Here is a 57334-nt window from a genome sequence, read left to right as displayed (position 1 = left end):
TGGGCAAATACCACCCCCACGGCGACTCGGCGGTCTACGACTCGCTCGTGCGCATGGTGCAGGAGTTCTCGCTCCGCTATCCGCTGATCGACGGCCAGGGCAACTTCGGCTCCATCGACGGGGACTCGGCGGCCGCCTACCGCTACACCGAGGCCCGCCTCACGCGGCTCGCCACCGAGTTGCTGGAGGACATCGACAAGCAGACCGTCGACTTCAGCCCCAACTTCGACGGACGTCTGGACGAGCCGCGCGTGCTGCCGTCCAAGGCCCCCAACCTGCTGGTCAACGGCAGCTCCGGCATCGCGGTGGGGATGGCGACGAACATCCCGCCGCACAACCTGCGCGAGGTCGTGGCCGCCACGCAGGCGCTGATCGACGACCCCGAGCTGTCCCAGGCGGACCTGCTCAAGCACATCCCGGGGCCGGACTTCCCGACCGGCGGCATCGTGATGGGCCGCCGGGGGATCCACGAGGCCTACACCACCGGACGCGGACGCATCGTCATCCGGGCTCGGGTGGGCAAGGAGGAGACGCCGCAAGGCCGCGAGCGCATCATCATCACCGAAGTGCCCTTCATGGTGAACAAGTCGCGCCTGGTCGAGCAGATCGCCCAACTGGTGCGGGACAAGCGCATCGAGGGCATCGCCGACCTGCGCGACGAATCCGACCGCGACGGCATGCGCGTGGTGGTGGAGCTCAAGCGCGACGCCATCTACGACATCGTGCTGAACAAGCTGTTCAAGCACACGCAGATGCAGTCGACCTTCGGGACCATCCTGCTCGCGTTGGTGGACGGCGTGCCCAAGGTCATGGGCCTGCGGGAGATCCTGCTCCACTTCATCGACCACCGTCACGAGGTGGTCGTCCGACGCTCCGAACACGACCTCGAGAAGGCCAAGGAGCGGGAGCACATCCTGGAGGGCCTCAAGATCGCCGTCGACAACATCGACGAGGTCGTGGCCATTATCCGGGGCTCCCCGGACACCGAGCAGGCCTCCCTGCGCCTCCAGGAGCGCTTCGGGCTCTCCGATCGGCAGGCGCAGGCCATCCTGGACATGCGGCTCGGGCGCCTCACCGGCCTGGAGATGGACAAGCTGGACCAGGAGCTGTCCGAGGTCCGGGGCCAGATCGCGGAGCTGGAGCGCATCCTCGCCAGCCGCGAGGTGCGGATGGGCATCGTCAAGGACGAGCTCACCGACGTCGCCACCCGCTTCGGGGACGACCGCCGCACCGACATCACCGACTGGCACGGCGACCTGGACATGGAGGACCTGATCGCCGACGAGGAGATGGTGATCACGGTCACGCGCCAGGGCTACATCAAGCGCCTGCCCATCGACACCTACCGCGCCCAGCGGCGGGGGGGACGTGGGCTCCAGGGCATGGGCACCAAGGACGAGGACTGGGTCGAACACCTCTTCGTGGGCTCGAGCCACGACTACCTCATGGTGTTCACCCGCACCGGACAGTGCTACTGGATCAAGGTCTGGCAGCTCCCCGAGGCGGGGCGGCACTCCCGCGGCAAGCCCATCGTGAACCTGCTGGAGATGGGCGCGCACGAAGCCATCGCCGCGGTGGTCCCGGTCCGCGAGTTCAGCGACGACCGCTACCTCTTCTTCTGCACGCGCAACGGGCAGATCAAGAAGACCGCGCTGTCCGCGTACGGCAACGTGCGCTCGGTGGGTCTGAACGCCATGAACGTCCGGGAAGGGGACGAGCTCATCGACGTGCACATCACGTCGGGGGAGGACCAGATCGTCCTGGCCACCCGCAACGGGATGGCCATCCGCTTCGACGAGCAGGACACCCGGCCCATGGGCCGGGCCACCGAGGGCGTGCGTGGCATCGCGCTGCGCGACGACGACCACGTCGTCGGCATGGTGGTGGTTCCGCAGGAGGCGGGTGAGACCACGCTGCTCGTGGCCACCGAGAGCGGGATGGGCAAGCGCAGCGACGTGGACGAATACCGCCTGCAAGGCCGCGGCGGGTTCGGCGTGATCAACATCAAGACGTCCACCAAGACCGGGAAGGTGGTGTCCATCAAGGCGGTCCAACCCGCCAACCAGGTGATGATCATCACACGGGGTGGGGTGGTGAACCGGCAGCGGGTGGACGAGATCCGCGTGATCGGACGTGCCACCCAGGGCGTGCGCCTCATCAACCTGGATGACGGCGACACCGTGGTGGACGTGGCCCGCCTCGTGGTGGAGGACGACGACGACGAGGAGCAGGACGGCGTGGCCCTGGACGGAGAGGCGGACGCTCTCCCGGAGGAGGGCGTCTCCGACGCCGGCGATGAGGACGCGGGCGCCGGGGCGGAGGAGGACGCGTGAGCCCGACCGACACGGGCGCGCTCGTCGGGATCGACGACGTGCGCGAAGCGGCCGAGCGCATCCAGGGCGTGGTGGAGCGGACACCGTTGCTCCATGCCGAGGCGCTCTCCGAGGAGGTGGGCGCGGAGGTACGGCTCAAGTGCGAGTCATTGCAGCGGGCCGGAGCCTTCAAGATCCGTGGCGCCTACAACTTCATCGCCCAGCTTCCCCCCGAGGCGCTCGAGCGCGGGGTCATCACGTACTCCTCGGGGAACCACGCGCAGGCCGTGGCGCTCGCAGCGCGCCTGCTCGGCACGCGGGCGGTGGTGGTCATGCCGGTGACCGCGCCCGCCATCAAGCGCAGCGGGGCCCAGCGCCTGGGCGCGGAGGTCGTGCTGGAAGGCACCACCTCGTTGGAGCGGCGCGAGCGCGCCGAGCGCATCCAGGAAGAGCGTGGGCTCGCGATGGTGCCCCCCTTCGACCACCCGGACATCATCGCGGGCCAGGGCACGGTCGGCCTGGAGATCGTGGAGGACTGGCCGGACGTCGAGGTCGTGATCGTCTGCGTGGGTGGCGGGGGCCTGGCCAGCGGTGTCGGGGTCGCGCTGCGCGCCCTGCGGCCGGACACGGCGCTCTACGCCGTCGAGCCCACCGGGGCCGCGGCGTTGCGGGCGGCGCTCGACGCCGGAGAGCCGGTGACGCTGCCCGGCATCGACACCATCGCCGACGGGCTGGCCCCCGTGCGCGCCGGCGATCTCACCTACCGACACATCCGGGCACTCTACGACGACGTCGTGCTGGTGGAGGATCACGAGATCCGGGCGGCGGCCTCGGTCTTGCTGGCCCGCGTCAAGCTGGTGGTGGAGTTCTCCGGGGCCGCAGGCGTGGCCGCGCTGCGCTCGGGCCGGCTTCCACTCGCGGGACGGCGCGTGGCGGTGGTGTTGAGCGGGGGCAATCTCGATCCCTCCCTGCTGTCCCAGCTCTCGTGAGATCCCTCTAGCGACCGGTTCCGCACGTCCCTTCGTGCCGGACCCGGCAGGATGGGGCAGGTGAGGCACGGCAGCATCACGGACGTACCCGGCATCCGGGTCGGACACGCCGAGGTCCAGGGCGGCGGGTCCGGCTGCACCGTGGTGCTCGGCCCGTTCCGTGCGGCCGTCGAGGTCGGCGGCATGGCCACGGGCAGTCGCGAGCTGGCCGTCCTCTCCCCGCGTCACCTGGTTCCGCACGCCGACGCGATCGTGCTGACGGGCGGCTCCGCGTTCGGCCTCGCAGCCGCCGACGGCGTGATGCGCTGGCTGGAGTCCAAGGGCCGTGGCTTCGCCGTACGGGACGCGCGGGTCCCCATCGTCCCGGCTGCGGTGATCTTCGACCTGGCGCGCGGCGTCGGTCGGCCCGACGCGGCCCTCGGCGAGAAGGCGTGCACGTCCGCGTCGGACGCACCCGTCCCCCTCGGTGCGGTCGGAGCCGGCGCCGGGGCCACCATCGGCAAGATCGGAGGTGCCTCGACGGCGATGCGCTCGGGCCTGGGCTCGGCCTCGCTCCGCGTCGGCGGTCTCACGGTCGGGGCCCTGAGCGTCGTCAACGCGTTCGGGGACGTGCTGGACGCCTGGGGGGGCATCCTCGGCGGCGCGCGCGGGCCCGACGGTGTCTTCCTGAACACCGCCCGCGAGCTGCAGGACCGTCTGGCGCAGGGAGACCTCGCGGCCGGGACCGGGCCGGGCGAGAACACGACCCTCTCCGTCGTGGCCACCGACGCGCCGCTGTCCCGGGCAGCGCTGGCCCGGCTGGCGCGGATGGCGGCCACCGCGTTGCCCCGCCGCATCTCCCCCGTGAACACGCTTTTCGACGGCGATCTCACCTTCGTCGTGTCCACGGGCGAGGTGGCCGGCAACGTTCCGGCACCGGCCCTCGTTGCCCTGGGTGCGGCCGCTCGCGATTGTCTGGAGAGCGCGATCGAGAGCGCGGTGACCTCCGTGGGATGAGTGGTGTGAAGAGCCTGGTCCTGTTCGACATCGACGGAACCCTGGTGCGGGGAGGGCCGGCCAAGCCGGCGTTCCGCGACGCGCTCCTGCGCGTGTTCGGCACCACCGGCCCCATCGACACGCACTCCTTCTCGGGCAAGACCGACCCGCAGATCGCCCGCGAGCTGCTCGTCGAGGCCGGTCTGGACGCTCCGGCCGTGGATCGAGGTCTGCCGGACCTCTGGGACGCCTACCTGGCGGGCCTGGAAGCGGGGCTGGCGGGGCACCCCATGGACCTCCTGACCGGCGCCCGCGACCTGGTGGAGCATCTGGCGGAAGAGCCGGACGTGGCGTTGGGCCTGGTGACGGGGAACGTCGAACGAGGTGCGTGGCTCAAGCTGCGCTCCGTCGGGCTCGAGTCCTGGTTCCCGGTCGGCGGATACGGGTCGGACCACGAGCACCGGAACCACCTTCCCGGGATCGCGGTAGATCGCGCCCAGCGGCACTGGGGCGTCGATTTCCAGCCCGACGCCGTGGTGGTCGTGGGAGACACGCCCCGGGATGTCGAATGCGGCCGGTGGTTCGGCGCCCGCACCGTGGCGGTGTGCACGGGGAGCTATTCGGCCGAAGACCTGGCCGGCTGCGGCGCCCACCATGTGCTGGAGAGCTTCGAGGACGTCGAGGCGTCGGTGCGGGCCGTCCTGGCCAGCTGACGCGGCATACCCTCGAGGGCCCACCGTTCCCTCCCCGTGCCTCCGGTCGGTTGCTGAGGGAGCGTCGGTCGGTCACCTTTACCTGGATGAACGTCGGTGCCCTCCGCGTGCGGAAGGCCCACACGTGTACCTGGAGGAGCAGCGGACGTGGCTAGAGCGCAGAAGAGCGGCGGCATGAGCCGGTTCTACGCGATCCTGGCGGTGGTGGCCGTCGCCGGGATCGCCATCGTGGGCTACCAGGTCGCCTCCAAGGGCGGCACGGCCGCGGCCCCCGTCGAGGTGGAAGGTCTGGACGACCAGGCTCGCCTCATCGAGATGGCCCAGGGGATGGTGCTGGGCAATCCCGACGCGCCGGTCACCATCTGGGAGTTCGGGGACTTCCAGTGCCCGTCCTGTCGCATCTGGTTCCAGCAGGTCAAGAACCTGATCGACGTGAACTACATCCAGACCGGCAAGGCGCGCTTCGTCTACTACGACTGGCCCATCACCCAGGCGCATCCCAATGCATTCCTGGCGGCCCGCTCGTCGCGCTGCGCCGCCGAGCAGGACATCTACTGGGAGTACCACAAGTCGCTCTTCGACAACCAGGCGGTGTGGTCGAACCTCGGTTCGCCCATCGGTCAGTTCCGCAGCATGGCCGAAGCGCTGGGCGCGGACGGGGGTGACTTCGAGGACTGCGTGCGCAGCGAGAAGTACGCCGACATCGTGACCGCGCAGATGCGCCTGGGTCAGGAGCTCGGCGTGGGCGGCACGCCCACCGTGCTCGTCAGCTCCGGCGGGGGGCGCGCCATCCGGCCGGGCTCGCAGGACTACGCGGGCATCAGCGCCGTCGTCGAGGAGCTGCTCGGGGAGTCATGAGCGCACCGCCCAGGAACCGCATGGCCATCGCCATGCTGGCCCTGATCGGATTCTTCGTCGCGCTGTACCTCTTCGCCCACAACCTCGGCCTGACCGGGCCGATCCAGTGTGGCGTGGGCGACTGCGGCACCGTGCAGGCGAGCCAATGGGCCACGCTGGGGGGCATCCCCGTCTCGGCCATCGGATTGGCCGGCTACCTGGCGCTGCTGGTCCTGGCGCTCGTCGGCCTCCAGCCCTCCTTCGCCGCCCGGCGGGGGGTGGCGCTGGGTCTGTTCGGCGGGAGTCTCCTGGGCGTGCTCTTCTCGGGGTGGCTCACCTGGCTGGAGGCGTTCGTCATCCACGCCTGGTGTCAGTGGTGCGTCCTGTCCGCCGTGATCATCTCCCTGGTCTTCCTGGCTGCGCTCCCCGAGGCGCGACGGCTCACCAGAACGACTCCCTGAGGGCCCGCTCCAGGTCCCACTCCCGGACCACCGGCGGCGGCCAGGTGCCGTCGCGCGCCGCGGCCCGGATGTCGTCCAGCTCCTTCAGCGCACGCTCGGCCACGTCGGGCGCGATGTCGCCCCGCTGGACGGCTGCCAGGAACTGGTCCTCGTCCAGCACGGTGAGCCGGCCGTCCGGCGACATCCAGACGTCGAGGAACAGGTCCGTCGTGGACCAGCGACCCTCTTCCTCGAAACGCGCGGGAGTGAGGATGTTGGCGTAGAAGCCCGCGAAGGTGTGGTCGGTCAGGTAGAAGCGACCGATGTCGTGCCATGCGCCGGGGAAGGTGAACCACACGACGTCCGATCCGGGCTCCATCGCCAGATCGCCGCGGACCCGTTTGGCGGGCACGTCCACCTCCTCGGCGAGCGTGATCTTGACGTCGTCGCCGTCGTAGACCATGCGCTGCACGTACACCTGCTCGCGGTCGGGCAGGCGGAGGTAGTGGATGCGGACCTGGCCGGGATCGGACATGCGAGGCGGTTCCTGTGCCACGCACGCGGGGGGACGCGCGGGAGACCTGCGGTGTCTGCGTCAGCCTGGACCGTGAATTACCAGCGCCGCGGCCCGGCGTCAACGCAACGGAGCCGGAGCCCGCCCGGCGGCGAGCTCCGGCTCCAGTGGGATCGGGTCGATCCCGCGAATCCGATCAGCTGGCGGCGTCCTTGACCTTCTTCAGCGGACGCATCTTCACCTTCACCGAGGCGGGCTTGGCAGCGAACCACTGCTCTTCCTTGGTGAACGGATTGATGCCCTTGCGACGGGGCTTGGCCGGCACGTCCACGACCTTCACCTGGAACATCCCGGGCCAACGGAAACCACGCGCACCCTTCTTGTGCAGCGATCCCGCCACGGCCTGCTCGACGGCGTCGAGCACCTTGCGCACGTCCCTGGCAGCGACGCCCGACGCCTCACTGACGTGGGACACGAGGCCCGACTTGCTGAGCGTCTCCTTGATGGGCTTGGGAGCCGAGGCGCGAGCGGGGGCCTTCTTCGCCGCCTTCTTGGCAGCCGCCTTCTTGGGGGCCTTCTTGGCCGCCTTCTTGGCGGTCTTCTTCGCGGCTTTCTTCATCGCCATTGGAGTGTGATCTCCCGGGTCGAACGTTGTGGTTCGCTCAAGGACCGGTCGTTCCGGTCGCGGAACTGTAGGGCATGAAGGCCCGGTCGCCAAGTCCCCGTATCCCCTTTTTTTCAGGGGTTTTGGTGCTCATCTGTTTCCGGGGGCCGGAACCGGGAGGCTCCATCCAGGGTGCGGGACCGCGCGGCGCTGTGGAGGGTGGGCTCCGGAAAGGCCCTGGAAACCAGGCTCCCCCGTCCTGCGGACGGCTGCGGGAGCGCCCGCGCGCGGCGTCCGGGGAGGCGCGGTCGATCGATGAAAACCCCTTGAAATCAGGGAAAAGCCGTGTAGAACGACCGGTCGCTCGCAGCCAGCTCCCGGAGCAGGGGGGCAGGTTCGAAGCGCGGGCCCACGCGGCGTGCGAGCTCGTCCAGGCGCTCGACGATCGCACGCGGATGGAGACGGTCGGCGTGCCGGAGCAGACCACCCCGGAACGGCGGGAAGCCCGTCCCCATGATCATCGCCAGATCCACGTCCGCCGCCCGACCGACGATGCCGTCGGCGAGGATGCGGGCGGCCTCGTTGATCATGGTGAGCACCAGCCGCGCGGTGATGTCGCCGTCTTCCAGGGTGCGCCGCTCCGCGGGGACGGTCTCGCCGAGCACGCCGTAGACCTCGCCGTCCACGTCCTTCTCGCGCTCCCCCTCGTACGTGTAGAACCCCACTCCGCCCTTCCGCCCCAGGCGTCCGGAGGCGGCCATGCGCTCGAGCACGGGGGAAGGACGCATGCGCTCGCCGAGCGCCTCGAACAGCGTCGCGCCCGCGTGCTGGGCGATGTCGATGCCCACCTCGTCGATCAGGCGCAGCGGACCCATGGGCATCCCGAACGCCCGGGCGGCGCGATCGACCTGCTCCACGGAGGCGCCCTCACCCAGCAGGAAACCCGCCTCGTTCAGGTAGGGCCCCAGGATGCGGTTCACGAGGAACCCGGGCCCGTCCCGCACCACGACCGGGACCTTCCCCAGCCGCACGGACAGCCGGACGAGCGTGGCGACGGTGCCGGCGGACGTGGACGCACCGCGGACCACTTCGATGAGTGGCATACGGTGGACCGGATTGAAGAAGTGCAGCCCGCCGAAGCGTTCCGGGCGTGCGAGGGCGGTCGCCATCTCGTCGATCGACAGCGAGGAGGTGTTGGAGGCGAGGACCGCGTCCGGTCGCACCACGCCCTCCACCTCGGCCAACACGGCCTTCTTGACGGCCATCTTCTCCACGACGGCCTCCACGACCAGGTCCGCCTGGGCGAACCCGTCGTAGGTCACACCGCCGGAGATGCGCTCCATGCGCTGCGACGCGTCCCTCCGGTCCAGCTTGCGCCGCTCCACCGCCTTGCGGAACAGGCCCTGGGCGTGGGCCAGCGCATGCCCGACGGCGTCGTGTCGGATGTCCTTCACGCGCACGCTCAGACCGTTGTAGGCGGCCAGCTGCGCGATCCCTCCCCCCATCACCCCGGCACCGAGGATCCCCAGGTGCTCGACCGGCAACGCCGTCGCCGACGGGTCGGTGGAGCCCCCCTTGCGCGCCGCTTCGCGTAGGTGGAAGACGTGGATGAGGTTCTTCGAGACGGCCGACGCGATCAGCTCTCCGGCCGCTTCCGCCTCATACGCGAGAGCCTGCCGGAGGGAAGACCCACGGGAGCGCCGCACGACGTCGAGGATCTTCAGCGGTGCCGGATAGTGACCGCCCGTCTGCGCCAGGACGCGCTTGCGCGCCTGCGCGAGGACGATGGGAGCCCCCGGTCCATCCAGGACGCGCGTGACCAGCCCGCGGCCGTCCTTGTGCGCGAGAGGCGGGCCGGCGATCCGCTCCAGGAGGAAGGCGCGTGCGGCCTCGGCGAAGCCGGCGGCCGGCAGGACGGCGTCGACCAGGCCGCGCCGCTGGGCGCGGCGAGCGTCCAGGGTCTTGCCGGTAAGCAGCAGGTCGAGCGCGGCCTGCAGGCCGACGAGCCGCGGCAACCGTGTGGTGCCGCCCCAGGCCGGCAGGATCCCGAGTTGCACCTCGGGCAGGCCGAGGCTGGTGCGCGGGCTGTCGGACGCCACGCGGTGGCGGCAGGCGAGCGAGAGCTCGACCCCACCGCCGAGGCAGGTTCCGTCGATCGCCGAGAGCGTGGGAACGGGCAGCTCGTCCACGCGCAGGAACAGGTGCTGTCCGAAGCGGGCGGCCTCCTGGCCCTCCGCAGGATGCTCCACCGCCGCGATGGCGTTGACGTCCGCGCCCGCGATGAAGGTGCCGCTCTTCCCGCTCCGGAAGAGGACGCCGCGCACGCGGCCCCCGGCCACCTCGCCGTCGACCGTGTCCAGGAGCTCCGAGAGGCGTCGGAGCACGGGCTCCGTGAACAGGTTGACGGAGCGCGTGGGATCGTCGAAGAGGATCTCGGCGACCCCGTCGTCGTCGACGTGCAGGAACGGTCCCGTCTGCGGCTCGCTCGCGGTGGTCATGGGCTCAAGCTAGCAGGTCGGCGAACGCTACGCGTACCCGGTCCGGTCGTCCGCGCGCAGGACCGGATGCCGGGAACGCGAAGCGGCCCCGGGGATCGTCCCCCGGGGCCGCTGCGTGGTGCGGACGCCCGCCCGTGCGGGCCGCGTGCCGTTCCCTACAGCTTGGGACGGCGCTGCGCGTTGGCCGGCGTGAGCGTCACCGGGACCGGATCGCCGCCCTCGACGGTGAAGGGCACGTTCCAGTACAGCTCCTGGAACGGCAGCTCCTCGCGTGCGCTCGCCCACCACTGCCCGGCCCGCAGCTCGATGGTCAGCGAGCCGTTGGCGTCGGTGGTGTCGGCGAGGATGTCGCGCCCGGCCGCGGTGGCCTTGGCGGCGAAGATGGTCGCGGTCTCCGCGAAGGCCTCGTCGGCCCACTGCTCACGCAGCAGGCGGACCTCGTCGGCGCGCTGGATCGTGGACTCCTGGAGTTCCGTGAACCGCTCGAACGCGGACTCCATGCGCCGCTGGGCCGTGCCCACACGCCGCTCCGCCTCCTGGAACTCGTTGAAGAGCTGCACGTAGCGGGTCTCGCCCCGGCTGAGCCCCTGGAGCTCCTGGTTGATGCTCTGGAGGTTGTCGCGCAGGGTCTGCCACTCGGTCTCGGCGGCCTTCCATTCCTCCTGCGCCGCAGCCACCTCGGACTGGGCCTGGAGGAGATCCTCGGGGATCGCCGGCTCCGGGCGCGCCGCAGACTGGGTCAGCGAGTCGAACACCGCGTCCCGATCGAACGGGTAGAAGCGCACCTCGAGGTTGGCGAGCGGACGGTTGACGGTCCCCTGTTCCGGGTCCTCCACTTCCGTCTCGGCCGTCAGAACCACCTGCGTCGGTCCGCACGCCACCACGGCGAGGGCCAGCAGTGCGGTCGGGATGAACTTCCGCGCCATGGGCGATCTCCATGCTTCGGTTTTGGGAACAGGGAGCCGAAGGTACAAGGCGCCTCCCGACCGATCAAGAACGGGGCGGCGCCTCCGGGGGGTCCGCCGGTGGGTCCAGCACCGGGCCGTAGATCAGCACCCGTGTGGGTCCGATGGCGTCCGTGAGGACGTCCAGATCGCCGGCGTCGAGGGCCTGCGTGGCCTCGAGCGGCACCCGCGGGGAACGTCCGGCGCGGAGGTCCCGGGCCACGCGGGCCGCGGCCCGATCCGGGCTGGCTTCCCGGGCCAGCCAGGCGTTGCGGAAGCGGCGCCGGAGCCAGGCGAACTGGCGCTCGTCCCTCCAGCTCTCCAGGTCCTCCAGCAGCACGGCGGCCTCCAGGCGGCGCGCCCAGCGCTCCGCGGCCTCGGGGGTCACGGCGGCGGTGATGGAAAGGACCGGGCCCTCCGGGGCATGCAGCAGCTCCACGTCCGCCGAGTACAGCCCCGGATCGGGGGGGGTGGGGGAGAGCACCTCCTCGAGATGCCGCACGTAGAGGTCGAGCACCGTGGGATCCAGATCCGCTCGCACCGGCGCGTCCACCGTCACCCACGCGTTGGTGATGGGGCGGTCCAGCCGCTCGTGCCGGCCCTCGCTCCAGGCGCGGGTGCGAGGCGCTCCGGCCGCGGTCTGCCCGGAGTCGGGGCGCTGGGGCCGGGCCAGCGGGCTTCCCGGCGGCGCGACCACGGCCCACACCGCGGCCTCGTCCCGGGGGGTCGACCGCCAACGCTCGACATCGGCCGCGCCGAGGGTCTCCAGCTCCGCGCGGCGGCCTTGCAGGCTCGCGCCCCAGCGCCCGTCGAAGATCAGCGCCGCCCGCTCTTCCTCGAAGGTCCGGACGGGTGCTCCCTCCTCGAAGCGGAGCTGGCGTACCAGGTCGGCCTGCACGCGCTCCAGGGCCGCTCCATCCACCCGCCGCGCATCCACGACCGTCTGGAACCGGTCCAGGTCTGCGGCGGCGGTCCCGGGCGGGGCCAGGAGCGTCACCTCGGTGTCGAAGCGCCCGACCCGGACGCGGGTCGTGGCGGCGCTGCCGGCCAGGGCCTCCCGAAGCTCTTCCTCGAGGAGACGCCCGTAGACCCAGGCCATGCCGGAGGCGCCGGGGGGATCGTGGGCGGCGCCGAAGGGAAGGAGCACGGCCGCGCCCACGAGAGGCGTGGCGGCGGTGACCGCCGGGGGCGGCGGAGGCGTAGGCGCCGCCGAGTCGGCCGCCGGAGCGGTCTGGAGGGCAGCCGCCACCACGGCGCCTGCGAGCGCGTGGATCACGAGCCCAGCTCCGCCCGCACCGGCGGCGCGGCCAGGAGGCGGTCGAAGAAGGCGACCAGCGCGCTGCGGTCGAGCCCGGCGAGGGCGTCCGCATAGCGAGCCGCCGCCGTGGGGTCGCCCCCGCCTTCCGCGAAGGCTCCCACCAGCTCCGCGACCCCCTCGGCCGTGGCGCTGCGCCGCACCCAGGCCCGCTGGATCTCCAGCACGGCCTCCTGCACGGCCGCCTCGCTCAGCCCGTCCCGGGTGGTGCGCACCAGCTCCTGCACCGTGCGGCGGAGACGGGCCGCATCCTGGCGGTAGGCGCCGCCCACGAGCACGAGCGTGGACGAGCAGCCCGAATCGACCAGCTCGAGCGTGAGCTGGAGACCGGCGTCGACCGAGCCTACGGCCCGACCCACCAGACGGGCTGCGACCTCGGCCCGGGGGTCGTCGGCCGGTCCCGCCGGCCGCGCCTCGCCGTACCACTGCCGGAGCACCTGCGTGCGGCCGGGGCGCTCGGGCGCGGGCTCCGCCGCATACGTGCGCCCGGAGCCGGTCGCCTGGCCCGCGCCCAGCTCCGGGAGCGACGCCAGCACCACTTCCAGCGGCAGGTCGCCGGCCACGACCAGCGTCGTGGATTCCGGGTCGGCATGGGTGGAGCGCCAGAGCGCCGCCAGGTCCGGGGCACGCAGGCTCGTGAGGCTCTCCCGCGTGCCGGCGAGCGGTGGTGTGCCGGGGCAGGTCGGTTGCGCGAGACGCGCCGCCAGGTTGCGTTCCGCGGACTCCAGATCCCGGTCCAGCGCGGCCAGGACGGTGCTCGTGGCCCGGCGCACGAGGACGGGATCGGTCTCGGGTGGGGACACCGCGATCCGCAGCACCTCGAAGAGATGGTCCACGTCCAGGCCGGACCCGCTCACGGCGTAGGCGATGCCCTGGTGGGTGCGACGCACGGAGAAGTGGGCGCCCAGCCGCTCTGCATGCGCTTCGGCGCGCCGTTGGGCCAGGAGGGCCAACACCTGGCCGGCACCTGCGCGCTCGGCCGTCTCCTGCAGGGGGACGAACCAGCGCAGCGCGACGCGTGGATCGCCCGGTCGCTCCACCAGCAGCAGGCGCGGGCGCTCGGGCAGGATCACGACCGAATCCGCCCGGATCCAGGGGGCGGGAGCCTCCTGGGGCGAGAGCGCCAGCGCGAGCAGCAAGGTCTTCAGCATGGGCGATAAAAGAGCGGGCGCCCCGTTCGGGCGCCCGCTCCGGTTGCGGCAGGAGGCGGAGGCGTGCGCCCTACGGGATGGCCTGGATCACGTAGTTCATCGGGTTCACGGGAGTCCCGCTGACCCGCACCTCGTAGTGCAAGTGTGACGCCGTGGCCAGGCCCGTGTTCCCGACGCGGGCGATGACGTCTCCGCGCGAGACGCGCTGTCCCTTGCGGACCAGCAGCTCCGAGGCGTGGCCGTAGCGCGTCTCGTACCCGTAGCCGTGGTCGATCACGACCACGAGCCCATACCCGTTCATGCGCCCGGCGAACTCGACGACACCCTGCGCCGCGGCGGTGATGGGCGTGCCCTTGGGGGCGACGAGGTCGACGCCCTCATGCGGCAGCACCTCGTTGTGGATCGGGTGGAGCCGCGCCTTGGAGAAGCTGCTCGACACCATGCCGTCGGCGGGCAGGATGGACGGCACCGACTCGAGCAGGTCGTGATACGCCTGCAGGGAGTCGCTGGCCTGTGCGAGGCTCTCGCCGAGCAGGCGTACGCGCCGCTCCAGCGCATTCAGATCGTAGGAGACCGCGAAGACGTCCTTGCCGGCCACCGAGTCCACGGACCATAGCGCGTGGGACCGCGGATCGCTCGTGCCCGGACCTCCGACACCCACCTCGAGCACTTCTTCGTCGATGGGGTCGAGGCCGGCGAGGAGACGGTACTGCCGATCCTGCTCCGACAGCTTGCCCACCGCGCCCTCGAGGGTGGACATCTGCCCGCGGATGGTGGAGAGCTCCGCCTCCAGCAGCGCGTTGGTGCGGGCCAGGTGCGAGGCGCGCACCCAGGCCGCGCCGCCCACTCCGTTGAGTCCGAGCAACAGCACGAGCACCAGCAACAGGCCGCCCACGCTCCCGGCGAGCCAGCGAAGCTTGCGCTCCGATAGACTGAACTGGCGGACAGAGGTGTCCTCCCCTGCGACGAACAGGATTGTCCACTTCTTTCCGCGCATTCGTCTCTCCGGCCCCGGTTCGTCGGTCAGGTCGTCAGTCCAGAACGTACCCGCGCCGCGGGGGCACGGTCAAGCAATTTCCAAACCCCGTTGGACGCCCGAGGATCCCCTCCCACGTGGCGTCCGCGCAACGCTCCGGACGCCCGCCGCGGGGTCGGGGCCACGGTCCGCGGCCGGGCTCGCAACCCCCGCCGGGGGAGCGTTTCAGGCCTTGGGGAAGAGCGGATCTCCCTTCCGCACGGTCCGTCCAGCCGGCGCGTCGTTCCCCGCCTCGGCGAGCGTGGGAACCGCCGGGAGGCCCAGGTGGCCGGCAAGGCGGGACATCTTTTCCGGCAGGACCGGCTCCAGGAGCGCGACCAACCAGACCAGGCTCCGGTAGAGCGTGGCCAGGGTCTCGTCCAGCGGTGCCGGGTCTTCGGCTTTGGCCTGAGCCCAGGGCTGGCGCTCCTCCACGTAGACGTTCGCCGTGCGGGCCAGGTCCATGGCCGCCCCGAGGGCGTCGTGCACGCGCAGGGATCCGTAGGCCGCCTGCACCTGGACGCGCGCGTCGCGGACGGCCTCGTCCAGATCGCGGCCCGGTGCATCGGGCACCATCCCCCCGCGGTACCGTTCGATCATCGACGTCACGCGGCTGGCCAGGTTGCCGAGCACGTTGGCCAGCTCCTCGTACCGCATGAGGAAGCGTTCCTCGGTGAACGACGCATCCTGTCCGACCGGCATCTCGCGCAGCAGGTACCAGCGCACCGCGTCGGTGCCGTAGGCGCTGCGGAGCTGGAGCGGGTCGATCACGTTCCCCAGCGACTTGGACATCTTGCGTCCCCCGGCCACCCACCAGCCGTGCGCCAGGATCTGGAGGGGCAGGGGCAGGTCGGCCGCCATCAGCAGCGTGGGCCAGTACACGGCATGCGTGGTGAGGATGTCCTTCCCCACGATGTGCAGCTGGCAGGGCCACCAGGAGTCGTGGGCCGTCTCTCCGAACCCCTGCTCCCCATCCGCCGCGTCGGGGCGGATGCGACCGGACGCGGTCACATAGTTGAAGAGCGCGTCCACCCAGACGTAGGCCACATGGGCCTCGTCGAACGGCAGCGTGATGCCCCATTCGAGACGTGTCTTGGGGCGGGAGACCGAGAGGTCTTCGAGCGGGCTGCGCAGGAAGCCCAACACCTCGTTGCGCCGGCTGGCGGGAACGATCCAGTCCGGGTTCTCCTCGATGTGCCGGATCAGACGCTCCTGGTAGGCGCTCATCCGGAAGAACCAGTTCTTCTCCTGGATCTGGCGCACGGGCCGGCCACAGTCCGGGCAGGTCTGATCCGGGCCCAGATCCTTCTCGGTCCAGTACCGTTCGTCGTGGACGCAGTACCAGCCCTGGTAGTCTGCGGCGTAGATGTCACCCTTCTCGTAGAGCCGGCGGTAGACGGCCTGCACCACCGCGACGTGCTCGGGCTCCGTGGTGCGGATGAACCGATCGAACGAGACGTCCATGTCCTGCCAGGCCGCGCGGAAGCGCTCCGCCATGTCGTCCGCGAGCTGGAGCGGCGCGATCCCGCGGCGCCCCGCTTCCTCCTGCATCTTCTGCCCGTGCTCGTCTGTACCGGTCAGGAACAGGACCGCGTGCCCCGCCTGCCGGTGATAGCGCGCCAGGGCGTCGGCGAGCAGCGTGGTGTAGGCATGCCCCAGGTGAGGCTCGCCGGACGCGTAGTAGATGGGCGTCGTGAGGAAGAAGCGTTCGGTCACGGTGTGCGTCCGGTCAGCGGGTCGTTCGCGGAAGTGGGGGCGCGAGCTCGGGCTCCGGGACGCTCACGCGTCGCTCCGTCCGCTGCGGTCGTTGGAGCCGCGGTCGGCCACCTCGTCCTTCAGCTGCTCCAGAGGCACGGTGCGTCGCACGCCCTCCGCGTTCTTCAGCGTCACGGTCTCGGCCCAGATGTCCACGGAGACCACGCGCTCGGGTCCGGTTGGCGTACGCAGCGTGCGTCCCTCGCGCGGGAAGCGCCGACGGGCCTGCACGTAGGTCTCGTGCTCGTACATCAGGCAGCACATCAGCCGCCCGCAGCAGCCGGAGATCTGGGCGGGATTGAGGCTCAGCCGTTGGTCCTTGGCCAACTGCAGGCTGACGGGCTTGAGCTCCGTCAACCACGTGGAGCAGCACAGCTCGCGGCCGCAGCGGCCCACCCCACCCAGGAGGGCGGCCTCGTCCCGGACGCCGATCTGTTTGAGCTCGATCCGCGTGCGGAACGTCCGAGCCAGGTCGCGGACCAGCTCCCGGAAGTCCACCCGACGCTCGGCGGTGAAGTAGATGATCAGCTTGTTGCGGTCGAGCTGCCACTCCGCCTCCGTGACCTTCATCTTGAGGCCGTGCTTCTTGACCAGCTCGCGGGTGGACAGGCGGACGCGATCTTCGTCGGCGCGCAGCGCGTGGGCGCGTTGCCGCTCGTCGGTGCGTGCAAGGCGTAGCACGCGCTTCTCGGGAACCGGCGTGCTGCACCCTCCCGAGCTCGAGCACTTGCGCTCCGCGATGGACCCGACGGCCGACACCACGCCGAGGTCCTCGCCCCGGTCGGCCTCCACGATCACGTCGGCCCCGACCTGCAAGGACAGGTCGTGGAACGTGAAATAGCTCTTGCGCGTCCCCTTGAAACGGACCTCTGCGAATCCTTTCACCGCACTACTCGACCCAGTGTCCCATTCGCTCGAATTTCTCCCAGCGTTGGGCCAGGAGCTCGTCCTCCGGTAGGCGTTCGAGCTGGCACAGGTTCCGATCCAGGGCTTCGGCCAGCGTATCCGCCACGAGATCCGGGTCCGAATGCGCTCCGCCGGCCGGCTCCGGGATGACCTCGTCCGCGACACCCAGACGCAACAGGTCCTGGGAGGTCAGCTTCAGCGCTTCCGCGGCTCGCTCGCGATGCTCGGCGCTCCGCCACAGGATGGCGGCGCAGCCTTCGGGCGAGATCACCGAATAGACCGAGTGCTCGAGCATCAGGATCCGGTCGGACACGCCGAGCGCCAGCGCGCCGCCCGAGCCGCCCTCGCCGATCACACAGCTGACGATGGGCGTGCGCAGGCGCGCCATCTCCCGCAGGTTCATGGCGATCGCCTCGGCCTGTCCTCGTTCCTCCGCACCGATCCCCGGGTAGGCGCCGGGGGTGTCGATCAGCGTCACGACGGGCCGGCGGAACTTCTCGGCCTGGCGCATGAGCCGGAGCGCCTTGCGGTAGCCTTCCGGATGGGGCATGCCGAAGTTGCGCCGCAGGTTCTCCTTCATGTCGCGGCCCTTCTGGTGCCCGATGAGCATGACGGAGCGGGCGCCCAGGCGGGCCCAGCCTCCGACGATGGCCTCGTCGTCGCGGAAGGCACGGTCGCCGTGCAGCTCCATCCAGTCCGTGGTCATGCGCTGCACGTAGTCCAGCGTGTACGGCCGCCGGGGGTGGCGGGCCACCTGCACCCGTTCGAGTGGGGTCAGCTCGTCGTACGTCTCCGCCCGCTTCCGATGCAGCTTCTCCCGCAGGGCGGCGATCTCGTCCGCGACGTCGATGCCCTTCCCTTCGGCGGCGTCGGTCAGCTTCTGGATCTGGGTCTCGAGCTCGGCGATCTCCCGCTCGAAGTCGAGATGCGTCGATGAGGCCACGCGTGTCTCCGGCCGTTGGAAAGCAGGGGGTCAGCGGGATGCCGGACGGACGTCCTTGAGCACCCATCCGTCGGGGTCCAGCACCACCTCGTGCGGCGCGCTCCGGGTCGAGAAGGTACCCTCGTGGACCCGTCCGTCCAGTTGCACACGCGTGCGCAGCGGGCCGCGCTCCGTGCGCGCCTCCAGCTCGATCGGCATCCGGAAGGCGGGCCACGACGGGTCCTGCACCTGTGCGATCCGGTAGCGTACGGCACCCGCCGAGGGGTCCCACGTCCACTCCACCTCGAAGATCGGATAGCCGGGCTGGCGCAGCCACTGGTCGAAGAACCCATCGAGATCCTGCCCGCTGGCCGCCTCCATGACCCGCTGGAAATCCTCCGAGAGGGCGTTGCCCCCTTCGTAGGCGGCGTAGTAGTCCCGGATGCCGGCGAAGAAGGCCTCATCCCCGATGAGGCCGCGCAGCATGTGCAGGACCCACCCGCCCTTCGGATAGTTGTTGGCGTTGAGAAGGGCGAACAGGTCCTCGGATCCCGACAGGATCGGCTGCCCCACCACCGGTGAGCCGATGTACGAGCGCCGATTCTCCTCCATCAGCGCGCGGAAGGCCTCCACACCGTCGGCGTCCTCGAAGAACTGGTCGCCGAAGTAGGTGGCGAAGCCCTCGGACAGCCACAGGTGGCTCCATTCGGCTTCGGTGGCGCTGTCCCCGAACCACTGGTGGGCGATCTCGTGCGAGACGGTGCCCTCGATGTTGGCGCCGCGGGCGATGGCGTTCTCGGAGTAGAAGATGGCCGAGGCGTTCTCCATGCCGCCGAAGCGGGTGGAGGACTGCACGTTCATCAGCTTCTCGTACGGGAACGGGCCGAAGCGGTCCGTGAAATAGTCCACCATGCGGGCGGCCCGGCGGAACGAAGGGGCGGCCCGGGCCGTGTCGGCCGGGAAGACCAGGTAGCCCACCTCGATGCAGCCGTCCGGTCGGGGGGACGCCGGGGCGTTCCCGCAGGCGGCCGTGCCCACGGAGCGCTCGGCCAGCACGGCGGCGCCCACCACCATCGTGTAGGCCGGGATCTCCACGTCGGAGGCCCAGACCCAGGTGCGGTGGGCGGCGGGCCCGGCATAGCCCAGCGCGCGCAGCGTCGATTCGGCCGTGGGAGCGGGCTCCCCCGTCAGGGCGCCATTGGCGATGACCGTCCAGGCCGACGGCGCGTGGACCTCGAAGCGGATCGTGGCCTTGTCGGACGGGTGGTCCACCGAGGGGAACCAGAAGCGGGCGCGGTTCGGCCAGTTGTCGGCGAACACGGACGGATCGCCGTGGACGTTCGCCTGCTGGATCAGCCCGTCGTCGGGGGTCCCGGCGTAGGCCAGCTCCACCCGGTGTCGCCCCCCTCCCGCGCCCGGGAGCGGCACGTGCACCTTCCCCGCGTCCTGGCGCACCTGGACGGGGCGACCGTCCACCGTGGCGGCCGTGACGGCCAGCCCGGTGAGGTCGAGCGCCACCTCGCGGGCCCCCTGAGCCGCCTCCAGGTCGAGGGTGGCCCGGGCCGCGATGGCGCCGCCCGCCGGCGGCAGGGCCAATTCGATGTCGTAGGACCGGACGTCGGGGGCGTCGGCATACTCCCCGGGCGCCGGGGCCCGACCGGCCGGGATGGGGGCGGGCTCGACCACCGCCGCAGGGGGCCGGGCGACGACCGCGGCCGTCGGGGCCGATGCGGCCGGAGCCCCGCCCGTCCCGCATCCGGCCAGTGCCAGCAGGGCCAGGGGGGCCGCCCGGCGGGCGGTCCTGCGTGTGGAGCGAAACATGCATCCCCTCCCGGGAGCGTCAGCGGGCGCCGTCGTGGTCGTGCCACGGAAGATCCGTGGAGCGGACGGCGCGGAGCAAGGCGGCCCCCGGTCGGGGCCGAACGGAGGAGGGATGGAAGCGGACCGATCCTCGGGAGCCGCGGGGGCCGATGCCCTGCCGCTGGAGTTCCCCGACCCGGTCGTCGTGAAGGTGGACGGGGTGATCGCCGACCTGGTGCCGGGATACCTCCAGGCCCGCCGGGCCGAGGTGCTCACGTTGTCCGCCGCCGTGCAGACGAGCGACCTGGCAGCCCTCCAGCTCGCCGGTCACCGCCTGAAGGGCTCGGGCGCCGGGTACGGCTTCCCCGAGATCACCGCCTTCGGCGGCGCCATCGAGGATGCGGCCAGCGTGGGCGACATGGCCGGTGTGGTCCGCGCCGTCCGCGGCCTGGCGAGCTACCTCGACGCGGTGCGGTTGGAGCTGCCGTAGGGCGGGGGGTCGGCCCGGGCGACGACGCCTGCGGCCGCGCGCCTCCGCGTCCGCCGCGGACGACCACGCCTGCGGTCGTGCGGCTCAGCGTCCGCCCCGCACCACCTCGAGCGGCTCCACGCGGCCGAAGCCGGCGAAGCGGCCCCAGTACAGCGCGGACGCCTCCACGAACGTGCCCTTGAGATAGGGCAGGTTGACCTCCGGCGTCTGGAAGAGGGAGACGATCTCCTTCTTCTTGTCCAGGTATTCCGAGATCTCCACGAACATGGACGGCTTGAAGTCCACCGTGCTGGCTTTCGTGGGATAGCAGTACAGCGTGGGCGCCTCGCGGGCGGCGATCAGCGTGGCGCGGTAGGCCCCGCGATGATCGGTGTGCAGGTCGTGCGGGGAGTGGGTGTAGACGATCTCGGGCTCGAATGCGTGCATGACCCGCTCGATCACCTGGATCGTGTCCTCCCCGTCGGTCACCTGGGTGGCGGGCAGATCGGCGATGATGACCCGCGCGCCGAGCAGGCGCGCCGACAGCTCGATCTCGCCGGCCCGGACGGAGGGGCTGCCGTCCTCCTCTCCCTGGGTGAGTACCAGGATCACCACCCGGTTGCCGAGATCCAGGTGGCGGAGCAGCGCGCCACCGCACCCGTTCTCGACGTCGTCGGCGTGTGCGCCGATGGCCAGCACGGTGGGGCCGGCCGTGTGGTGGGCGGTCCCTCCCGACTGCAGCAGCTGCTCGGCCTTCTCCACCAGCTCCGTTCGTTCGAACGGCTTGGGCAGGAAGCCGTCGGCGCCCTCCCGGATGGCCTGGGCGGCGAACGACTGGTCGCGGTAGGCCGTGACCACGAGCACCGGCGTGTCGGGGTGGAGCGCCTTGCTGGCGCGGATGACCTCCAGCCCATCGCTGCCCGGGAGGTTCAGGTCGGTGATGACCAGGTCCCAGCGCTGCTCCTGGGCCAGGGCGGCACCCCGAACGCCATCCTGCGCGTGGCTCACGCGAAGCTCACCGGAGAGCTCCAGCCAGCGCATCATCAGGTTGGCCTGGTCCAGGCTGTCCTCGACCAGGAGGACCCGCAGCTGTCCTTCGTCGTTCATTGGGCGCTTCAGGGTTCCGCGTGCGAGGCCGGCGCGCTCCGGGGTGGAGGCCGAGCCGGACGCCGCTGCACCCATGCAACCTTGGGGCCGGAGGGCCTGTCCCACGGAACGGAGCAGGGAATCGACCGGATGGGCGGCCGGAACGCCGTCGAGGAGAGGGGGAGGATGGGACGCACGCGGGTGTGGACGACGGCGGGGATGGCGGCAGCCCTGACCCTGGGAGCGGGCGGACTTTCCGCCCAGGCGGACCGGGGGCCCGACTGCGAGGGGACGTGGGGCCGGGATGCGGAGCGGGTCTGCGAGGTGCGGGACCTGGCGCTGGAGCGGGCGCCCGGACGGCTGGACGTGGACGGCGGCCAGAACGGTGGGGTGCGGATCATGGGCACCGATGACCGGGGGGTGCGCCTGGAGGTGGAGGTGTGGGCGCAGGCCCGCTCCGAGGACCGGGCCGAGGAGCTGGTGCGGGCGGTGCGGGTGCGGACGGACGGCGGGCGCATCCGGGCGGAGGGCCCGGAGACGGGGCGCCGTGAGAGCTGGGGGGTCAGCTACTGGATCTGGGCCCCCCGCGAGACCGATGTGCGGGTGGAGACCCACAACGGCGGGATCCGGCTCGCCGACCTGGAGGGCGAGATCGAGTTCCGGGCCTTGAACGGTGGGGTGACCCTGAGCCGATTGGCGGGCGACGTGCGCGGCAGCACCACCAACGGCGGGCTGGACGTGGAGCTGGACGGGCGGGCCTGGGAAGGCCGCGGCCTGGACGTGGAGACGCAGAACGGCGGGGTGGAGCTGGACGTCCCGGACGGCTACTCGGCGCAGCTGGAGACCGGCACCGTCAATGGGCGCCTGGAGCTGGATTTCCCGGTGACGGTGTCGGGCCGCATCGATCGGCGGGTGCGGGCCACCCTGGGAGACGGCGGCGCACCGGTGCGGGTCGTCACCACGAACGGCGGGGTGCGGATCCGCCGCCGCTGAGCGGTCCCTCGATCCCGGCCGGGGCTAGCTGACGCGGCTCCGGTCGGGCTCGGGGATGAAGAGCCACACCACCACGCCCATCAGCAGCACCGACGTGGCGGCCAGCACCGTGTTGCTCTGGTAGCCGCGGTAGGCGTAGAGCGGCCCGGCCACCGCGCCCCCGATGGCGAAGCCCACCTGGCCCAGCGCCACCGTGAGGCTCATGAGCGAGCCCCGGCGCTCGTCCGAGACCAGGGCGGTCAGCAGGGCGGAGAAGGGGCTCACGCGCATCGCCACCAGCACCATCACCAGGAAGAAGATCGGGTAGGCCATCCGGATGCCGTCGACCACGGGGATGGTGGCGAGCATCACGATCGAGAGGCCCACACACGAGCACAGCACCATCACCTTGCGACCGATCCGGTCGGACAGGCGCCCTGCCTGCGGGCCGGTGAGCACGTTGGCGATGCCGCCCACGAGGAACAGCGTCGCGATCTCGGTGCTGCTGGCGCCCCGCGCCGCCTCCAGCCAGGTGGGCAGGTAGACGACGTAGACGGAGACGCCGAGGAACATGAGCCAGTAGGCCAGCGCGGCGGCCGCCACCTCACGGCGGCGCAGCATGGCCCAGTAGTCGCGCACCGCGCGGCCCAGCGTGAGCTTGTGCCGGGACAGCTCCACCGCGGGCTGGGGCACGCGCGCGAGGATGAGCAGCCATGTGAGCGCCATCGTGACGGCGAACACGTAGAACGGGGCGCGGAACCCGTAGCGGCCCGCGAGCTCGATGCCGATGGGGATGCCGAGGATCTGTCCGAAGGCGGCGCCGCTCATGACCCAGCCCGTGGCCCATCCGCGGCGGTTGTACGGGAAGAAGTCCCCGATGTACGACACCGCGGCGCCGCTCAGCACACCCCCGGCGACCCCGGAGAGCAGGCGCACGGTCAGGAACGAGGCGTAGCTGTCCACCAGCGCGTGCAGCAGCAGCGACACCGTCATGATGCCCGAGCCGAGCAGCAGGATGCGGCGTCGTCCGACCTTGTCCGAGATGGGACCGGAGATGATCGCGAACAACCCCACCATGGAGCTGTAGGCCGTCACGAGCGTGCCCAGCAGCGAGGCGCGGATCCCCAGCTCCTCTCCGATCCGCGGCAGGATCGGCGAGATGATCATGATCTGGCTGCTGGCCGAGAAGACCAGGAGCCACAGCGCGAAGACCACCAGGCCGGGGGAGGCGTCGGAGGGCCCGGTCGCGTCGGTGCGACGGGGCGGGGGGGAGATCACCGCGCTGGCCGACGGTCGGCTCACACCGGTTCCTTGTGCACCACGGTGGAGCTGCGCTGATCCGTGGGCAGCAGGATCAGGTCCGCGACGTTGACGTGGGGAGGTGCGTTCAGGACGAAGCACACCACGTCCGCGACGTCCTCCGGCGCGAGCGGTGTATACCCGCGGTACACCGTGGCGGCCCGTTCCGTGTCTCCATGGAAGCGCACCTGGGAGAACTCCGTCTGCACGAGTCCCGGGTCCACGGAGGAGACGCGGACCGCGGTCCCCACCAGGTCGACGTTCATGGCCTCCGCGAGGGCGCGCACGGCGAACTTGCTCGCGTTGTAGACGTTCCCTCCCGGATAGACCTGATAGCCCGCGATGCTGCCGATGTGTACGACGTGTCCGCGGTTCCGCTTCACCATGGGGGGGAGGAAGCGACGCGACACGAGGATGAGGCCTTTGACGTTCGTGTCGATCATCTCCTCGTAGTCGTCGAGCACCCCTTCGTGGAAGGGGGCCAGGCCCCGGGCCAGGCCCGCGTTGTTGACGAGGATGTCCACCTCCAGGCCCTGCTCCTCCAGCCGGTCCCCGAAGGCCTGGACGGCCTGCCGGTCCCGCACGTCCAGGGCGTGGGCCTCCGCCTGCACGCCGTGGCGGTCCGCCAGCTCGGCCGCGAGGGCATGGGCCCGCTCCCCCCGCCGGGCGGCCAGCACCAGGTGCACGCCGCGCTCGGCCAGGGCGCGGGCCACGGCGGCGCCGATGCCGGACGAGGCGCCGGTGATCAGCGCGCGACGGCCTTGGATCCGATTGGTCCCGTTCAGCTCCGTTCCTCCGGGTTGTCCCCGCACCTCCAGGGGCTCCCAAGATGGGACGAAAGGCCCGGGGGGGCCACGGTCATGGGACCGCCGCGGGCCCGTGACGAAATCGCTCACGGTGCGTCGAATCGGAACAGGACCACGGGGTCGCATCCGGTCCGCAGGCCTGTGGACACGGCTGTGGACATCCGGTGGGAAAGCCCCGAAAGCGGCGCCGTTGAGCGGTTCCTGCGCACATTCCCCGGGGCCTGCCGGCTCCCGGAGGCCCATTCGGCACCGGATCTGCGTTTCCCTGGGGCCGGTGAGGGGTCGCCGCGCTCGGACCTGGCCACAGGTCGATCGAGCCGGACAACGAACGGAAGCTCAGGAGGCTTCGCCATGAAGGGGACTGAAACGACCGCCAAGCGTTTCGCGGTCGCTGGAATCTTGGGCGCTTCGCTCGTCGCGAGCGGGTGTGCCCATGTCAACCGTGAGGAGCTCGGCGTCGAGCTCGCCACGATCCGCCAGGAGATGGCCGCCGGCGATCAGGCGGTCGAAGAGCGGCTCGGCGGGCGCATCGACGGCGTCGAGTCCCGTGTGGACGGCGTCGAAGGCCGCGTGGACCTGCTGGAGCAGGATCTGAGCGCGCTCGAGAATCGCTTCAACGTGACGGTGGAGCGCATGGCCGCGGCGACGCGGGTCAACACGCCCATCTACTTCGGCTTCGACGAAGCCGACCTGCAGTCGCAGGACCAGGAGCTGCTGAGCGAGTTCAGCAGCATCGTCATGCAGCACTTCCCGAACGCGCTGGTGACGGTGGAAGGCTTCACCGACCCGGCCGGCAGCGAGGCGTACAACCTCCGCCTCGGGCAGCGGCGTGCGAGCGCCGTGCGGGAGTACCTGGTCGCCGAGGGGGGCATGAATCCCGACCGCGTGCGCGCCGTCAGCTACGGCGAGGACACCCGCCGTCAGGTGGTGCCGGGCGCGACCCGCGACGAGGGTCAGCAGAACCGCCGGGTCGTGATGGTCATCGACCACTCGACCGCGAGCTCCGAGGTGGCCGGCCGCTGACGCGGTCGTCGCCGAAGAGACGCTTCAGCGACAGAACCGGACGGCCGCGGCTCCGCCGCGCGTCATCCGACGGAGGGGTAGGGCGCCGGGGGGTTGCCCTGCCCCTTCGTACGTCCGGGAGCCGAGGGCGCGTCGGGAGTGGAGGGTGAGTCCAGGGACCGCCCGGCCCCCGCCGCGCTCACGCCATCTGGGCGACGGCCAGCGGCGCCGGTGCCTCGACGCCGCCGACGAGGGACCGGTACGCCTCCAGGTGCGCGTCGACGCTGCGGTCGGCGGAGAACGTATCCGCCACGTAGGCGCGCCCCAACTCCCCCCGCAGTCGCCAGCGGCTGTCCGCCAGCAGATCGGACAGGCCCTCTCCCAGCGCCTCCGGAGCCGCGCGCAGCCCGAAGTTGGACGCGAAGTCGTCCGGGTCCACCGTGCTCAGGATGGCGGTGCCGTGTGCGGCTGCGTCCACGAAGGACGCGGGCAGCCCGGTGCGGTGCGCCGGATTGACCAGGATCCAGCTCTCCGCCAGGAGCTCCGCGTAGGCCCGGGAGAACGGGCTCACGGGGTCGCGCAGCTCGAGGTTGAACAGGTGGCCCCAGCGCTGCCGCACCACCCAGGTGGCGGCCTCGTCCGCGGCGCTGCCGGCGGCGATGAAGCGCACCTCCGGAAAACGCTCGGCGAGCGCGAAGAACAACTCCGGGCGCTTGCGCGGCTCCCAGCGGTCCAGCATGCAGACGGTCGGCACCGACGCCTTGCGCACCTGGGCGGGGACGTCGACCGGGCGCGGCAGGAACGCCGGCGTCTCGGCGAGGCCGTAGAGGCGACGGACCTCGTCGCCGATGTGTCGCGCCCCCACGAACCGCAGATCGGCGCTCGCGACGGCGTCCCGCACGCGTCGGCCCATGCGGTAGTACCGGCGTCGGAGCCAGTGGGCGAGCGAGAGCGGCTCCGAGTCGGGTCCGCCGATGCACGGGCCGTCGAGCGCGGGGTCGAGCATCGTGACCACGTGCGCGCGCGCCGGGCGGGCCCGCTGGGCGACGTGCGTCAGCAGCGACGGCTCGATCGAGTGGTAGATGTCGGCGTCCACCTCCCGCAGCCAGCGGTGCGCTTCGGCGGGGCGGGTGGGACTGAACGAGAAGACCTCGATGCCGTCCACGACGCACCGCTCGGGCTGACCGAGCGCGCGCGGGACGACCGCGGTGACGCGCACGCCCCGACGGGTCAGGGCGCGGCCGAGGGAGCGGGTGGCGCGGCCGAAGCCGCACCCGCTCGGGCAGTTCCAGCCATGGAAATCGAGGGCGACGAGACAGACGTTCACGGTCTCGTCACCCTCCCGGTTGGCGACCGACGCACGCCTCCGAAACCCACGTGTCGGGGTCGGGTGGAAGGTGTGGGCTCGAAGACGTGCGCGGTCATCAGGTTCTTTCCCGGGTCCGGCCGGAGCCGGACACGTTCCCTTCATCGAATCGGCCCTCGCGGACCGTTGCGAGGAGGGGGGTGCAAGCGAGGTGCCCTGTGCCGCGGACGGCGCCGCGACCTGGGCGAGGGTGGGGTCCTGGCTCGCCAACTGCTCCTGTGACAACGACATCGAGTCCTCCTTCAGCGGGATGCTCCGGCGCTCCGCCGATCCGGCGGTGGCTCCGGCTCCGTGGCGATGATGCATCCTCACCACGGGGCCGCCGCCGCAGGTCGGCCGCGGAAACCACGGCCCCCCGGGTCGCGTAGGTGGGAGCGCCGGCACCGCCCCCGTGGCGCTGCGGACGCGCGGTCCCCACGGGTGCGGATCTTTCCTAGACGCGGGAGGCGGGTATGGAATGGGACTTCATCGCCCCGATGGTGGTGGCCGTGGTCTTCATCGTGACCACGGGGGGCGTCCTGCTGCTTCGCCCCATCCTGAAGCCGCTGGTCCGGCTGTTCGAGGCCATGATCCGCGAGAAGGAGCGGGCCAGCGCGCCGGAGCTCGGCCGCATCCGTGAGCTGCTCGAGACCCTGGACGGCCGCATGTCGCTCCTGGAGGAGCGTCAGCAGTTCTACGAGTCGCTCCGGGCCGAGGAGGCGCGGCCCGCCCTTCCCGCCGAGCCCACGCCCGCGCCGCACCGGAGCCGCCCGACGGCCTGACGCGTTGGCACCCGCGCGGGCGGGGGGGTATCCTCAGCGGGGTCGACTCCCGGTGCGTCCGGGGGTCGTCCTGACCCATCCGCTCTTCTCTGTGCTCCGGGAGTCCACGTGCCCATGGCCCGTCGCGTCCTCGTCCGTCCTCTCCGTCCGGCCCTCGTCCTGCTCCTCGCGCTCGGGCCGGCCCTGCCGCTCGCGGCCCAGACGCCGATCCGCACCTCCGACCTGACCGACCTGCGGCCTCGCGCCATCGGCCCGGCCGTCACGGGCGGTCGGGTCCATGACATCGAGGCGGTGCCGGACGATCCTTCCACGCTGTGGGTGGCGACCGCATCGGGCGGGCTGTGGAAGTCGACGAACCGCGCCCAGACCTGGACCAACGTCTTCGACACGATGGCGGTGAGCACCTTCGGGGACGTGGCCCTGGCGCCGTCGAACCCGGACATCGTCTACGCCGGCACAGGGGAGCAGAACAACCGGCAGAGCACCTCGTGGGGCAACGGCGTCTACCGCACCGACGACGGTGGGGCGTCGTGGCGTCACCTGGGACTGGAAGAGACCCGTCACATCGGCAAGGTGGAGGTGCATCCCACCAACCCGGACGTGGCGTGGGTGGCGGCGCTGGGCAATCTGTGGGCGGCCTCGCCCGAGCGCGGGGTCTTCCTGACCCGCGACGGCGGCCGCACCTGGGAGAAGACCCTCTACGTGGATGAGCACACGGGCGCGGTGGACCTGGTGCTCGATCCCACCAACCCCGATGTGCTGTACGCCGCCACGTATCAGCGGCTCCGCCGCGCCTGGGGCTTCAACGGCGGGGGACCCGGGAGCGGCATCCACAAGAGCACGGACGGCGGGCGCACCTGGCGGGAGCTCACGAACGGCATCCCGGCCGAGGACAAGGGCCGCATCGGCCTCGCGATCAGCCGCTCCAACCCGCGCGTCCTGAACGCCCTCATCGAGACGGCGGATCGCGCCACCACGGGGACGTATCGCTCCGAGGACGGCGGGGAGTCCTGGACGCGCGTCAGCGCCCAGAACGGCCGGCCCATGTACTACTCGGAGATCTTCATCGACCCCAACGACCCGAACGTGGTCTACACGCTGGCCACGGAGTCGCACGTGAGCCGGGACGGGGGCCGCACGTGGACGCAGATCGCGGAGGCGCCCACGTACGACGTGGGTGTGCATGCCGACCACCACGCCCTGTGGATCGACCCGAACGACTCCGAGCACCTGTACCTGGGCGGCGACGCCGGGATGCACGAGAGCTACGACGGCGGCGTGAGCTTCCGGAAGCTCAACAACTTCCCGATCTCGCAGTTCTACGACATCGCGGTGGACATGCGCGATCCGTATTGGGTCTACGGGGGCCTGCAGGACAACCACTCGTTCATGGGACCGTCGCAGACGCGGCGCTGGGCGGGCATCGTCAACGACGACTGGATGCAGAACGGGTTCGGCGACGGCATGCACTGGCAGGTCGACCCGCGCGATGCGCGCTACGCCTACGGCAGCTCCAACGGCGGTAGCCACTTCCGCTACGACCATGTCACCGGCGACATGGTGGACATCAGCCCCGAGCCCGCCATCGGCGAGGAGCCCTATCGCTTCGACTGGACGTCCCCGTCGTTGTTGTCGCAACACGACCCCGACGTGCTGTATGTCGGAGGCAATCGTCTCTTCATCTCGCGCGACCGCGGGGACACCTGGGAGCGCACGGAGGACCTCAGCCGGAGCGTGGACCGTGACCGGCTGGAGCTGATGGGCGTGCGCGGCTCCGATCTGACCATCTCCGCCAACGACGGGACCGGCAGCTTCGGGGAGGCCACCACCCTCGCCGAGTCCCCGCTGGATCCCGCCGTGCTGTGGGTGGGCTTCGACGATGGCAACCTCCAGGTCACGCGCGACGGGGGCCGCACCTGGACCGAGGTGTCCCGCAACGTCGGCGGGATCGCCGACGGCACGTACGTGAGCCGCGTGGCGGCTTCTGTGCGTGCGCCGGGCGTGGCGTATGCGACGTTCGATGCGCACCGCGACGGCGATTTCCGTCCCTACGTCTTCCGCACGGAGGACTTCGGCGCGTCCTGGACGCCGGTGCACCAGGGGCTGCCTGCGCTTGGATCGGTCAACGTGATCGTCGAGCACCCGGACAATCCGGACGTGCTGTTCGTGGGCACGGAGAGCGCCATGCACGTGAGCACCGACGCGGGCCGCACCTGGGCGCGCATGCCCAACCTGCCCACGACCGCCTACGACGATGCCCTCATCCACCCGCGCGAGAAGGACCTGGTGCTGGGCACGCACGGGCGGGGGATCTGGATCCTCGACGACACGCGCCCCCTGGCCGAGTGGGCACGCGCCTCGGGCGCGGCACACCTGTTCTCGGTCGCGCCCGCCACGATCCAGAACTACCGCAAGGACACGTCCTACCGGGCCGAGGCCGAATATGCCGGCGAGAACCCGCCGGATGGCGCGCTGATCACGTACCGTCTGGCCGGCGGGAGCGGACCCGCGGTCCTGCGCATCGCGCGGGCGGACGGTGAGGTGATCCGTACGCTCGGTGTCCCCTCCGGGGAAGGCACGCACCGGGTGAACTGGGATCTGCGCCATCCGCTCCCGGGCGAGGACGACGTCTGGGAGCGCCACACCGCGCCGGGGTTGGCGCGGCCGATCACCGAGCGCGGACCCTACGTGTCCCCCGGTCGCTACACGGTGACGTTGGAGGCACGGGGCGCCACCTCGACGCAGACGGTCGAGGTGACCGGCGATCCCGAGATGACGCTCACCCAGGCGCAGTACGAGTCCCGCGAGCGCTTCCTGCTCGACGTCCTGGCGCTGGGCGAGGAGGTGCAGCAGGCCATGCAAGCCCGCGGCATCCAGGGCGGTGGATTCGGACGGCCCCAGGGATCCCCCACCGATCCGGCGAATCAGCTGCGGGCCGCGTTCCGCACCGTGCGCGGCGTCTTCAGCGCGCTGAACGGAGGTGCGGTGCGGCCCGGGACGCTGCAGCCGCCCACGGCGGCACAGCGTGCGGCTGTGGCCGACGTGCGGCGGGTGCTGGCGGAGGTGGGGGGCGGGCGGTAGTGCGAGAGGCGGGCGCGGCCGTCCGGTGGGGACGGCCGCGCGCCGTGCCTCACGGATCCGTCGGCGACCCCTCCAGCAGCCCTTCGAGCGGGACCGCCTCCGATCCGTTCGCCGTGCACAGCGCGTAGATCGACTCGCCGTTCCCGTACATGGCCACGCCGGCCTGCCGCCCCTGGGCGTCGAGCACGAAGAAGCGGATGTCGAAGGCCGGCAGTCCGCGGCTGTTGAGCAGGCGCGCCTCGACGGTGTTCTCCTTGATGCGCTCGAGCGCGTACATCCCGGCGTCCTTGGGATGGTCGCCCTGCCGCAGCCGCTCGACGATCAAGAAGGACGACAGGTTGAACAGGTTCGCCTCCCCGCGGCCCGTGGAGCCGGCGGCGCCGACGCCGTCGGCCACGTAGAGGCCGGCACCCAGGATCGGTGAGTCGCCCACGCGGCCGGGGATCTTCCAGGCCAGACCGCTCGTGGTGGTGACGCCGCACAGCTCGCCGTTCGGCCCCAGCCCATTGCAGTTGATGGTGCCCCAGAAGGAGTCGGCGTCGATCAGGCCTTCGCGCACCATCTCCAGGCCGGCGTCGTAGCCCACCCGCCGACGCGACTCCGGGTCGGGGTAGTGCTCGGGGTCCACGCGCCGCTTCCACTCCAGCCACAGCGCCCGGGAACGCTCGGTGTTGAGGTCGTCCTCGATCGTGAACCCGAGACGGCGGGCGAAGTCCTGGGCGCCCTGGCCCACGAGCAGGTGGTGGTCGGTGAGCTCCATCACCGCCTTGGCCAGCTTCGAAGGCGTCCGGATGCCCTCCACGGCGGCCACCCCGCCCGCCTGCCGCCGGGGGCCGTGCATGCACGAGGCGTCGAGCTGCACCACGCCCTGCTCGTTCGGGAGGCCTCCGAAGCCGATGCCCGTCTCCTCCGGGTCCAGCTCCGGGATGTTCACACCCGCAATCAGGGCGTCGAGCACGTCCTCCCCGCGCGTGATGCGCAGATAGGCCTCCTCCACGGCGTTGCGGGGACCGCCGTTCTTGTAGCGCCATCCGCTGGAGTCGGCGATCACCACCGGATCGACCGTCCGTCGCACAAGCACCTGGGGAGCGCGTTGCGCGGAGGCGGGGCGAGGCAGCGCGGCCCCGATCCCGGCCGCCGTGGTGGTGGAGAGGAAGTCCCTGCGCTTCATGGCTGGCTCCGGCGAGAGGGGAGGCTGAGGCATGTTCGCCGCCGCTCGGTGCTCCGCACAACCCCGCGGGAGGGCCGGGACGCGCCGCCCGGCTGGCGGGACGGGGCCGCGCCGCCCCACCTTGGGCCGCTCCCGACTTCGCGCGTCCCCCACGGATCGGAAGGAGGTCGAGCCATGCTCCGCATGCTCTCCGGCGCCCGCGCGCGCGCCCCCGGCGGCCGGGCCCTGACCCTGCTGGCCTGGATCGCCGCCGGCTGTGCGCCGTCCTCACGCAGCGCCGACCTGGTGCTCACCAACGGCCGGGTGGTCACCGTGGACGACGACCGGCCCGAGGCCGAGGCGGTCGCCGTGTCCGGACACACGATCCTGGACGTGGGCACCTCCGAGGAGATGGCCGCATACGTCGGGGCGGGCACCGAGGTGGTGGACCTGGAGGGGCGGCTGGTGGTGCCGGGCCTCATCGAGGGTCACGGGCACTTCCTCTCGCTGGGGCGCTCGCGGATGATCCTGGACCTCACCGCTGCGTCGAGCTGGGAGGAGATCGTGGCCCTGGTCGGGGAGGCCGCCGCGCGGGCGCCCTCCGGCACGTGGATCAACGGGCGCGGCTGGCACCAGGAGAAGTGGACGTCGGTGCCGACGCCGAACGTGGACGGCGTGCCGCTGCACGACGCCCTGAGCGCGGTCAGCCCCGACCACCCGGTGCTCCTGGGGCACGCGAGCGGCCACGCCGCCTTCGCGAACGCCCGGGCGCTGGAGGAGGCGGGGATCGGGCCCCAGACCCCCGATCCCGCCGGAGGCACGATCGTGCGCGGACCGGAGGGCCGGCCCACCGGTCTGCTGCGGGAGACGGCGCAACGTCTCGTGAGCGCCGCCCAGGCCCGCGCGGAGGAAGGTCGCAGCGCGGAGGAGCGCGATCACGACTTCGCCGAGCGCGTCCGGCTGGCCGGGGAGGAGGCCCTGCGCAACGGCGTCACCTCCTTCCACGACGCCGGCTCCAGCTTCGACGACATCGACCGCCTGCGGAGCATGGACGCCGAGGGGTCGCTGCCTGTGCGTCTGTACGTGATGGTGCGCCGCGAGTCGAACGAGACCATGGCGGAGCGCCTCGCGGACTACCGCATCCTTCCCGAGGGCAACGGCCACCTCACGGTGCGCTCCATCAAGCGTCAGATCGACGGCGCCCTGGGCTCCCACGGAGCCTGGCTGCTGGAGCCCTACGACGATCTGCCTTCCACCGCCGGCCTCGTGCTCGAGGAGGTGGAGGAGATCCGGCGGACGGCCGAGATCGCCATCGAGAACGGCTTCCAGGTGAACACGCACGCGATCGGCGACCGGGCCAACCGGGAGGTGCTCGACATCTACGCCGACGTGTTCTCCCAGCACCCGGAGGCCACCGACCTGCGCTGGCGCATCGAACATGCACAGCATCTCCACCCCGACGACGTGCCGCGCTTCGCGGAGCTGGGCGTCATCGCGGCCATGCAGGGCATCCACGCCACGTCCGACGGGCCGTGGATCCCGCGGCGCCTGGGCGAATGGCGGGCGCGGACCGGCGCCTACCTGTGGCGGTCGCTGCTGGATGCGGGCGTGGTCATCGGCAACGGCACGGATGTGCCGGTGGAGCGCATCGACCCGATCGCCAGCTACTACGCCACGGTGTCACGGATGACCGTGGAGGGGACACGCTTCTATCCCGACCAGAAGATGACCCGCATGGAAGCGCTGCGCTCGTACACGCTCAACAACGCCTATGCCGAGTTCGCCGAGGATCGGAAGGGCTCCATCACGCCCGGCAAGCTCGCCGACCTGACGGTGCTGTCCCAGGACATCCTGACCATCCCCGAGGAGCGCATCCCCCAGACACAGGTGGAGCTCACGGTGGTGGGAGGTGAGATCCGCTACCGCAGAAAGGAAGACGGACCATGACACGCACGCCGGTTCTGCTGGTCCCACTCCTCATGTCGCTGGCGTGTACGCTGGAGCCGCGGGACGACCTTCCTCCCGCGAGCGCGGCGACCGGTCGGGCGGAGATGGAGATCATCGACGTCCCGGGAGTGGCGAAGCTGCCCGTCTTCTCGCCGGCGGTGCGTGTGGGGGACCTGTTGCTCCTCTCAGGGCAGATCGGGACGGTCGGAGGCGAGCTGCGCCTGGTGGAGGGAGGTGTGGGACCGGAGACGCGGCAGACGCTCGCCAACATCGAGCAGGTCCTGCAGGCGGCGGGCGCCACCCGGGCGGATATCGCCAAGTGCACGGTGTTCCTGGCCGACATCGCCGACTACGGCGCGATGAACGAAGCATACCTGGAGTTCTTCCCTTCGGATCCTCCGGCGCGCTCCGCGATGGCGGGTAGCGGCCTCGCCCTTGGCGCGCGGGTCGAGATCGAGTGCATCGCGCGCGCACCCTGAACGGGCATCTCGAGATGCTGCTCCCGCGCGGCGCTCCTGCGTGCGCAGAGATCGGTTCCTGGAACACGAAGGCTGCGGCGCCCGGCCCGTCGGCGCCGCCTGTTGCGGGCAGGCTCCTTGCACCCCACGAAGGGTGACGAGATTCCCCCCGGATCGCCTTCTCCGCAGGAATCTGAAGGAGCCCAAGAGATGAGGACCAGACCTACGACCACTGCAGCCGCGGTCCTGGCCGCCGTTCTGGCGTCGGGATGCGCGTCGGACGGCATGGACTCGCCGTCCGCATTCGCGGATCGAGACCCGATCACCGTCGCGGTGCGCAACGACAATTTCCTGGACATGACCATCCACGCCGTCGCGTCGGGACGCTCGGAGCGCCTCGGTACCGTGACAACAGGGCAGACCAAGCGATTCGAGCTGCCGCAGACCATGCTGCTCACCGACCTGTACCTGACGGCCGACCCCATCGGGTCGAGCAACGAGTACCGGAGCCCGCGGATTCCGGCCGTGCCGGGGGACGAGATCGTCCTGACCGTGCGCGCCTATCTGGATCAGACGTACTACCACGTGCGCTGATCGCGAGCGGCGGCCGACCACAACCTCCTGAAGGAAGGCCGTCGCCGTCCCCCGTCCCCCGCCCCCTGCCCGGTCCTCGTGTCCACCCGCTGGTCTTGAAACACGACGGGCGCTCCACCCTCGCTGACGCACTCCCGCCCGTGCCATTTCGCTGTCTCCCCCACAGGCACGCCGGTTGCCCCCAAGTCCTCTCCCACGACAAAAGGGAGGATACCAATGAGACGATACCGCACGAGCCTGGGACGCTGCTCGGCCGCCCTGGTCCTGCTGGCGGCCGCCGCGTCGACCGCCGCCCCCGTGGCGGGGCAGGAACCGACCCGCGACCCCCATCTGCTGGAAGAGGACAGTTGGGTCTCCATCGACGGGCAGGTGCAGGCCGTCATGGGCGAGGAGTTCCGCCTCGACTACGGTGACGGGACCATCAGGGTGGAGATGGACGAGCTGGAACGCTGGGGCGATGGCTACGAGCTGAGGTCCGGCGACGCTGTCACCGTTTCCGGCCTGATCGACGACGACTTCTTCTCGTCCGTCGAGATCGAGGCGCGAACGGTCTACGTCGAGCGGCTGGGCACGTACTTCTATGTCGAGCAGAACGACGACGAGGAGGATTGGTTCACGGATCCGATCGTATCGATCTTCGGCCCGGTCGAGCAGTCACGCATGATCGTGCAGGGTACCGTGACCGAGGTCTCCGGCGACGAGTTCACGCTCAACACCGGCACTCGACGACTGACGGTGGACGTGGACGAGATGGAGCGCAATCCGCTGGACGAGGACGGGCTCCAACGTGTGGACGTCGGCGATCAGGTCAGCGTCACCGGCCGTATGGACAGGGACCTCTTCGAGGCGCGCGAACTGGAGGCCGAGACCGTCCACAGGCTGAGGCGGGAGCGGGATCCGGGAAGCGGGCGATGAGCGGAACGGAAGCCGCAGACCTCCCCACGGACGCAACCGGGTCCTTCCCCTGGTGGCTACGGGGCGGAGACGAGATCTGCGACCACTGCCTTCAGCGCTACGCGTTCGAGGTGGAGATGCGCTGTGCCCGGTGCGATCAGCCGGGGTGTCCTCAGTGCGTGGTCCGGATCTCCATGACCGCGGAGATCCTCTGCCCCCGGTGCGAGGCGGAATAGATGGCGGCGCGCGCGATGTGGAAGGCCGTGCTCCGGCTGGATGACGTGCAGGTGCCGGTGAAGCTCTACGCCGGCGTCGAGGATCGTGGCGTCCATTTCCGACTGCTCCACGAGCGGGACCGCGTGCCGGTCCGGCAGGAGCTGGTCGATCCCGACACCGACGACCCGGTGCCGCGGGAGGACGTCCGCAAGGGGGTGCCGCTCCCCGATCGCGAGGCGTTCGCGGTCCTGAGCGAAGGCGACCTGGAAGCGCTGGAGCCCGAGCCATCACGCGACATCGACGTGCAGGCCTTCGTGCCGCCCGACGTGCTCGACCATCGCTGGTACGACCGTCCGTACTACCTGGGCCCCGACGGAGCGGCGGCGGACTACGCCGCCCTCGTGGAGGCACTGAGGGCGAGCGGTCGCGAGGGCGTGGCCCGGTGGGTCATGCGCAAGAAGGAGTATCGCGGTGCGCTGCGCGTCCACGAGGGCGCCCTGGTGCTGGTGAGCCTGCGCCCAGCGAGTCGGGTGGTGGCGGGCGGAGAGGTGTCCGTCCCGCAGGGCAGGGACCTCGAGCCCGCGGAGCTGGAGCTGGCGCAACGGCTCATCGCCTCGCTGGAGGGACCGTTCGAGCCCGAGCGCTGGACGGACGAGCATCGGGAGCGGCTGCTCGAGCTCATCGACGCGAAGGCGAGCGGCAAGACCATCGACATCGAGCCACACCGGCGCACGCGCGCAGAGGGTGCCTCGCTGCGCGAAGCCTTGGAAGCGAGCCTGGCCAGTGCCTGATGCAGGCGGTGATGTCGCGGCCCCGCGCCCCTTCTGGTCGGGGTCGATCGCCTTCGGGCTGGTCAACGTGCCCGTTCAGCTCTATTCCGCCGTGCGTGGGCGGACGACGTCGCTGCGCATGCTGTCGCCCGACGGACGCCCCCTCCGCCGGCGCTACGTCTGTCCGGAGGAGGGCACCGAGGTGCCTCCCGACCAGATCGTGCGCGGCTTCGAGACCGACACAGGGTGGGTGGTCGTCCGCGACGACGAGCTCGAGGCGCTTCGTCCGGAGAAGTCGCGCGAGATCGACCTGCGACGGTTCGTCCCGCGTTCGGAGCTCGATCCCATGCGCTTCCAACGTGCGTACTTCCTGTTGCCCTCCGGTGACTCCACCAAAGCCTACCGCCTGCTGGCGGCCACCATGGAGCAGGCCAACCGCGCCGGCATCGCCACCTTCGTGATGCGGGGCAAGGAGTACCTGACGGCCATCCTTGCCGAGGACGGCATCCTCCGGGCGGAGACGCTGCGCTACGCCGACGAGCTGCGCACGCCCGCGGACGTGGGACTCGCCCTGGAGGCGCCGGCCCCGAAGGCGGCGTCGGCGCGCATGCGCGACGTCATCCGGCGCATGACGGCCGACACGGTGCCAGAGGATGCGTTGAGCGATCACGAAGCCGAACGCCTCACGGATCTGGCGCAAAGGAAGGCGCGTTCCGGAACGGACCTGGTGGCGGCGCCCCGCGAGGCGCTGGCCGAAGAGGGAGAGGCGCGGATCGTGGACCTCATCGCGGTGCTGAAGGCGCGCCTGGAGCACGGAGCCGGCAACGGAGTCGAGATCGACCAGCCTGACGTCCGGGACTCCTCGTCGTCCGACGGCCACGGCGGTGCACCGACCAAGGCAGAGCTCTATGCCCGGGCCCGGGAGCTCGACGTGCCGGGCCGCAGCCGCATGGACAAGGACGCCCTTGAGCGCGCGATCGCGGAGGCCGAAGCGGAATAGGCGCTTTGCCGGCCCCGTGGCCCGCGCGCTCAGCCGCCTCGTTGCTTCGGGTCCGGATCGCCACGCTGGTCGCGCGGTCGCCGCTGCACACCGTGCTTGCGTCCGGCGCCCAGGTTGCCGCGTGACGGCTCCTCCCCCTCCTGCACGTCGGGGGGGAGCGGTTTCCGATCGCCTTCTTCGTCCTGCCGGTCGGGTGTGGGTTCGTGCGCCATCCTGCTCTCCTCGCGTCGATCCGGTTCGACCGGCGCAGCACGCGCCGGCGGCAGGAACGGAGCGCAAGCCCGATGCCGGTGACCCGGCCCCGAGGGGCGTGGAGCGTTGCGGGCCGACGTGTTTCACGGACCGCCCGCCCGCACGGCGCGAGTCCGTTCGCATCGAGCGTCCCTTCACCGGCGGCGGGGGCTTCGAGGCCGGATTCGATCCCCGCAGGATAGCCGCCAGGGCGGTCGACTCAGCGAGGGGCGAGCGCGGGAGTGAGCGCGGGGATGCGCTCGAGCTCGAGTCGCACCGGCACGGCGTCGGGATCGTCCCAGCGCAGCGCATCCGTCCCCAGGCAGGCCGGCGAGAATGCAGTGGCCTCCCCGCTCGTCAGGTTGCCGAGCAGCATGAACCCGGACGCGTCGTCGCCGGGGAAGGCGTCCTCGTCGCGCCACACCGGGCAGCCCTCCCCCCGGAAGAGGTTGTCCACCACGATCGCGCCGGCTCCACCGCCCAGGTGCACACCCGCACGTGTGGTCCCGAGGACGCTGTGGCGGACCTGCGCCCGCGCGGAGTCGGACAGCGCCACCCCCACCGCGAAGCCGTCGACGAGCACACCTTCGAGCTCGACGCTGCCCGATCGCACCACCACGGCAGCGGTGTCCGAGGGGGCCGAGCCGATCAGGCGGACGTCCTCCACGCTCACCGAGCCCCCGCGCGCGAGGAGCAGCGGGCCGGGGCCCTGCAGCGTGAGGTCCGTCAGGCGACATCCGGTGCAGCCGTCCAGACGCAGCCCGCCCGTGAGCTCGGTGGCATCCGGCCCGGCCCCCACCAGCTCGATCCCCGTGCCCACCAACGGAGGTAGGGCGTCGAGCCCGTAGCGTCCGGCCTCCAGCCGGATGCGGAGCGGGCCGGTCGCGTCGGACAGCGCCTGCGCGAGGCTTGCCCCATCCTGCACCGTGCGCTCGGGGCCGGACGGTGCGGGATCAGCCGCGGCGGGCGCCTCGAAGGTGCGTGGAGGCTCCTCGCCGCACGCCGCCAGCGCCACGAGCAGGGCCAGCGGAGCCGGCAGCGCCCGCCCGCCGGCCCGACGCCCGGGCAGGCGCGCAGCAGATGAGAGCGGCGGTCTCACCCGCAGCGACTCCCGCACGTCAGGGCACGATCATGATGTGCGCGCCCGCCGTGCCGCCGAACATCAGCCAGGGCTCGCCCGGGATGCCCGGGCGCTCGGCCAGGCCCGTCGTGGCCCCGGTGGCCCAGGGCGTGTAGATGTTCCAGCGCAGCTTCGCCTCCGGAGCCGTCCCGGACGCGGGATCGAAGCGGCCTCCGCTGAGGACGTACAGCGATGCCGGCGCGGTCGGCATGGAGAGGGTCTTCGCGTCGGCCTCGCTCCAGCGGATGCGGTTGATCTCGTTCGTGTCCGTCACCCCGCTCTTCCGCAGCTCGCGTCCGCGCGCCATGTACGGCTCCAGGGATTCGTGGTAGCACGCCACGCTGAAGGCGTCGTCCCCCGGCGCGTCGGCCAGGCAGACGAGGTCTCCCGATCCCTCCCGGAGCGTGACCACCTCTCCGGAACGATCGAAGCCGAGCACCGTGGCCGATGCGCGCTTGTCTTCTGGTGCAGCGAGGACGGCGGCGGCGATCTGCTGGGCGGGCGGTGGGGCCTGGGCGGCGAGGCCGCGGGCGCCGAGCACGAGGGGTAGCGCGAAGAGCAGGGTGGTGCGCATGGGCCGGACTCCTGGGATCGGGACGGGGGCGCACGGCGCGTCCGAGCGCGCGCGCCGACGACAAGGATGGCGGCTCACCAGCCCGACCGCTCGCGCAGGGCGGTGATGTGCCGGATGTGGTGGCGACCGTGCCATTCGTAGAGCTGAAGCGCCGTGCCGATGCTCATGGGCCCCAGCTCGGGGTGTCGGAACGCGCGGGCGCGGCCGCTGGCGTCCAACCCGCGCAGGAACGCGACCCAACGCACGTGCAGTGCGTCCAGCAGGCGAAGGGACACGTCGGACCCGAGACGGGCGTCGGCCAGCCCGGCCCACTCGGCCTCTTCGTAGGTGGTGATGACGGGCGTCTCCTCCGTGGCGGCCTTCCGCATGCGCACGTATGCGTTCATGTGGCTGTCGGGCAGGTGGTGGACCACCTGCCGGACCGTCCACCCACCGGGTCGGTAGGGTGTGTCGAGGCGCGCGTCGTCCAGCCCCGCCACGGCGGCGGCCAGCGCGGCCGGTTGGGCCGCCAGCGCATCGATCAGCGCCTCCTCGTCGGCCGGGTCCAGGCTCCGGGCGGCGAAGCGGCCGACCGGGTAGCGGAGCGTGTCGGGCGAATCCGTCATGATGCGGGTGTTTCGAGGGGGATGGGCAGGTCGGATCGGCTCCCGCGTGCCCGCATGCGGCCGCCTTCGCGAGCGCGCCCGGGACGGTGGCGACCGGGTGGGGCCGGCGTCAAGGACATGCTATGTTGAAACCGGCGAGGCCCCCTTCCCGGTAGGGAGGAGGGTCGGGGGCACACCTGTGGAGCGGGGGTCCGAGCGCGTTGATCGGGATGACACCCTGGGTGACGCGGCTGCTGGTCGCGAACGTGGTCGTCTTCCTGCTGACGCAGGCATCTCCCGGTGTGCGCGTCCTCCTGGCGTTCCAGCCGCTCTATTTCATCCAGACGCCCTGGACGCTCGTCACGTACATGTTCGTCCATGCGGACGGCTGGCATCTCCTCTTCAACATGATCGGGCTGTTCTTCTTCGGGCCCCGTCTGGAGATGCGCCTCGGCGGCAAGGGCTTCCTGCTCCTGTACTTCCTCTCGGGGTTCGGCGGAGCGCTCTTCTCCTTCCTGGAGCCCCGCGCGGCCGTGATCGGCGCCTCGGGAGCCGTATACGGAGTGCTGCTGGGCTTCGCGTACTTCTGGCCGCGGGAGCTCATCTACATCTGGGGCGTCCTGCCGGTCCAGGCCTGGATGCTGACCACGCTCCTGGTGGTCGTCAGCCTCTGGAGCGGGGTGTCCGGGGGCGGCGGGGGGATCGCCCACTATGCGCACCTGGGGGGCCTGGCCACGGGCTTCCTCTACCTGTGGTTGAGCGACCTGCGCCGGAAGCAGCGCATCCGCAAGTTCAAGGCGCCGCCCACGCCGCACGGCAACCGGATCTCCATGCCGGGCGCACGGGACCGTGAAGCCCTGGTGCGGTGGCGGGGCATCGACCGGGAGCGCCTCCACGTGCTCAATCGGGACGAGGTGGAGACGCTGCTGCAGCGGGCCGAGACCGACGGTGTCGCGAGCCTCAGCCGCGAGGAGCAGGCCTTCCTGGACCGGATGGCGGGCACGCACTAGGAGCGCACCGTACCCACGGGTCATCCCGCGCGGGTCGGGAGCGCCACGGGCCCGAGCCCCGGACGGGGCCGCCCGTGGGGAGGCTCGCGCTCGGGCCGCTAGTCGGGGCGCGGCCCGACGCCGGTGGACTCCCTGCGCCAGGTGACGGTGTCGAGCCCGCTGCGGATGCCGCGCCCCACCTGCACGAACCCGAGCTTCGCCAGCACCCGTCCGGACGCGGCATGCTCCGCGTCGTGGCTGGCGGTCACGGCCTCCCACCCCAGGATCGCGAAGGCGTGCTGGACCAGGGCGGTACCCACCTCGGTGGCGTAGCCCAGGCCACAGCGGTCGTCGCGGATCGCGAAGAGGAGCTCCATCTCCGGCGGCTCGTGGAACGCACGGAAGCCTGCGCATCCGACCAGCTCGCCGGAGGGCTCCTCCACGGCCCACAGTCCTGCGCCGTGCTGCTCGAACCGCACGCGCGCGTCGTGGATCTCCCGCTCCACCCAGGCCCGCTCGACCAGGACGTCGTCCAACAGCCAGCGGCGCACGCCGGGCAGGCGGAAGAAGGCCAGCAGGATCGAGGCGTCCTCCGCGGTCACCGGCCGCAGGGTGAGGCGGCGGGTATGGAGGACGGGGTGCACGCTCACCGCGGTCGGTCGGTCTCGAACCGGCTCAGGTCGATCTCCTCCCAGACCCGGAGGCGCTCGTTGTAGGCGATGGTCCGCTCACCGCTGGGGGCCGGATGGCTGAAGAACAGGCGACCGCCGCGGGTGTGGAAGTGGCCGCCGCCGGCGTACCCCGGCAGATCGATGTCGATTGGAGGCTCCAGCTCGAAGTCGCGCAGCCGACCTCCGGAGACCGACTCGAAGGCGCGTACGCGGGGCGGATCCCCGCTCAGGTCCTGGTGCCCGATCAACAGGTCCTCGGTACCGTCCTCGTGGAGATCGATGACCTGGAGATCGGAGGGGAATCCCATCCCGTCCAGGGACAGCGCCTGGGTGCGGCCATCCGGCCAGCGCACGGTCACCTCCAGGGTCCCGTCCTCGCACCCCTCGACGTCGCGCAGCTCCGCTACGACGGCGAGCTGCGCGCCCCGGGTCTCGATCTGACGGGCGCACCCGGGCACGCTCTCCACCATGGCGTCGGTGGTGGGTGGGCGCGGCTCCGCCTCGTCGCCCCGGCCGCAGGCGGCCAGCACGCCCAGGAGCGCCGGGAGGAGCCGCCGGCGCCTCACCGGCCGCCCGTGCCCTTCGGCCACGGCTCCTTCTCCACGCGGGGCAGGGGCCGCCGCTCGATCGCCGGCCGCACGGCTTCGCGCGTCGCGAGATCGAAGCGGTCCCCTGGTGCCAGGAAGTAGAACAGCCCGCCCGAGTCCAATTGCCGCTGGGCGTCGTAGATGGCCACGTACCCCTGGCCCAGCACCTCGAAGGAATCGCCACTGACGACGATCGCCGTGTTCTCGTCGATGCCGATCCCCAGCAGCTCCGGCTTGGCCCGGATGACCTCGATGAGGTCGAACTGGCGGTTGCGCCGCAGCAGGTGCTGGTCCACGGCCACGTTGCGCAGGAAGCCGAAGCCCTCCTCGTGGTCGCCCATCATGATCTCGTTGCTCCCGGTGTCGCCACGGACCAGATAGGAGCCCTGGATGGTGGCCCCGGCGGAGGAGCCGCCGATGACCCCGCCCCGCGCCAGGAGGGCCTCCAGCTCGCGCTGGGTCCGGGTCCCCAGATACGCGTCCGCCAGCCGCCACTGCCGTCCGCCGGGGAACCACACCCCGGTGGCCTCCCGGAGCGGCGCCACGAAGGCCTCCGTATCGGCCTCGGCGCGGTCGTAGGTGTGCAGGACGGTCAGGGTCTCCGCCCCGGCCGCGCGCAGCGCGTCCAGACCGGGATAGTACGCATCGTAGTCCTCCCCGCCCCCCGCTGTGGGGATCACGACGATGGAGGACTGCGGACCCCCGGCCAGCTCGACGAAGCGGGCCCAGATGGCCGGATCCGTGAGGCCGCCTCCCACCACGACCAGGGTGCCCCGGGCCGGGCCCACCTGCTGGGCCGCCAGCGGCCCGCCGGCGAGGAGGAGGATCAGGACGGCCGCACCGGCGAGCCGGGCGGAACGCGAACGCGGATCAGGCATCCAAGGCTCCAGCGTGAGGTGCGCAACGATGCATCGGCCGGGGCGATCGGCCGGTCCGGCCGAGCCGGCCCCGGAGGCTGGGGGAGCCGCCGGGGTCGATCCCGGAGGATGGCAGCATTTCGCGTTCCAGGCCAGTTGGGCCGCCGCCGCGGCGGCCCCTTCCTCAGCGCCGGATCAGCCGGACGCGGCGGTCCCCGAGGAGGGCGCGGAGCTCGTTCAAGGTGTCGATGTCCGGCCGCACGCAGAGCGACCGGGAGCGCAGGCGCGGCGCCGGACGTCCGTTGTCCTGGCCGACCCGGAACTCCACCGGGGCCTTCCCGGGATGCCGCGCGAGCACCTCGCGCACGCGCGCGATGTCCGGCGGGCGGGAGGCCTCGAAGTCCAGCTCGATCTGGACGGCCAACCGCTCCGAGTCGGTCAGGTCGTCCAGGAGGAGCGCCGAGTCCAGGAAGACCGGGGGATCCTCCTCGTCGCGCTCGCGTCCCGACACCTTCCCCGAGATCAGCACCAGGGCGTCCTGCTGCAGCAGGGCCTTGTGTCCTTCCCAGGCGTCCTTGAAGGCCAGGATGGTGGCCGACCCGTGGAAGTCCTCCAGGGTCACCTTGCCCCACTCGGAGTTGTCGCGCCGCGAGATCTGGCGGGCCACCGACGTGACGACGCCCGCCAGGTCGACCGGCTGCCCCCCGCGTTCCTTGAGATCCGACGTGCGCGTGGAGCCGAACGCCTCCACCACGTCGCGCAGGCGCTCCAGGGGATGTCCCGAGATGAAGAACCCGAGCGTCTCCTTCTCGCGGGCCAGCCGTACGGGCTCCTGCCATTCGGGCACGCGCGGGAGAGGCGGCGCGTGCCGGGCGACCGCAGCCTCCCCGCCGAACAGCGACGCCTGGCCGGCAGCCTCCTCCGCCTGCCGGGCCTGCACCTCCGCGAAGGCCGTGTCCAGGCCGGCCAGGAGCTGCGCGCGGTGGCCGAACGCGTCCAGGGCGCCCGCGCAGATCAGCGCTTCGGTGGCGCGCTTGCCCAGGGCCCGGAGCTCCACCCGCTCCAGGAAGTCGAAGAGGCTCTTGAAGGGGCCGTCGGTGCGGGCCTTCAGGATGGAGTCCACCGCCGCCGACCCGACCCCCTTCACCGCGCCGAGCCCGAACCGGATCCGGGTCGGGTCCACCACGGTGAACTTCCAGCGGGATTGATTCACGTCCGGCGGGAGCACCTGCACGGGCTCCTCCAGGCGCTCCACGCTCTTGGGCAGCGCCCGGCACTCGCCGATGTAGGTGACGACGTCGTCGGTCTTGTCGAGCACCGACGAGAGCAGCGCCGCCATGAACTCGGCCGGATAATGCGCCTTGAGCCAGGCCGTCTGGTAGGAGATCAGGGAGTAGGCGGCGGCGTGGCTCTTGTTGAAGCCGTAGCGGCCGAAGGTCTCGATCTGCTGGGCCAGGTCCTCGGCGATCTTCTTGTTCACGCCCCGTTCGACCGCGCGCGTGACGAACGTGCCGAGCTCCTTCTCGATCAGCTCCTGGATCTTCTTGCCGACCGCCTTGCGGAGCACGTCGGCTTCGGCGAGCGAGAAGCCCGCGAGCACGTTGGCGATCCGCATCACCTGCTCCTGGTAGACGATCACGCCGTAGGTCGGCTCGAGCGTCATCTCCAGATCCGGATGCGGATAGCGCACGGGCTCCTGGCCCAGCTTGCGGCGGACGTACACGTCCGCCATGCCGGAATCCAGGGGTCCGGGGCGGATCAAGGCGTTGGTGGCGACCAGGTCCTCGAAGCGGTCGCAGCGCATCGCGCGCAGCTTGTCCGTGGCCAGCGACGATTCGAACTGGAAGACCCCCAGCGTGCCTCCCCGGGAAAGCATCCGGTAGACGGCGGGGTCGTCCAGGGGCACATCGTCCATGGAGGCGTAGACGTCGCCGGTCGTCGGGTGCGTCAGGCCGCCATGCCGCTCCGTGATCATCGCGACCGCGTCGGAGATGACCGTGAGCGTCTTCAGACCCAGGAAGTCCATCTTGAGCATCCCGGCGTCTTCGAGGCAGTTCATGTCGTACTGCGTCACGACATCGGGGGCCTCGTCCCCGCTCCCGTCCCCGTTGGCGCCGTTGGAGCGGCCTCCCCGGCTCTGGACGCAGACCGGGACGTATTCGTCCAGGGGTCCGGGCGCGATCACCACGCCGGCGGCGTGCACCGACGCATGTCGGGACAGGCCTTCCAGGGTCGTGGAGTAGTCGAACAGACGCCGGTGGCGGTCATCCGACTGGTAGAGGTCCCGCACCTCCTTCAGGTTCTTGACCGCCTCCTCCACCGTGAAGCTCTGTCCCGGGGCGTTCGGGATCAGCTTGGCGATCCGGTCGGTCTCCGACGGCTCGAATCCCAGCGTACGCCCCACGTCGCGGATCACGGCCCGGCTCTTCATGGTGCCGAACGTGATGATCTGGCCGACCGCGTCGCGGCCGTACTTCTCGCGCACGTGCTCGATGACCTCGCCGCGGCGTTCGAAGCAGAAGTCGATGTCGATGTCGGGCATCGACACGCGCTCCGGATTCAGGAAGCGCTCGAACAGCAGGTCGAAGCGGATCGGGTCCAGGTTGGTGATCCCCAGCGCATAGGCCACCAGGGAGCCGGCCGCCGATCCACGGCCCGGTCCCACCGGGATGTCCTTGCTGCGCGCCCAGGCGATGAAGTCCCAGACGATGAGGAAGTACCCGGCGTAGCCCGTCTGCGTGATGACGCCGAGCTCGTAGTCGAGGCGCTCGCGCACCGGGTCGGGGAGCGGGTCGCCATACCGGGCACGCGCCCCCTCCTCCGACAGGTGCACCAGGTAGTCGTTCGGATCGCTGTAGCGGTCCGGGAGCGGGAAGTTGGGGAGGTGGTATTTCCGCTCGAGTTCGAGGTCGACAGCGTCCGCGATCGCGAGCGTGTTCTCCAGCACGTCCGGACGGTCCGGGAAGAACGCGGCGATCTCGGGCGCCGACTTGAAGTACAGCCCGTCGTCGTAGCGCATGCGCGCCGGATCGGAGAAATCCTTCCCCAACCCGATGCAGAGGAGCACGTCGTGGGCCTCGTGGTCCTCGGGCTTGAGGAAGTGCGTGTCGTTGGTGGCCACGACGGGCAGGCCCAGCTCCTCCGCCAGCCCGAACACCCGCTCGTTGAGCTGGCGTTGCCCTTCGGAGTCGTGCGCCTGCACCTCGAGGTAGTAGCGCCCGGGGAAGGTCTCGGCGTACCAGGCCGCCGTGGCGCGGGCGGCATCGTCGTCGCCCGCCTGGAGATGCCGCGCCACCTCGCCGGCCATGCAGGCCGAGCTGACGATCAACCCGTCGGAGTAGGTGGAGAGGATCTCCCGGTCCAGGCGCGGCTTGTGATAGAAGCCCTGCGTGTACCCGAGCGAGCTGAGCTTGACGAGGTTGCGGTAGCCCTGACGGTCGCGGGCCAGCAGCACGAGGTGGTAGTAGGCCCGCTCGCCCTGTCCCGATCGGGTGCGGTCGCGGCGGTCTCCGGGCGCGACGTACGCCTCCATCCCCAGGATGGGCTTCACACCCGCCTTGCGGGCTTCCTTCTGGAAGGTCCAGGCGCCGAACATGCACCCGTGATCCGTGAGCGCGAGCGCGGGCATCTCGAAGTCACCCGCGCGCCGGACCAGATCCCGGATGCGGTTGGCGCCGTCGAGGAGGGAGTACTCGGAGTGGGTGTGGAGATGTACGAAGCTCACGGCCCCCGGCGCGGCTGCTCCTCCCGCTGGGCTACGTGCCGCAGCGGAAGGAATTCAGGATGGTCTCCAACTGGATCACGTACTCGTACTTCTCCTTCCCGGGCGCGTACAGCCAGGCGTCCAGGAGGTACATCCGGTTCTGCTCCTCGCAGATGATGGCGCGCATCAGGAGCGGTCCGCCCGCGGGCCAGCCCCCGGGGGGGTTCTCCCACGTGGCCTGGATCTGGTAGGCCTTGTTGCCGCCGATCGTGCCGGGCCCGCCCTGCACGCCCTCCAGCTTCACGACCTGCTCGTCCTCGTAGTACCGGTTCGCGATGTCCGACCGCCACTCCAGCAGCGATTCGGGCTGTACGTTGGGCGGCACCGGGGTCCACCAGGTCACCGCGACCTGCCGGATCAGCTCGGACGGGTCGGGGTTGTCGTTGCGGAAGATGAAGGTGCTGTCCTCGCGCCGCCACTGGTACACCACGGGAAGGAGCAGCTCGAACCCCGCCTCGGCGCGGAGCGTGTCCGCCAGCGCAGAGTCGCGGCCCGTCAGGAACATCCGCGCCACGACGTAGTCGCGGTATTGTCTCTCGTAGAGCTCCGCCAGCTCGGGGAGCAGCCGCTCCACCTGGGCGGCGGCATCCCCGTCGTTCAGCAGCATCACGGTCACGAGCTGGCTGCGGGCCCAGACGTCCATGACCTGGAGGATCTGGGGGGGCGCCAGGGCCTGGTTGCCGTCGCGCTCGGCCAGGGCCTCGGCGACCCAGGGATCGTTGGCCTCACCGATCACGAGCACCTGCTTGAACTGCTGCAGGTTGCCCCAGTCGGCCTCCCGGGGATCGATCTGCGTGACCGTGAACGCCTTCTCCTCGGCCACCGTGAAGACCCGCCGCTCGAGCGCGGTGCGGGTCGGCGTCTCCACCCGCTCCCACAGCTCGTTCGGGGCGCCGACGATGACGCTGTTGGCGTCTCCGTAGGCACCCCCACGGCCGCAGGCCAGGGGAAGCGTGGCGGCGAGGAGGGCTAGGGTTGTGATCCTGCGCACGTGCGGTCTCCGGCTGGGAGGCGTCTCGTTCCTGGGATACGCCGGGAGACCCCGATTCTATCCCATTCGGGGTGTGGAGGCCAAGGCGCGGGCCCGGGATCCACGGGTTCCCCTGGCGGCTCGCACGCCAGCGGAGGCGGCTCGCTCCACGACGACGCGTGGTGCGCTTGACACTCCATCCAGCGGGCGATATTAGGGCCAGACGCGCGGCGTGGCCCCGTCGCGCCGCCACAGCGGGCCGAGGTCGGACCGGCGCCAGGTCCACCTTCTACATGGAACGGCTAAGGGAGGAACCCGAGAGCGATGTTTACCCTGACGCGGTCGATCGTTGAGTCCGACGAGATCCTCAATCGGGACGACTGGGATGAGGACGAGGAAGGGTTCGAAGAAGACTTCGACGACTCGGAAGAAGGGGACGACGACTTCGACTGGGACGACGACGACGACGAGGACGACGACGAGGACGGTGAGGAGTGGGAGGAGGAGGCCGAGGAGGACGAGGAGGAGTGGGAGTAGCTCCCCCTGGGGACGCTCGACCCTGACGCCGGCCTGCGAGGGAGGCGGGATCGATCCCGCCTCCCTCTTCCGTCTCCCGCCGCCGGCCGCACCGAGGCTGCCATGATCCCCGTGCGCCGTTCGCGCCACCTTCTCCCGCTGCTGCTCCTGGCCCTGGGCTCCCCGCTGGTGGGGCAGGAGGGCCCGGCCTACCGGGTGTACGTGGCCAACGAGTCCTCCGATCTCATCAGCCGCGTGGTGTTCGAGCCCGGGCGTGGCGCCCGGGTCGAGCACGAGATCCCGGTCGGCATCATGCCGGCCGACAACGATGGCGCCCACGGCCTGAGCGTCTCCCCGGACGGGCGGTTCTGGTACGTGACCATCGCCCACGGAACGCCCTACGGGCACCTGTGGAAGTTCCATGCGGGCCCCGACACGCTGGTGGCGCGCACGCCGCTCGGGCTCTTCCCCGCCACCATGGGCGTGTCGCCCGACGGCGAGCTGGTCTTCGTGGCCAACTTCAACCTGCACGGCGAGATGGTGCCGTCGGACATCTCCGTGGTCTATGCGCCCACGATGCTGGAGGTGGCCCGCATCCCGACGTGCCTGATGCCGCACGGCAGCCGGCTGAACCAGGCCGGCGACCGGCAGTACTCGGCCTGCATGCATTCGGATCAGCTCGTCGAGATCGACCGGAGCACCATGGCGGTCAGCCGCCGCCTCTCGGTGACGCCGGGGGCGGAGGCGGCGCTGCCCGCGGCCGACCTGGGCGAACACGGCGGGTCCGGTGGCGGGCACGCCGGCCATCTGCAGCGCGAGGCCATGGCCGCCGGGGCCGTGTGCTCCCCCACGTGGGCCGAGCCCGGAGAAGGTTCGCGTGCCCGCTACGTCTACGTGGCGTGCAACAAGGGCGGCGTCGTGCTGGAGATCGACACCGAGGAGTGGGGAGTGGCGCGCCGTCTCTCCACGGGCCGCTCCCCCTACAACCTGGAGGTCACCCCCGACGGCCGCTGGCTGGTCGCGACGCTCAAGTCCGAGCAGTCGGTCTCCATCATCGATCTGCAGGACGGCACCGAGGTGGCGCGCCTGCCGACCAGCCGCCCGATCACCCACGGCGTGGTGGCCAGCCCCGACAGCCGCTACGCCTTCGTGACCAACGAGTCCATCGGCTCCGTCCCGGGCACGCTCGACGTCTTCGACCTCGAGCGGCGTGTGCGCGTGGCCACTGTGGACCTGGGCCATCAGTCCGGAGGCATCGGCTTCTGGTCCCTGACGCCCGCGGGGCAGGCACCGGGCTCCTGAGCGGAGACCCGACGGAGCGCGCGGCCGACCCGGCCCGCCTGGAAGCGCACGTGCGCGCGCTGGAGGGCGTGCGCCACCCCGAGCGCGCCCCGGCCGCCCACGCCGCGGCCGCGCGGTACGTCCAGGAGCAGCTCGCGGCGGTGGGTCTGGACGCCGAGCTGCGCCCGTTCGCGTTCCGGGGCCGCACGCACCACAACGTGGTCGCCGAGATCCCCGGCCGGGACCCGGTCCGGCCGCGCGTGCTCATCGGGGCCCACTACGACACCATCGCCAGCAGCCCGGGCGCGGATGACAATGCGTCCGGCGTGGCCGGTCTGCTCGAGAGTGCCCGAGCGCTCGCGGGACGATCCCTGCACGCCACGGTGGAGCTGGTGGCGTTCGACCTGGAGGAGCAGCAGACCACGACCTACCGGGTGGGCAGCCGGCGGCACGCGCGCGCCGCGCGGGCCGCGGGCGTGCGGTATGCCGGGGCGCTCGTCTACGAGATGATCGGCTACGCGGACGCCCGCCCGGACACGCAGAAGGTGCCGGCCCTCATCGCGTGGAAGCGCATCCCCCGCACCGGCGACTTCCTGGCGGTGACGGGCGACGGGCAGTCGCGGCGGCTGCTGCGCACGTTCGTGGAGTCGGCACGTGCGCGGGTGCCTGACCTTCCCGTGGTGCCGCTGGTGACGCCGTTCCGGGGCTGGCTGGTCTGGCAGACGCGTCTGTCGGACAACGCCAGCTTCTGGTCGGAGGGCCAGCCGGCCCTGATGATCACGGACACGGCGTTCCTGCGGAATCCGCACTACCACCGCGCGAGCGACCGCGCCGAGACGCTCGACTACGCCTTCATGGCGCGGGTCGTGGACGCCACGGTGGCCACGGCGTTGCGGCTGGCGGACGCGGAGTAGCGCGCCCGCCGGAACGGCGGTGCGCGGGTCGGTCGGGGTCTGGGTTCGGCGCCCCCCGGAACGGCGCCCCCCCGGAGACGGCGGGGCCTCGGCGACCGCTCAGCCCAACGCGCGGGGCGCGGGTGGTGCGTTCGGGTGTCCCGGCGGATCGAAGTGGATGTCGAGCTGCGGGAAGGCCACCACGATGCCGGCCTCCTTGAGGTGCCGCCAGATCGAGTGGTTGAGCTCCGAGCGCGTGCGGCGGGTCAGCCAGGGATCGCGCACCCAGATGGACACGTCGAAGTTGAGCGCGGAATCCCCGAACTCGGTGAACAGGACCACCGGCGTGCGCTTGGTGTCCTGGTTCGGGATGGTGGTGGCGGCGTCCATCAGGACCTTGAACACCTGATCCACGTCGGACGAATAGGAGACCCCCACCTGCGTGCGCAGGCGGTACAGCGGGTCGCGCAGCGTGTAGTTCTTCACGCTGGACTGCACGAGCTGCGCGTTGGGGATGATGATCTCCTCTTCGTCCAGCGTGCGCACGATGGTGGAACGGATGCGCATGTCCACGACGCGCACGATCTGCCCGTCCACGTTCAGGACGTCCAGGGGTGTGATGCTGCGCTCCACCAGGAGGATGATCCCGGCCACGAAGTTCTGCAGGATGTTCTGGAGCGCGAACCCGATGGCGACGGCCGCGATGGCACCGGCCGCGAACAGCGTGGAGAGGTCGATGCCGATCTGGTCCAGCGCGAGGAAGATGACCAGCACCAGGATGGTGTAGCGCACGAGGCGCTGCGCGGTGCCGATCAGTCCTTCGTCGTAGACCCGACGGGCACGGAAGATGCCGCGCACCACGCGGCGGCTGGCCTGGGAGAGGAAGAACCCCGCCAGCATCACCAGCAGGGCGGCCAGGATGTTGGAGACGGTCACGTCCTGGTTGCCCATCGTGAACAGATGGGTGTCCAGCAGGCCGCGCACGGTCACGGCGGCCTCCTGCGCCAACCCGTCCAGGGCCGCCGAGTCCTCCTGCGGCGCCTGCATCACAACCAGCGCTTGTGCCGGAAGAAGGCCAGCATGCCCAGCACCACGGCGACCATCAGCCCCAGCAGGGCCGGATACCCCCAGGACAGATGCAACTCCGGCATGTGGTCGAAGTTCATGCCGTACAGACCGGCCAGGAAGGACAGCGGGATGAAGATGCTGGTGACCAGCGTGAGCACCTTCATGACCTCGTTCATGCGGTTGCTCTGCAGCGACAGGAACAGGTCCATGGAGCCCGTGAGCACGTCCCGCAGCGTCTCCACGGAGTCGATCACCTGCACCGTGTGGTCGTAGACGTCGCGCAGGAAGGTGCGGGTCTCCGCGGCGATGAGCGTGAACTCGTCGCGGTAGAGCACGCTGAGGGCTTCACGCAGCGGCCACACCGCGCGTCGCATCAGCAGGGCTTCGCGCTTCAGGTGATGGATGCGCGCTCCCAGGTCGGAGCCGGGCTGCCCCAGCAGCGCCTCCTCCAGCTGGTCGGCCGCGTCCGAGATGGCCTCGACCACCTGGAAGTAGTGGTCCACCACGGCGTCCATCAGCGCATACGCGAGGTAGTCGGGCCCACGTCCGCGGATGAGCCCGCGTCCGTGCCTCAGGCGCTCGCGTACGGGATCGAATACGTCCCCGGGCGCCTCCTGGAAGGAGAGCACGTAGTCCTTGCCCAGGATGAAGCTCACCTGCTCGTCGTCCACGGCCAGCGTCACGGGGTCCAGGCGCAGCATGCGCAGCACGATGAACAGGTGACCGTCGTAGGCTTCCACCTTCGCGCGCTGGTGCGTGTGCACGATGTCCTCGAGCACCAGGCGGTGGATCCCGAAGCGCTCGCCCAGCGACGCGATGAGCTCCGTGTCGTGCACCCCGTCGATGTCGATCCAGGTGACGCCGGGACGGGCGATCAGGTCGGCGCAGGCCTTCGCGTCCGTCAGGGTGTGCTCGTCGAGCCGACCGGTCTCGAAGTCCATCGCCCGCAGGGCGACCGGGCCTTCCCGCACCTTCCCGATGTGGACCAGCGTCCCGGGCGCGGCTCCCGGCTTCTTGGAGCCACTCCCGGCCGCTCGCCGCACCAGCCGCCGTGCGCGCTGGATCGCGCCCTTCTTCCGCTTCGAGCCTGCCATCGCCCCAGAGTCGTAGGAACGCCGCGGCATCGCCAGGGGCATCTTGACGTCGGCACGCGCTCGGCCTATCCGTTGAGCATGACTCGGCACGGCACCTCCGCATGGCACGCCCGACGCCACCAGGCCTGGTGGTGGCGGGGACCCGTGCGCGCGGAGGAGGATCTCATCGGCCGTTAGGTCGGGGACCCGCTGGGTCTGAGACGCCCGCCTCCGCGAGGGAGGCGGGCGTTTTCTTTTTCCGGTACGCCGGACGGAGGCACATGCGACAGTACTTCGACATCACCGCGGATCTGGACACCCCGGTCTCCGCCTACCTGAAGCTGCGCCCGCTGGGGCCCCGCTTCCTGCTGGAAAGCGTCGAGGGCGGGGAGCGGATCGCGCGCTTCTCGTTCATCGGCTTCGGCGGTGGGCTCGAGGTCGCGCTGGATGCCGATGGGCTCGTCGTGGGTGGGGAGCGGCGGCCTCTGCCCGGGTCGCGGGCGGGGCTGCTGTCGGAGATCCGCGCTGCCGTCGAGCGGGCCCCGCGGCCCGCGCCCGCGCCCGCCGGCGTGCCCTTCACCGGGGGCCTGGTGGGGGCGCTCGGCTTCGGACTGCATCGCTGGTTCGAGGAGGTGGTCCATCGCGGCCCACCGCCGGAGCCGCCGCTGGGACGCTTCTTCGCACCCCGCTCCATCCTGGTGTTCGATCACATGACCCGGCGCGCGGCGCTGCTGCACGACGGATCCGAGGAGGAGCGACAGCGGTTGCGCGCCGACGTGGTCGGCGCGCTGCGCGGCGCCCTCCCCGACGCCGGTCCCCCCGGCCGCCACGGACCGCCGACGCCCACCTTGTCCCCGGCGGCCTTCACGGACGCGGTGCTGGAGGCGAAGCAGCACATCGAAGCGGGCGACATCTACCAGATCGTCCTCTCCATCGGTTTCAGCGGCGAGACCGACCTGAGTCCCTTCGAGGTCTATCGGGCGCTGCGCCTGCTCAATCCCTCTCCCTACCTCTACTTCCTCGACTTCGGCGACCTGCAGATCGTGGGCTCCTCTCCCGAGGCGCTGGTCACGCTCTCGGGGCGGGAGGCCTCGCTCCGGCCCATCGCGGGCACGCGGCCGCGCGCGGCAACCGATGCGGAGGATGAGGAGCGCATCCGCGATCTGCTCGCGGATCCCAAGGAGAACGCCGAGCACGTCATGCTCGTGGACCTGGCCCGCAACGACCTGGGACGGGTGGCGGTGCCGGGCAGCATCCGGGTGGAGCCCTTCCGCACCATCGAGCGCTACAGCCACGTCATCCACATGGTGAGCGGCGTGAAGGGCGTGCTGGCACCCGGCACGGACGCGCTGGACGTCTTCGCGGCCGCGTTTCCCGCCGGCACGGTGGTGGGCGCGCCCAAGATCCGCGCCGGCGAGATCATCCGGAGGCTCGAGCCCACGCCCCGCGGCTTCTACGCGGGCTCGGTGGGCTACTTCGGGGTGGGGGGCACGGTGGATCAGGCCATCGCCATCCGCACGCTGGTCTTCGAGAACGGACGCTACACCTACCAGGCCGGCGCCGGCATCGTAGCCGACAGCGATCCGGACCGTGAACACCAGGAAGTCCTGGCCAAGAGCGAAGCGCTCCGCTCCGCCCTGGCGTGGGCCGAGGAGGGACTGTGAAGGCCCCCGCCCGTGTGCTGCTCGTCGACAACTACGACTCGTTCACCTACAACCTGGTCCAGGCGTTCCAGCTGCTCGGTGCCGACGTACGCGTGCTGCGCAACGACGAGGTCGGCCCCGCCGCCCTCGCAGAGACCGACGCCACGCACCTGGTCATCTCGCCCGGGCCCGGTCACCCGTCGGACGCGGGGGCGTCCGTGGAGATGATCCGGGCGGCATCGGGCCGGGTGCCGGTCCTCGGGGTCTGTCTCGGGCATCAGGCCATCGCGGTGGCGCACGGCCTGGAGGTGGGACGCGCCCAACGACTGATGCACGGGAAGACGTCGCGGGTCTACCACGACCACCGCACCCTGTTCGAGGGGTTGCCCAACCCGTTCGAGGCGGGACGCTACCACTCGCTGGCCGTGTCCGAGCCCCCGACCGCGAGCGGTCTCGTGATCTCCGCCTACACCTCCGACGGAGAGGTGATGGGGATCCGCCACGCGGAGCTGCCCATCGAGGGCGTGCAGTTCCATCCCGAGAGCGTGCTCACGCCCGACGGCGAGCGGCTCCTCAAGAACTTCCTGGACCAGGCGGACGGATGAGCGACGTGCTCGAGCGGTTGCTCCGGGGCGAAGACCTGCCGCAACCGGACGCGGAGGCGCTGCTGGACGTGCTCACGGATCCGCGGACGGACGCCATCTGGTCCGGGGCGGTGCTGGCGGCCTTGCGCGCGAAGGGCGAGACGGCCGACGAGGTGCGTGGCTTCGCCGTCGCCATGCGGAAGCGCGCTCGTCACGTCGCGCTTCCGGCCGGAAGCGGGGCCGTGGATCTCGTCGGGACGGGCGGTGACGGCTCCGGCAGCTACAACCTCTCCACGGGCGCGGCTCTGCTGGCGGCCGCGGCCGGCGTGCCGGTGGTCAAGCACGGCAACCGGTCCGTCTCCAGCGCGTCGGGCGCGGCGGACGTGCTGGGGGCGCTGGGATACGCGCGGCCCCAGGGCCCCGACGCCGTGCCCGCGGCGTTGGCGCGCTCCGGCTTCGTCTTCCTGTTCGCGCCGGACTTCCATCCGGCGGTGCGCACCGTGGCTCCGGTCCGTCAGGCCCTGGGCGTGCGCACGATCTTCAACGTGCTCGGTCCCCTCTCCAATCCGGCGGAGCCCCCCTTCGCCGTGATCGGTGCGTTCTCCGCGCCCGTGGCGCGGCTCATGGCGGACGCCCTGGCGGGACTCGACCTCGAACGTGCCTTCGTCGTGCACGGCGAGCCGGGCTGGGACGAGGCCACACCCGTGGGCCCGTTCCTGCTCCTCGACGTGCAGGGGGGACGCGTCCGTGAGGAGACCCGTGATCCGGCCGACGTCGGCGTGGCGCGCTGCACGCCGGGCGATCTGCGGGGCGGCGATCCCACCTACAACGCCAACGCGCTGAAGAGCGTGTTCGACGGCGAGCGCGGCGCGCACGCGGATGCGCTCGCGCTCTCCGCCGGTCTGGCGCTGGAGGTCAGCGGGCGCGCGCAGGACTTCGCCGACGGCGTGGCCCGCGCGCGGGAGACGCTGCAATCGGGTGCGGCGGCCACGTTCCTGGACCGACTGACGGCCGCATGAGCGACTTCCTCGGTCGGATGGCGGCGTCCAGCCGCGCACGGATGGAAGAGGCTCGCCGTCTGCGCCCGGACGCCGAGCTGCGTGCCGCCGCGGAGGCCACGCCCTCGCCGACGCCGTTGATGCTCCACGCCCGCTTCGACGTCATCGCCGAGATCAAGCCGCGCTCCCCGGCCGAAGGGGCGCTGGAGCGCACGGTCGGCCCGCCGCTGGAGCGCGCCCGCCAGTACGCCGCGGGAGGCGCCGCGGCCCTGTCCGTGCTCACCGAGCCCGAGGCCTTCGATGGCACGCTCGAGGATCTCTCGGCCGTGGGGGAGGCCGTGGCCACCCCGGTGCTGCGCAAGGACTTCCTGGTGGATGCCTATCAGGTGTGGGAGGCGAAGGTCGCTGGCGCGGCCGGCGTCCTGTTGATTGCGCGTATGCTGCCAGGGAGTGCGCTGTCCGAGATCGCCGCGGCGGCCCGCGCGCTCGGCATGTTCGTGCTCGCGGAAGCGTTCGACGCGCCCGACCTCGAGCGCATCGGCCGCGAGCTGGACCCGGTGGGGTCCAACGACGGCTCCACGCCGCCCGTCCTGGTGGGGGTCAACACGCGGGATCTGACCACGCTGCGCGTGGACCCGCTCCGGTTGGAGCGGGTACGCCCGGCCCTTCCGGACGGCTGCGTCGCGGTGGCCGAGTCCGGGATCACCAACACGGACGACGTGCGCCGGGCGGTGGCGTTGGGCTACCGGATGGCGCTGGTGGGGACGGCCTTGATGCGTGCGCCGGACGCCCAGCGAGCGGTGGCCGGGCTGATCGCCGCCGGGCGGGAAGGGGGAGGGGCGTGAGGATCCGGGTGAAGATCTGCGGGCTGCGCAGCGTCGAGGCCATCGACGCCGCCGTGGACGCCGGCGCGGACGCGTTGGGATTCGTGTTCGCGATCTCGCCGCGGCGGGTCGAGCCCGACGAGGCCCTCCGCCTGCTGGGCGCGGTGCCGGCCTTCGTCACGACGGTCGGCGTGTTCCGCTATCCGACGCGCGAGGAGATCGAGGCGGTGACGGCGCGGGTCCCGCTCGACCGCGTGCAGGCCGAGCCCGGCCGCGACGTCCTGGCGGTGGTTCCGCTCGAGCGGCTCGTGCCGGTCTTCCACGACGCCGACGACCTGGTGACGCGCGCGGTGCGCTACCGCGAGGAGTACGGCGCCGCGCGGCCGTTGCTGCTCGAAGGGCCGGGCCGGGGCGGCCAGGGCATCCGCCCCAACTGGACGCGCGCCACCGCGCTGGCCCGCCAGGGCCGTCTGGTGCTGGCGGGCGGCCTGGATCCGGACACGGTGGGAGAGGCCATCGATCGCGTGCGCCCGTGGGGGGTGGACGT

Annotated in this window: 53 protein-coding genes (1 of these 53 cut by a window edge); 26 read left to right on the top strand and 27 right to left on the bottom strand. The window is 71.2% G+C overall.

The genetic code is table 11. The features are described from left to right. The 6 genes from gyrA to R3E98_15850 all read left to right on the top strand — a co-directional run. Window positions 1-2333, top strand: partial view of a DNA gyrase subunit A gene (gene gyrA / locus R3E98_15875; GenBank protein ID MEZ4424890.1) — the 3' portion only. 262 nt of this gene lie to the left of the window's left edge; the window shows 2333 of its 2595 coding nt (coding positions 263-2595); the start codon falls outside the window, past its left edge; the stop codon is at window positions 2331-2333. Continuing rightward, window positions 2330-3301 carry a threonine/serine dehydratase gene (locus R3E98_15870; protein ID MEZ4424889.1) on the top strand — a complete coding sequence of 324 codons (972 nt, stop codon included), beginning with the start codon at window positions 2330-2332 and terminating at the stop codon, window positions 3299-3301. Before gyrA ends, R3E98_15870 begins: the two co-directional genes overlap by 4 nt. 60 nt (window positions 3302-3361) lie before the next feature. Beyond that, window positions 3362-4297 carry a P1 family peptidase gene (locus R3E98_15865; protein MEZ4424888.1) on the top strand — a complete coding sequence of 312 codons (936 nt, stop codon included), beginning with the start codon at window positions 3362-3364 and terminating at the stop codon, window positions 4295-4297. A gap of 5 nt (window positions 4298-4302) precedes the next feature. Continuing rightward, window positions 4303-4989: an HAD hydrolase-like protein gene (locus R3E98_15860; protein ID MEZ4424887.1), complete on the top strand. Its 687-nt coding sequence runs from the start codon at window positions 4303-4305 to the stop codon at window positions 4987-4989. Between the two features lie 147 nt (window positions 4990-5136). Beyond that, the gene (locus R3E98_15855) at window positions 5137-5847 is read left to right on the top strand and encodes a thioredoxin domain-containing protein (protein MEZ4424886.1); all 711 of its coding nucleotides are present in this window, start codon (window positions 5137-5139) and stop codon (window positions 5845-5847) included. Next, a complete protein-coding gene (locus R3E98_15850) occupies window positions 5844-6287 on the top strand; it encodes a vitamin K epoxide reductase family protein (GenBank protein ID MEZ4424885.1) in 444 nt (147 codons plus the stop codon). The genes R3E98_15855 and R3E98_15850 overlap by 4 nt, the downstream gene beginning before the upstream one ends. Here the strand turns inward: R3E98_15850 and R3E98_15845 are convergent. The 11 genes from R3E98_15845 to R3E98_15795 all read right to left on the bottom strand — a co-directional run bounded on the left by R3E98_15845 (window position 6268) and on the right by R3E98_15795 (window position 19711). Then, complete coding sequence (locus R3E98_15845) at window positions 6268-6801, bottom strand: DUF402 domain-containing protein (GenBank protein ID MEZ4424884.1); 534 nt, start codon at window positions 6799-6801, stop codon at window positions 6268-6270. The genes R3E98_15850 and R3E98_15845 overlap by 20 nt on opposite strands. A 175-nt stretch (window positions 6802-6976) precedes the next feature. Beyond that, window positions 6977-7399: an HU family DNA-binding protein gene (locus R3E98_15840; protein MEZ4424883.1), complete on the bottom strand. Its 423-nt coding sequence runs from the start codon at window positions 7397-7399 to the stop codon at window positions 6977-6979. A gap of 317 nt (window positions 7400-7716) precedes the next feature. Further along, a complete protein-coding gene (locus R3E98_15835; GenBank protein ID MEZ4424882.1) occupies window positions 7717-9882 on the bottom strand; it encodes a 3-hydroxyacyl-CoA dehydrogenase NAD-binding domain-containing protein in 2166 nt (721 codons plus the stop codon). Between the two features lie 155 nt (window positions 9883-10037). After that, window positions 10038-10808, bottom strand: coding sequence for a hypothetical protein (locus tag R3E98_15830; GenBank protein MEZ4424881.1), 771 nt, complete (start codon window positions 10806-10808; stop codon window positions 10038-10040). Window positions 10809-10872: 64 nt separating this feature from the next. Then, window positions 10873-12102, bottom strand: a complete 1230-nt coding sequence (locus R3E98_15825; protein ID MEZ4424880.1) for a hypothetical protein — start codon at window positions 12100-12102, stop codon at window positions 10873-10875. Then, on the bottom strand, window positions 12099-13292 hold the full coding sequence (locus tag R3E98_15820) for a hypothetical protein (GenBank protein MEZ4424879.1): 1194 nt from the start codon (window positions 13290-13292) through the stop codon (window positions 12099-12101). The genes R3E98_15825 and R3E98_15820 overlap by 4 nt, the downstream gene beginning before the upstream one ends. A 70-nt stretch (window positions 13293-13362) precedes the next feature. Further along, window positions 13363-14289: a M23 family metallopeptidase gene (locus R3E98_15815; GenBank protein MEZ4424878.1), complete on the bottom strand. Its 927-nt coding sequence runs from the start codon at window positions 14287-14289 to the stop codon at window positions 13363-13365. A gap of 204 nt (window positions 14290-14493) precedes the next feature. Then, on the bottom strand, window positions 14494-16023 hold the full coding sequence (gene metG, locus R3E98_15810; protein MEZ4424877.1) for a methionine--tRNA ligase: 1530 nt from the start codon (window positions 16021-16023) through the stop codon (window positions 14494-14496). 63 nt (window positions 16024-16086) lie between these two features. Further along, window positions 16087-16947 carry a regulatory iron-sulfur-containing complex subunit RicT gene (ricT, locus tag R3E98_15805; protein MEZ4424876.1) on the bottom strand — a complete coding sequence of 287 codons (861 nt, stop codon included), beginning with the start codon at window positions 16945-16947 and terminating at the stop codon, window positions 16087-16089. A gap of 4 nt (window positions 16948-16951) precedes the next feature. Beyond that, window positions 16952-17911, bottom strand: coding sequence for an acetyl-CoA carboxylase carboxyltransferase subunit alpha (locus R3E98_15800; protein MEZ4424875.1), 960 nt, complete (start codon window positions 17909-17911; stop codon window positions 16952-16954). A gap of 30 nt (window positions 17912-17941) precedes the next feature. Further along, on the bottom strand, window positions 17942-19711 hold the full coding sequence (locus tag R3E98_15795; GenBank protein MEZ4424874.1) for a M1 family metallopeptidase: 1770 nt from the start codon (window positions 19709-19711) through the stop codon (window positions 17942-17944). A 112-nt stretch (window positions 19712-19823) separates the two neighbouring features. Here R3E98_15795 and R3E98_15790 point away from each other — a divergent pair, with 112 nt between their 5' ends. Continuing rightward, window positions 19824-20180 (top strand): Hpt domain-containing protein, encoded by a 357-nt coding sequence (locus R3E98_15790; GenBank protein MEZ4424873.1) that lies wholly within the window; start codon window positions 19824-19826, stop codon window positions 20178-20180. Between the two features lie 84 nt (window positions 20181-20264). Here the strand turns inward: R3E98_15790 and R3E98_15785 are convergent, their stop codons facing one another. Further along, entirely contained in the window at window positions 20265-21266 is a 1002-nt protein-coding gene (locus R3E98_15785; GenBank protein ID MEZ4424872.1) for a response regulator, read from the bottom strand. A gap of 165 nt (window positions 21267-21431) precedes the next feature. Between R3E98_15785 and R3E98_15780 the strand changes: the two genes are divergently transcribed. Beyond that, window positions 21432-22238, top strand: coding sequence for a hypothetical protein (locus R3E98_15780; GenBank protein ID MEZ4424871.1), 807 nt, complete (start codon window positions 21432-21434; stop codon window positions 22236-22238). 24 nt (window positions 22239-22262) lie between these two features. Here R3E98_15780 and R3E98_15775 read toward each other — a convergent pair whose 3' ends face one another. Beyond that, window positions 22263-23519 (bottom strand): MFS transporter, encoded by a 1257-nt coding sequence (locus R3E98_15775; protein MEZ4424870.1) that lies wholly within the window; start codon window positions 23517-23519, stop codon window positions 22263-22265. Then, window positions 23516-24328 (bottom strand): SDR family NAD(P)-dependent oxidoreductase, encoded by an 813-nt coding sequence (locus tag R3E98_15770; GenBank protein MEZ4424869.1) that lies wholly within the window; start codon window positions 24326-24328, stop codon window positions 23516-23518. The genes R3E98_15775 and R3E98_15770 overlap by 4 nt, the downstream gene beginning before the upstream one ends. A 345-nt stretch (window positions 24329-24673) precedes the next feature. On the opposite strand from R3E98_15770, the gene R3E98_15765 reads away from it, so the two are divergent. Next, window positions 24674-25345 carry an OmpA family protein gene (locus R3E98_15765; protein ID MEZ4424868.1) on the top strand — a complete coding sequence of 224 codons (672 nt, stop codon included), beginning with the start codon at window positions 24674-24676 and terminating at the stop codon, window positions 25343-25345. 178 nt (window positions 25346-25523) lie between these two features. Here the strand turns inward: R3E98_15765 and R3E98_15760 are convergent, their stop codons facing one another. After that, window positions 25524-26651, bottom strand: coding sequence for a glycosyltransferase (locus R3E98_15760; GenBank protein MEZ4424867.1), 1128 nt, complete (start codon window positions 26649-26651; stop codon window positions 25524-25526). 491 nt (window positions 26652-27142) lie between these two features. Between R3E98_15760 and R3E98_15755 the strand changes: the two genes are divergently transcribed. Together R3E98_15755 and R3E98_15750 are read left to right on the top strand one after the other, a co-directional pair. After that, window positions 27143-27451, top strand: a complete 309-nt coding sequence (locus R3E98_15755; protein ID MEZ4424866.1) for a hypothetical protein — start codon at window positions 27143-27145, stop codon at window positions 27449-27451. 114 nt (window positions 27452-27565) lie between these two features. Beyond that, window positions 27566-30532 (top strand): hypothetical protein, encoded by a 2967-nt coding sequence (locus R3E98_15750; protein MEZ4424865.1) that lies wholly within the window; start codon window positions 27566-27568, stop codon window positions 30530-30532. A gap of 49 nt (window positions 30533-30581) precedes the next feature. On the opposite strand, the gene R3E98_15745 is transcribed toward R3E98_15750, so the two are convergent. Next, entirely contained in the window at window positions 30582-31703 is a 1122-nt protein-coding gene (locus tag R3E98_15745) for a N(4)-(beta-N-acetylglucosaminyl)-L-asparaginase (GenBank protein MEZ4424864.1), read from the bottom strand. 174 nt (window positions 31704-31877) lie between these two features. On the opposite strand from R3E98_15745, the gene R3E98_15740 reads away from it, so the two are divergent. The 6 genes from R3E98_15740 (at window position 31878) to R3E98_15715 (ending at window position 37561) form a co-directional block, all read left to right on the top strand. Then, entirely contained in the window at window positions 31878-33629 is a 1752-nt protein-coding gene (locus R3E98_15740) for an amidohydrolase (protein ID MEZ4424863.1), read from the top strand. After that, on the top strand, window positions 33626-34108 hold the full coding sequence (locus R3E98_15735) for a RidA family protein (GenBank protein ID MEZ4424862.1): 483 nt from the start codon (window positions 33626-33628) through the stop codon (window positions 34106-34108). Before R3E98_15740 ends, R3E98_15735 begins: the two co-directional genes overlap by 4 nt. 189 nt (window positions 34109-34297) lie before the next feature. Beyond that, entirely contained in the window at window positions 34298-34681 is a 384-nt protein-coding gene (locus R3E98_15730; GenBank protein ID MEZ4424861.1) for a hypothetical protein, read from the top strand. Window positions 34682-34897: 216 nt separating this feature from the next. Continuing rightward, on the top strand, window positions 34898-35596 hold the full coding sequence (locus R3E98_15725) for a DUF5666 domain-containing protein (GenBank protein ID MEZ4424860.1): 699 nt from the start codon (window positions 34898-34900) through the stop codon (window positions 35594-35596). A gap of 215 nt (window positions 35597-35811) precedes the next feature. Further along, window positions 35812-36582: a Ku protein gene (locus R3E98_15720; GenBank protein ID MEZ4424859.1), complete on the top strand. Its 771-nt coding sequence runs from the start codon at window positions 35812-35814 to the stop codon at window positions 36580-36582. Then, a complete protein-coding gene (locus R3E98_15715) occupies window positions 36575-37561 on the top strand; it encodes a Ku protein (GenBank protein ID MEZ4424858.1) in 987 nt (328 codons plus the stop codon). The genes R3E98_15720 and R3E98_15715 overlap by 8 nt, the downstream gene beginning before the upstream one ends. Before the next feature lie 29 nt (window positions 37562-37590). Here the strand turns inward: R3E98_15715 and R3E98_15710 are convergent, their stop codons facing one another. From R3E98_15710 to R3E98_15695, 4 genes are all read right to left on the bottom strand, one after another. After that, complete coding sequence (locus R3E98_15710; GenBank protein ID MEZ4424857.1) at window positions 37591-37773, bottom strand: hypothetical protein; 183 nt, start codon at window positions 37771-37773, stop codon at window positions 37591-37593. A gap of 239 nt (window positions 37774-38012) precedes the next feature. Next, window positions 38013-38891 carry a hypothetical protein gene (locus tag R3E98_15705; GenBank protein MEZ4424856.1) on the bottom strand — a complete coding sequence of 293 codons (879 nt, stop codon included), beginning with the start codon at window positions 38889-38891 and terminating at the stop codon, window positions 38013-38015. Window positions 38892-38910: 19 nt separating this feature from the next. Continuing rightward, window positions 38911-39486, bottom strand: coding sequence for a hypothetical protein (locus R3E98_15700; GenBank protein ID MEZ4424855.1), 576 nt, complete (start codon window positions 39484-39486; stop codon window positions 38911-38913). 74 nt (window positions 39487-39560) lie between these two features. After that, the gene (locus R3E98_15695) at window positions 39561-40091 is read right to left on the bottom strand and encodes a putative metal-dependent hydrolase (GenBank protein MEZ4424854.1); all 531 of its coding nucleotides are present in this window, start codon (window positions 40089-40091) and stop codon (window positions 39561-39563) included. 209 nt (window positions 40092-40300) lie between these two features. Between R3E98_15695 and R3E98_15690 the strand changes: the two genes are divergently transcribed. Beyond that, window positions 40301-41080: a rhomboid family intramembrane serine protease gene (locus R3E98_15690; GenBank protein MEZ4424853.1), complete on the top strand. Its 780-nt coding sequence runs from the start codon at window positions 40301-40303 to the stop codon at window positions 41078-41080. Window positions 41081-41178: 98 nt separating this feature from the next. Here R3E98_15690 and R3E98_15685 read toward each other — a convergent pair whose 3' ends face one another. The 5 genes from R3E98_15685 to R3E98_15665 all read right to left on the bottom strand — a co-directional run bounded on the left by R3E98_15685 (window position 41179) and on the right by R3E98_15665 (window position 47928). After that, entirely contained in the window at window positions 41179-41709 is a 531-nt protein-coding gene (locus tag R3E98_15685; GenBank protein MEZ4424852.1) for a GNAT family N-acetyltransferase, read from the bottom strand. Then, window positions 41706-42320, bottom strand: coding sequence for a hypothetical protein (locus R3E98_15680; protein MEZ4424851.1), 615 nt, complete (start codon window positions 42318-42320; stop codon window positions 41706-41708). Before R3E98_15680 ends, R3E98_15685 begins: the two co-directional genes overlap by 4 nt. Continuing rightward, entirely contained in the window at window positions 42293-43195 is a 903-nt protein-coding gene (locus tag R3E98_15675; GenBank protein MEZ4424850.1) for a cyanophycinase, read from the bottom strand. Before R3E98_15675 ends, R3E98_15680 begins: the two co-directional genes overlap by 28 nt. Before the next feature lie 163 nt (window positions 43196-43358). Continuing rightward, a complete protein-coding gene (gene dnaE, locus R3E98_15670; GenBank protein ID MEZ4424849.1) occupies window positions 43359-46898 on the bottom strand; it encodes a DNA polymerase III subunit alpha in 3540 nt (1179 codons plus the stop codon). Between the two features lie 31 nt (window positions 46899-46929). Then, a complete protein-coding gene (locus R3E98_15665) occupies window positions 46930-47928 on the bottom strand; it encodes a DUF4837 family protein (GenBank protein MEZ4424848.1) in 999 nt (332 codons plus the stop codon). Window positions 47929-48231: 303 nt separating this feature from the next. Here R3E98_15665 and R3E98_15660 point away from each other — a divergent pair, with 303 nt between their 5' ends. The 3 genes from R3E98_15660 (at window position 48232) to R3E98_15650 (ending at window position 50618) form a co-directional block, all read left to right on the top strand. Next, window positions 48232-48444 (top strand): hypothetical protein, encoded by a 213-nt coding sequence (locus R3E98_15660; protein ID MEZ4424847.1) that lies wholly within the window; start codon window positions 48232-48234, stop codon window positions 48442-48444. Between the two features lie 102 nt (window positions 48445-48546). Beyond that, window positions 48547-49725 (top strand): YncE family protein, encoded by a 1179-nt coding sequence (locus R3E98_15655; protein MEZ4424846.1) that lies wholly within the window; start codon window positions 48547-48549, stop codon window positions 49723-49725. 50 nt (window positions 49726-49775) lie between these two features. Then, window positions 49776-50618: a M28 family peptidase gene (locus tag R3E98_15650; GenBank protein MEZ4424845.1), complete on the top strand. Its 843-nt coding sequence runs from the start codon at window positions 49776-49778 to the stop codon at window positions 50616-50618. Between the two features lie 99 nt (window positions 50619-50717). Here the strand turns inward: R3E98_15650 and R3E98_15645 are convergent, their stop codons facing one another. Then, window positions 50718-51644, bottom strand: a complete 927-nt coding sequence (locus tag R3E98_15645) for a mechanosensitive ion channel (protein MEZ4424844.1) — start codon at window positions 51642-51644, stop codon at window positions 50718-50720. After that, window positions 51644-52759, bottom strand: coding sequence for a magnesium/cobalt transporter CorA (gene corA / locus R3E98_15640; protein MEZ4424843.1), 1116 nt, complete (start codon window positions 52757-52759; stop codon window positions 51644-51646). The genes R3E98_15645 and corA overlap by 1 nt, the downstream gene beginning before the upstream one ends. Window positions 52760-53019: 260 nt before the next feature. Here corA and R3E98_15635 point away from each other — a divergent pair, with 260 nt between their 5' ends. The 5 genes from R3E98_15635 to R3E98_15615 all read left to right on the top strand — a co-directional run. Then, window positions 53020-54402 carry an anthranilate synthase component I family protein gene (locus tag R3E98_15635; protein MEZ4424842.1) on the top strand — a complete coding sequence of 461 codons (1383 nt, stop codon included), beginning with the start codon at window positions 53020-53022 and terminating at the stop codon, window positions 54400-54402. After that, on the top strand, window positions 54399-54986 hold the full coding sequence (locus R3E98_15630) for an aminodeoxychorismate/anthranilate synthase component II (protein ID MEZ4424841.1): 588 nt from the start codon (window positions 54399-54401) through the stop codon (window positions 54984-54986). Before R3E98_15635 ends, R3E98_15630 begins: the two co-directional genes overlap by 4 nt. Next, window positions 54983-55984, top strand: coding sequence for an anthranilate phosphoribosyltransferase (gene trpD / locus R3E98_15625; GenBank protein MEZ4424840.1), 1002 nt, complete (start codon window positions 54983-54985; stop codon window positions 55982-55984). The genes R3E98_15630 and trpD overlap by 4 nt, the downstream gene beginning before the upstream one ends. Further along, window positions 55981-56808 (top strand): indole-3-glycerol phosphate synthase TrpC, encoded by an 828-nt coding sequence (locus tag R3E98_15620; protein ID MEZ4424839.1) that lies wholly within the window; start codon window positions 55981-55983, stop codon window positions 56806-56808. The genes trpD and R3E98_15620 overlap by 4 nt, the downstream gene beginning before the upstream one ends. Then, the coding region (locus R3E98_15615) for an N-(5'-phosphoribosyl)anthranilate isomerase (protein MEZ4424838.1) at window positions 56805-57334 on the top strand (530 nt) is incomplete at its 3' end. The genes R3E98_15620 and R3E98_15615, both read left to right, overlap by 4 nt.

It is taken from the genome of Gemmatimonadota bacterium, assembly GCA_041390125.1.
Classification (GTDB): Bacteria; Gemmatimonadota; Gemmatimonadetes; order Longimicrobiales; family Gaopeijiaceae; genus JAGQIF01.
The sequence above is the reverse complement of the archived record's forward strand: the minus strand, read 5'-3'. Positions and strand labels throughout refer to the sequence as shown.

Excerpts from the sequence above, each read along its gene's own strand:
- R3E98_15820 (MEZ4424879.1), bottom strand. The coding sequence starts at position 13,292 with ATGCTGAAGACCTTGCTGCTCGCGCTGGCGCTCTCGCCCCAGGAGGCT.
- R3E98_15730 (MEZ4424861.1), top strand. The coding sequence starts at position 34,298 with ATGAGGACCAGACCTACGACCACTGCAGCCGCGGTCCTGGCCGCCGTT.
- R3E98_15720 (MEZ4424859.1), top strand. The coding sequence starts at position 35,812 with ATGGCGGCGCGCGCGATGTGGAAGGCCGTGCTCCGGCTGGATGACGTG.
- R3E98_15845 (MEZ4424884.1), bottom strand. The coding sequence starts at position 6,801 with ATGTCCGATCCCGGCCAGGTCCGCATCCACTACCTCCGCCTGCCCGAC.
- R3E98_15695 (MEZ4424854.1), bottom strand. The coding sequence starts at position 40,091 with ATGACGGATTCGCCCGACACGCTCCGCTACCCGGTCGGCCGCTTCGCC.
- R3E98_15765 (MEZ4424868.1), top strand. The coding sequence starts at position 24,674 with ATGAAGGGGACTGAAACGACCGCCAAGCGTTTCGCGGTCGCTGGAATC.
- R3E98_15700 (MEZ4424855.1), bottom strand. The coding sequence starts at position 39,486 with ATGCGCACCACCCTGCTCTTCGCGCTACCCCTCGTGCTCGGCGCCCGC.
- R3E98_15785 (MEZ4424872.1), bottom strand. The coding sequence starts at position 21,266 with ATGAACGACGAAGGACAGCTGCGGGTCCTCCTGGTCGAGGACAGCCTG.
- R3E98_15780 (MEZ4424871.1), top strand. The coding sequence starts at position 21,432 with ATGGGACGCACGCGGGTGTGGACGACGGCGGGGATGGCGGCAGCCCTG.
- R3E98_15735 (MEZ4424862.1), top strand. The coding sequence starts at position 33,626 with ATGACACGCACGCCGGTTCTGCTGGTCCCACTCCTCATGTCGCTGGCG.
- trpD (MEZ4424840.1), top strand. The coding sequence starts at position 54,983 with ATGAGCGACGTGCTCGAGCGGTTGCTCCGGGGCGAAGACCTGCCGCAA.
- corA (MEZ4424843.1), bottom strand. The coding sequence starts at position 52,759 with ATGGCAGGCTCGAAGCGGAAGAAGGGCGCGATCCAGCGCGCACGGCGG.
- R3E98_15835 (MEZ4424882.1), bottom strand. The coding sequence starts at position 9,882 with ATGACCACCGCGAGCGAGCCGCAGACGGGACCGTTCCTGCACGTCGAC.
- R3E98_15620 (MEZ4424839.1), top strand. The coding sequence starts at position 55,981 with ATGAGCGACTTCCTCGGTCGGATGGCGGCGTCCAGCCGCGCACGGATG.
- R3E98_15830 (MEZ4424881.1), bottom strand. The coding sequence starts at position 10,808 with ATGGCGCGGAAGTTCATCCCGACCGCACTGCTGGCCCTCGCCGTGGTG.
- R3E98_15750 (MEZ4424865.1), top strand. The coding sequence starts at position 27,566 with ATGGCCCGTCGCGTCCTCGTCCGTCCTCTCCGTCCGGCCCTCGTCCTG.
- R3E98_15850 (MEZ4424885.1), top strand. The coding sequence starts at position 5,844 with ATGAGCGCACCGCCCAGGAACCGCATGGCCATCGCCATGCTGGCCCTG.
- R3E98_15840 (MEZ4424883.1), bottom strand. The coding sequence starts at position 7,399 with ATGAAGAAAGCCGCGAAGAAGACCGCCAAGAAGGCGGCCAAGAAGGCC.
- R3E98_15710 (MEZ4424857.1), bottom strand. The coding sequence starts at position 37,773 with ATGGCGCACGAACCCACACCCGACCGGCAGGACGAAGAAGGCGATCGG.
- R3E98_15655 (MEZ4424846.1), top strand. The coding sequence starts at position 48,547 with ATGATCCCCGTGCGCCGTTCGCGCCACCTTCTCCCGCTGCTGCTCCTG.
- R3E98_15795 (MEZ4424874.1), bottom strand. The coding sequence starts at position 19,711 with ATGTTTCGCTCCACACGCAGGACCGCCCGCCGGGCGGCCCCCCTGGCC.
- R3E98_15635 (MEZ4424842.1), top strand. The coding sequence starts at position 53,020 with ATGCGACAGTACTTCGACATCACCGCGGATCTGGACACCCCGGTCTCC.
- R3E98_15660 (MEZ4424847.1), top strand. The coding sequence starts at position 48,232 with ATGTTTACCCTGACGCGGTCGATCGTTGAGTCCGACGAGATCCTCAAT.
- R3E98_15815 (MEZ4424878.1), bottom strand. The coding sequence starts at position 14,289 with ATGCGCGGAAAGAAGTGGACAATCCTGTTCGTCGCAGGGGAGGACACC.
- R3E98_15690 (MEZ4424853.1), top strand. The coding sequence starts at position 40,301 with ATGACACCCTGGGTGACGCGGCTGCTGGTCGCGAACGTGGTCGTCTTC.
- R3E98_15790 (MEZ4424873.1), top strand. The coding sequence starts at position 19,824 with ATGGAAGCGGACCGATCCTCGGGAGCCGCGGGGGCCGATGCCCTGCCG.
- R3E98_15740 (MEZ4424863.1), top strand. The coding sequence starts at position 31,878 with ATGCTCCGCATGCTCTCCGGCGCCCGCGCGCGCGCCCCCGGCGGCCGG.
- R3E98_15755 (MEZ4424866.1), top strand. The coding sequence starts at position 27,143 with ATGGAATGGGACTTCATCGCCCCGATGGTGGTGGCCGTGGTCTTCATC.
- R3E98_15745 (MEZ4424864.1), bottom strand. The coding sequence starts at position 31,703 with ATGAAGCGCAGGGACTTCCTCTCCACCACCACGGCGGCCGGGATCGGG.
- R3E98_15645 (MEZ4424844.1), bottom strand. The coding sequence starts at position 51,644 with ATGCAGGCGCCGCAGGAGGACTCGGCGGCCCTGGACGGGTTGGCGCAG.
- R3E98_15725 (MEZ4424860.1), top strand. The coding sequence starts at position 34,898 with ATGAGACGATACCGCACGAGCCTGGGACGCTGCTCGGCCGCCCTGGTC.
- R3E98_15675 (MEZ4424850.1), bottom strand. The coding sequence starts at position 43,195 with ATGCCTGATCCGCGTTCGCGTTCCGCCCGGCTCGCCGGTGCGGCCGTC.